We start from the raw sequence: 56,576 nt of genomic DNA, 5'->3' as shown, positions 1-56,576 counted from the left end.
GGACCGGACGTACGCGGAAGGGGGAGGCCAGTGGTGCTGAAGAGGATGTTCGTCGCGCCGGACCCGGGACGGACGCGGCTGCGGTTCGCGGCGCGGGCCGTGCTGGGCATCGGCGCCGCCGTCACCGTCTGCGGGCTGGCCGGACAGCCGCTCGCCGGGGCGATCGCCGGCGGGCTCGCCGCGCTGCTCGCCCTGTTCACCGTCACCGACGCCACCGTCCGCGGGCAGGCGGTCACCACGGCGCTGCTGCCGGCCGTCGGCCTGCCGGTGCTCGCCGTCGCGGCCGTCCTGCACGATCAGCCCGTCGCCCGCGACCTCGCCTTCCTCGCCGTCACCGGCGCGGGCGTGTACGCCCGGCGCTGGGGGCCGCGCGGCCACAGCCTCGGCGTCTTCGCCTTCATGACCTACTTCGTGGCCCAGTTCCTGCACACCACCCCGGGACACCTCCCCGGGCAGTACGCCGCCGTCCTGCTCTCCGTGGCCACCGCCGCGGCGGTCCGCTTCGGGCTGTGGTGCTACGAGCGCCGCCTCCCGGCACCCGACGTGCCCGTCCTGCCCGGCGGCACCGGGCTCGCCCGCGTCACCACCCGCCAGGCGGTCCAGGCGACGGCCGGCGCGGGCTTCGCGCTGGTCGTGGGGCAGCTGGTGTCCGCGGAGCGCTGGTACTGGGCGGTGGGCGCGACCTGGTGGGTCTTCGTCAACACCACCTCGCGCGGCGAGACCCTGGTCCGCGGCTTCCGCCGGGTCGCCGGCACGGTGATCGGCATCGGCCTCGGCCTGCTCGTCGCCGTCCCGGTGGACGGGGCGGCCCTGCCCAGCGCCGTCCTCGCCGCCGCCTGTGTCTTCGGCATCTTCTACACGGCCGCCGTCTCGTACACCTGGATGATGCTCTGCGTCACCCTGCTCGCCGAACTGCTCTACGGGCTGCTGGACGTGCTCACCCCGGCGCTGCTCGCCCTGCGCCTGGCGGAGACCGCCGTGGGCGCGCTCGGCGCGGTGCTCGCGGTGCTTCTCGTCCTGCCGGTCACCACCCACGCCGTCACCGACGGCTGGATCCAGCGGGCCCTGCGCTGTGTCCACCTCTGCGCCGTCGAGGCGGCCGCCCGGATCGCCGGGACCGAGGGCGCCGACCCGGCGCCGCGCGTGGCCGAACTGGAGCGGCTGCTCGGCCGGGTCCGGCTCTCGGTGGCCCCGCTGACGCACCCGCTCAACCCGTTGCGCACCCGCAAGCGGCGCGCCCGCCGGGTGCTCGCGCTGCTCGACGACTGCGCCCGGGAGATCCGCGGCCTGGTGACCGTCGCCGCCGACCCGGAGGCCTCGCACAACGCCCGGCTGTCCGCCGCGTGCCGCCGGGTGGAGGCCGCCGTCGAGGCGCTCACCGGCGGCGGCGCGGTGCCCGCGAGGGCGGAACGGGCGGGTGTGGGGGAGCCGGTCCTGGCCCACCTGCACGGCCTGGAACACGCACTGGCCGAACTCGCCGCGCCCCTGCGCGGTCCGGCTCCGCTCGGTGTGGACCGGGCGGCCTGACCCCTCGCTTGGTCTAGACCGGTAGTGATCGCTGCTACCGTCGCCCGGGACGACGCGGTGCGCCTGGGACGGCGGGCGCGTGGCCGAGGTGCTCGGGGCCTCGGGGGTGTTCGGAGCTCGGGAACGCTTGAGCCTCGGGCCTCGGGCCTCGGGCTCCGAGCTGTCGGACTGTCGGGCCCCGGGCTTCCGAGCCCCGGGACCTCCCCGGCACCCGGCCCCGGGACGTTCGGGATACCGGGTACCTCAGGGACAGCGGCGCGGCAGTGGCAGTGGCAGTGGCAGTGTGACGAGAGGGGACAGCAGTGGCACAGGGCGGCGGCACGGGCCGGCAGCGGCGGGCGTTCATCGGTTCGTTCACGGCGGCCGGCGGCCCCGGCATCGTCACCGCGGCCGTCGACCCGGACAACGGCGCGCTGACCGCCCTGGGCGCCGTGAACGGTCTGCCCGACCCCTCCTACCTGGCGCTCTCGCCCGGCGGCGACACGCTGTACGCCGTCAGCGAGACCGCCGACGGCGCGGTGGCCGCGTACCGCGTGACCCCCGGCGGACCCGTACCGGCCGGGCCGCGGGTGTCCGTCGGCGGCAGCGGACCCACCCACCTCAGCCTGTTCCGCGGGCACGTCCTCACCGCCAACTACGACTCCGGCAGCGTCACCGCCGTCCCCGTCCGGCCCGACGGCACCCTCGCCCGCGCCGCGTCCGGCGTGCTCCGGCACACCGGCTCCGGCCCGCACGCGCCGCGCCAGCAGGCCCCGCACGCCCACCAGGTGCAGCCCGACCCGAGCGGACGCTGGGCCGTCAGCGTGGACCTCGGCACCGACTCGGTGCGCGTGTGCACCCTTGAGGACGGTGCCCCGGCCGTACACCGGGAGACCGCCCTGCGTCCCGGCTCCGGCCCCCGTCACCTGGCCTTCCACCCGGACGGCACCCGCGCCTACGTGGTCAACGAACTCGCGCCGACCGTCACCGTCTGCCGCTGGGACGCCGACCAGGGGGCGCTGCGGCCGCTCACCGAGGTCCCGGTCCTGCCCGGCGCCCCGGCCGGCGACGCCTACCCGTCCGGCGTGGTCGTCTCGTCCGACGGGCGGTTCGTGTGGACCGCGACCCGCGGCGCGGACGTCCTGACCGCGTTCGCCGTCGAGGGCGAGACGCTGCGGCCGGCCGGCACGGTGCCCTGCGGGGGCCACTGGCCACGGGCGCTCACCGAGGCCGGCGGTTTCCTCTACGCGGCCAACGAGCGCTCCGGGGACGTGACCTGGTTCGCGGTGGACGAACGCACCGGCCTGCCGCGCCGCGCCGGCGCGATCACCGTCCCGGCGGCCTCCTGCACGGTCTTCGGCTAGCGCCGGGCACCGGTCGGCACGGGTACCCGTCGGCCCCGAACCCGGCACCCGGCCGGCCCGGGCCCGGCCGGCACCGGCACCGGCCGGCACCGGCACCCGAGCACGGCGAAGGGCCCGCCCCCCGGTCCGAGTGAACCGGAAGGCGGGCCCTCACCCGTCATGGCGCCGTCAGCGAACGGGCGTCCCCTGCGGCTGCGGCGGGGTGATGCCCAGCGCCGTCGTGTACTTGGCCAGCGCCAGCTTGCCGATGGCCGGGTACGGGCCGAGCGGCTCGGCGACCGAGCAGTCGGCCTCCTTGGCCGCCTCCTCCAGCAGCGCCGCGTCGATCTCCGGACCGATCAGGTAGGGCGCCAGCGCCAGCTGCTGGGAGCCGGAGCCGCGCAGCTGCTCGGCCACGGACGCGATCGAGCCCTCCTGGTCCAGCGCCGCCGCCATCACCGGCACGGCCAGGCGCGCGGCCAGCAGCATGCCGGTGATCCCGGCCGCCTGCACGGCCTCGTCGCCACCCACCGACGCCAGCACGATGCCGTCCGCCGCGGTCGCCACGGTGAACAGCCGGGCCCGGTCGGCGCGGGCCAGACCGGCCTCGGACAGCCGCACGTGCAGCGCCTCGGCCAGCAGCGGGTGCGGACCCAGTACGTCCGTCAGCTCGGCCGCGACCCGGCTGTCCATCACCGCCTGGCGGACCTGGCGCAGCAGCGCGCTGTCCGGCCCGGCGAGCAGCGGTACGACGACGGCGACGGGACCGTCGGGCTCCTTCACCTCGGCCCCGGCGGCGACCGCCTGCTCGTAGCGGGCGGTGCGCTCCTCGGCCGCGTGGGCCAGCACGGCGGCCAGCGACGGGTACTCCTCCTCGTCCCCGTCCAGGTAGCCGATCCGGGCGTCCAGGCCGGGCAGTTCGGAGCGGGCGATGCTCACGACCTCCTCGGCCAGGCCCCGGGTGGTGGCGCTGGGCGTGCCGGGAACGGCCAGGACGAGCGCGGGCGCTCCCTCGGGAGCCACCAGCGGCTCGGGTCGGCGGTGGCGCCCCGGCTGGCGGGGGCGCGGCATTCGTACTGGCAGGCCGGACGCGGGCCCAGTGGGGGAGCTCATGGCGCCGCATGTTACTAACTTCCCGGGCTCCCCTGTTCGGGGAGGGCCCAGGTGAGCGGTATCCGTCCGGTTTTGTCTGAAGAGTGATGTACGGATCGGACGACATCGGCACGATTCCCCTCACCGGAAGACCGAAGTCAGCCACCCCCCGCAGCGGTCACCCACAGCATTCCCGGAGCGTCCGGAAGGGCGGGCCGGCCGGCCGCCAGCCCGGCCGCGATGCGGACCGCGCCGTCCAGCGGATCGCCCTCGGCCGGCACCCGCCGCGCCCGCGGCAGCCGGTCCGTCAGCTCCTCCTCCAGCGGCCCGGTCAGCGCCCGGCCCAGCTTCAGCAGCCCGCCGGTGACGGCGACCCGGGCACCGTCCCCGTCCGGGCAGACCGCGGCGGCGGAGTCGGCGATGTGCCGGGCGGCGTCCCGCAGGATGCCCGCGGCCACCGGGTCGCCCCCCGTACCGCCGTCCGCGCAGCGGGCCACGTCCGGCGCGAAGGAAGCGAGGACGGCGGCCCGGTCCGTACGCGGGTACAGGGCGCCGGGCAGGCCCGTCACCGGCCCGAAGCGTTCCGTCGCGCGGGCCAGCAGCGGCGCGGAGCCGCCGGACCGCCCGTCGTGCGCCCGCAGGGCGGCTTCCAGCCCCGCCCGTCCGATCCAGGCGCCGCCCCCGCAGTCGCCGAGCAGGTGCCCCCAGCCGTCCGCGCGGCGCCAGCCGGTCAGGTCCGTGCCGACGGCGATCAGTCCGGTACCCGCGGCGACCACGGCGCCGGGCCGGAAACCGAGCGCCCCGGCATAAGCGGTGACGGCGTCGGCGGCCAGCGCGACCGTCCGCGTCCCCAGCTCCCGGGCCAGGGCGCCGGGCAGTTCGGCGCGCAGGGCGTCCCCCAGGGTGGCGAGCCCCGCCGCCCCGACCACGGCGACGGCGATCCGGTCCACCCCGGCCTCGGCGGCCGACGCCCGCGCCAGCGGTGCCAGTCGCTCCATCAGATGCCCGGGGTCGATGCCCCGGGAGCCGGTACGGACCGGCTCGCGCGACCCGCGCCGCACCGGCGTACGGCGTCCGGAAGCCCCCGAGGTCCCGTACGCCCCGACGGCGACCCGGAGCCCGGAACCGCCGGAGTCCACGGCGAGATATCCGTCCGTCACGGCGACGAAGCGTACCGCTCGGGGCGCCCCGTTCCGACTCCGGCGGAGCACGCCCCCGTCCGCCAGTAGAGTGACTCCCCGTGGCACCACGACCTCTCCATGAACTTGTCGAGCCCGGCTGGGCGAAGGCCCTGGAACCGGTGGCCGAACGCGTCGCCGCGATGGGCGACTTCCTCCGCGCCGAACTCGCCGCCGGCCGCACCTACCTGCCGGCCGGGCCGAACGTCCTGCGCGCGTTCCAGCAGCCCTTCGACGACGTACGGGTCCTGATCGTCGGACAGGACCCCTATCCCACGCCGGGGATGGCGATCGGTCTGAGCTTCGCCGTGGCCCCCGAGGTGCGCCGTCTGCCCGGCAGCCTGATCAACATCTTCCAGGAACTGCAGAGCGACCTGGGCCTGCCCCGCCCGTCCAACGGCGACCTCACCCCGTGGACCCGGCAGGGCGTGCTCCTGCTCAACAGGGCGCTGACGACCCGGCCCAACAGCCCCGGCTCGCACCGCGATAAGGGCTGGGAAGAGGTCACCGAACAGGCGATCCGCGCGCTCGCCGAGCGCGGCCGGCCCCTGGTCTCCGTCCTGTGGGGGAGGGACGCCCGCAACCTGCGCCCGCACCTCGACCGCTACCCGGTGATCGAGTCCGCCCACCCCTCGCCCCGCTCCGCCGACCGGGGCTTCTTCGGCTCCCGCCCGTTCAGCCGGACCAACGACTTCCTCGCCCGCCAGGAAGCGGAACCGGTCGACTGGCGCCTGCCCTGACCGGCCCGGCCACGGCCGCGGTCACCCCTCGCCGGAGTCCAGCGCGGCCAGCCGCCCGGTGACGTCGGTGACCAGGCGCCGCAGCAGCCGCCCGAGGTCGGCCCGGTCCTGCTCCGGCCAGTGCGCGATGGCCTCGGTGAACCAGCCCACCAGCGTCGAGGTGTAGCGGTCGGTGGCCTCCGCGCCCTCCTCGGTGGGCTCGATGAGGCTGGCCCGCCGGTCGTGCGGATCGGCGATCCGGCGCACCAGCCCCCGCCGCTCCAACTCCTGCACCTGCCGGGTGACATGCGGCCCCACCACCTGCATGCGCTCGGCGATCTCCCCGATGCGCAGCGGCCGGTCCGCCAGGTGCACGGAGAGCAGGACCGTCATCGCCGGCCGGTCCAGGGAGAGTCCGGCGCTCTCCATGGCGCGCTCGGTCAGCCGCCCGCGGTTGACCGCGTTGCTCAACCGAGCCAGGTGCGGGAGGACCTCCCGTACGTCAGCCATGCCCTCCATGCTTCCACCCACTTGCATACCTAACTCAGGTATCTATATAGTCCCGAGAAGAAGGATAACTAAAGTACGCATCTTTCCGATGCGGTGCACGCGAAGGGTATGCCATGCCCCCCTCCGTCCTCGTCTCAGGAGCCAGCATCGCGGGCCCGACCCTGGCCTACTGGCTCCACCGGCACGGCTTCGACGTCACCGTCGTCGAGAAGGCGCCCCGCGTCCGCGGCGGCGGGTACGCCATCGACATACGGGGGACCGCCCTGGGTGTCGTCGAGCGCATGGGGCTCCTCCCCGAACTGAGCCGGGCGCACGTGGACACCCACCGGTTCACCTTCCTCGACACCGACGGCTCACCGATCGCCGCGCTGGACGCCCCCGCCGTCGCGGGCTCCGACGCGCGGCGGGACCTCGAAGTGCGCCGCGGCGACCTGGCGGCGGGTCTGTACCGCCTCACCCGCGACTCGGCGGAGTACCTGTTCGGCGACTCCATCGCCACCCTCGACGACCGCGGCGACCACGTCGACGTCACCTTCCGCGGCGGCTCCCGCCGCCGCTTCGACCTGGTGATCGGCGCGGACGGACTGCACTCCCGCACCCGGAGCCTCGTCCTCGGCCCGGAGGAGCCCTACCACCGCTACCTCGGCCGCGTCTTCGCCGGTTTCACCTTGCCCAACGACTTCGGACTGGAGCGCGAGGCGGTCGTCTGGAACGTCCCCGACCGGGGCGCCGCCCTGTACGCCTACGGACCGGGGGAGCCGATCCACGGCTTCCTCTTCTTCGGCCGGGCCGAGCCCCCGTTCGACGCCTTCCGCGACCCCGAGGCGCAGCGCGACCTCGTCGCCGCCACCTTCCCCGACCGGCAGTGGGAGATCCCCCGGCTGGTGGCCGCCATGCGTGAGGCCGACGACCTGTTCTTCGACATCGTCAGCCAGATCCACCTTCCCGTCTGGTCCAAGGGGCGCGTCGCGCTCGCCGGCGACGCGGCGCACGCGACCTCCTTCCTGTCGGGCCAGGGCTCCAGCCTCTCCCTGGTCGGCGCCTACGTCCTGGCCGGCGAACTGGCCACGCACACCGACCACACCGCGGCGTTCGCCGCCTACGAGAAGACCCTGCGCGAGTTCGCCGCGCTGAACCAGGCCCTCGTCGGCTCCGGCGGCACCGTGGTCACCCCGCGCACCCAGGAGGAACTGGACGCCCGCAACCGCGCGCTGCGCGACCGCACGGCCCTGCCCTCTCAGGAACGGGGCCGCGCCGTGTACAACGCGCTGCGCCTGCCGGACTACGGCACCGCCACCTCCTGAGGGGGCGGCGGTGCCGACGGGCGGGCGCGCGGGTCAGTCCCGCTCGTCCAGGTGGCCGAACCAGTCGTAGTACGGCGATCCGGGGCCCCAGTCGCCCGGACGGCCGTCGGCGTCCTTCGTCACGAAGACGCTCGGCTGGGAGGCGGTGACGCCGCCGCCGGCGGAGCGGGCCGTGACGAACCACGCGTGCGCGGTACCGGGCTTGAGCTTCCGCCAGGTCACCGAGGCGATCTCGCCCGACTCCACCTCGGCCTTGCCGATGACGCTGACGGGGTTGTACAGCGCGACCGAGTCGGTCCGGAAGGTCGTCTCGCGGGACTGGAGGTCGATGGGCAGCACCATGTTGTCCTCGGTGCCGTCGTACCGGTGGTCGGAGTCGTACTTGGTGGCACCGAACTCGTCGAGGAACGGCGAGTAGGTGTCGACGGTCAGCTCGGAGCGGTCCACGTCGAACTGGAGCATCCGGAAGAAGCTCGCGCCGAAGTTGAGCCGGTCGTCGGGCCGGTAGCCGCCGGCCTCGGTGAGGCCGAGGCGATCCGCGGAGACCGTGTAGAACTGGTAGTCCGCGAGGAGTTCGACCACGCCGCGGCCGACCTCGCCGACCGCGGGCTTCACGTTGGTGCCCACGCCGTGCTCGTGACCGGCGAGGATCAGGAACACGTTCGGGTTGTCCTGGACCACCGTCTTGTACAGCATCGAGCCGTCGGGCGCGGTGAACGGGGCGCCGCGTCCGTCGGGGCTGGTGCTCGGCGCGAGGTAGTCGTGCGAGAGCAGGATGCCGTTGCGGTCGGAGAACCGCTCGAAGACGGAGTCGGCCCACGCGGCCTCCTCGCGGGTGACGCCGTAGGACAGGCCGACCACGACGAAGTCCTGGCCGCCGGCCGAGAACAGGTCGTAGTGGTTCTGGTTGTCGCCCGCCTTCCAGGGACCGCCGTAACTGGCGTGCTCCCAGCCCTCGGAGAGCGCCTGGTAGCGCTCGGGACCGTAGTACTGGTTGTAGATCGCGTCCGGGCCGTTCTCGGTGCCCGACTGGTTGTCGTGGTTGCCGGCGATCACCCCGTTGGGGATGCCCGCGTCGTCCAGGATCTTCTGCTGCTTCGAGGACAGCTCCAGCTCACCGACGATCTGCTGCCGCAGGGCCTCGGTGGCGGGCTTGCGGATGTTGTTCTCGATGATGTCGCCGGTGTGCGCGACGTACGCGATCTTCCGCTCGTCCTTGTTGGCGACCACCCAGCGGCCGACGTCCCCGTACGCCTTCTCCCAGACCGCCCGCTCGGCGGCCGTCTCCTGCTCGACCGCGCCCTCGGAGAGGTACTGCGTGTCGGTGTGGTGGACGATCGAGAAGTCGTACGAGTCCGGGTCGGCGAAGGAGTCCGGGTCGCCGGCCTCGATGTCGTCGGCGAACGGGTCCTCGCCGGTGACCATGACGTGGACGGTGCGGTGGTCGACGTAGGTGTCGTCGTCCAGGACCGCGCTCAGCACCGTGTCGCCCTCGGCGGCGCCGCGGGCGCTGCTCACCACGTCCCACTGCCGGGTGCCGGTGTTCCACACCCGCAGCGAGGCGAGGCGCTCGGGGTCGATGACGCCCTCCCAGCGCAGCACCGGCCGGTCGACCCGGCCGTGCACGCCGACGTCGAACCGCTGGAAGGTGACGTCGGAGGAGGCGGGCGCGTCCAGTGTCCGTCCGTCGGCCGGGGCCAGGCCGGCCGCCTTGACCTTCTTCTCGCCCTTGACCTTCAGGGTGGTCGGCACGGCGGTGGCGGTGCCCTGGTACACCTGGCCCGGGGTGAGGATGTCGGCCTCCGCGAAGGTGGCGGTGACCTCGCCGCCGTCGGGTTCGGCCACCCGCGCGGACAGTGTGACGTTCCGGCCGGCGTCGGTGGTGCCGGAGGCGGGGGTCAGCCGGTCCGGGGTGTCCGGGACGCCGGCGGAGGTGAACGCGATCTCGCGGGTGCCGGTGTTGCCGAGGCCGTCGGTGGCGGTGACCGAGAGCGTGTGCGGGCCGGCCTTCAGACCGGGGCCGACCGCCTCGCCGGCCTCGATCGCCTTGCCGTCCAGTGTGACCTGCGGACCGCCGGTCACGCCCGAGGGGTCGTCGACCTGGACGTCGAGGACGACCGCGGCGGTGATCCGCTGACCGGCCTTCGGGGTGCTGCTCGCCACCACCGGCGCCGAGTTGTCGGTGGCCAGGACCCGGGTCGCGGTCCTGCCGGACTTCGAGGTCGCGGCCAGCGTGTGCGTACCGTCGGCGATCTTCGTGGTGTCCAGGTCGGTACGCAGGCCCTTGGCCGGCCCGTCCACGAAGAACTCCAGGTCGACCTCGTCCAGCGGATTGACACTGGAGCCGCAGGAGCCGTCGCCGAAGCTGTAGGAGCCCTTCACCATCCGCCCCTCGGCGGTGGCGCCGACCGGGGTGAGGGTGAGCTCGGAGAGCACGAAGTCGTCCCGGTTGACGCCACAGGAGCTGTCGATGCCGCCGGTGACCACGTCGATCGTGTTCCAGCCGGGGACCAGCCACTCGTTGGGGACGGCCAGCTCCACGCGCTCGCTGACGTAGTCGCTCTCCAGCGGCACCTTCCGGCCGTTGACCAGGACGTGATTCCGGTAACGCGCCTCGATCGAGTTGCTGCCCACGGTGAAGCCGAGGGTGGCGCTGCCGGAACCGAGGGTCTGCACCACCGGCACGGCCGGGGCGTCGATCGTCCAGTGCAGCTCGGCCTCGCGCAGCGCGGTCGACGACGAGCCGCACGTACCGTCGCCCATGACGTAGGAGGCCGCGATGTCCTCGCCGGTGACGGTGGCACCGTCCAGGGCGAGATCCAGGCCGCCGATCCGGAAGTCGTCGCGGTTGGCGCCGCAGCTCTCCTGGTAGGCGCCGGTGACGACCTTCACGGTGTTGCCGCCGGGCACCAGGTAGCGGGCCGGCACCGGCAGGGAGACGCGCTGGCTGACCCAGGTGCCGCCCAGGTCGATGCGCTTGCCGTTGACCAGCAGGTGGTTGTCGAACTTGTCGTCGATCGAGTTGGCGCCGACGTCGAAGGAGAGGACCGCGGCGCCGTTGCCCAACTGCGGCTTGGCCACGGGTGCCTCGCCGTCCACGGTCAGCGCGGCGACCCCGCCGTCGTCGCCGGCCGGCAGGGCGGCGGACACCGGCTGCTCGCCCCGGACCAGCGTGCCGTCCTCGGGCAGCAGGCGGGGCGCGCCGGCCGGGGCGTTGTTGACGGTCACCTTGTTGGTGACGGCCTTGCCCGAGGCGGTGGTCGCGGTGAGGGTGTGCTCGCCGCCCGCCAGCTCGGTGGTGTCCAGGTCGCTCCGCAGACCGGTGGTGCCCCGCGGGTCGCCCAGGACGAAGAAGCTCAGCGACGCCTCGGTCCGGTGCGAGGTGTTGGTGCCGCAACTGCCGTCACCGAACGAGTAGGTGTACTCGTTCTCCTCGCCGTCCGCGACTTCGCCCAGCAGCGTGAGCCGGATGTCGGAGAGCACGAAGTCGTCGTGGTTCATGCCGCACGAGCTCTCGATGGCCCCCGCGAAGAACTGGATCTCGTTCTCGCCCTTGACCAGGTGCTCGTTCGGGATCTCGATGGTGCCGCGCTCGTTGACGAGGTCGCCGAGGGCCGCCCGGTACTCGCCGTTGACGAGGAGGTGACTCCCGTAGCGGGCCTCGACCGAGTTGGACCCGACGTCGAAGCTCAGCCGGGAGACGCCGACCGTCTTCTCCGCCTCGACGGCCTTCCCGTCGACCGCGAGCCCGGTGACGGAGTCACCCGCCACGGCCGGCGTCGCCTCGATCGTCCGGGTGCCCTCCAGGTAACTCCCGTCGGCGGGGGTCAGGACGGGCAGGGACGTCGCGTCCGCGTCCGCCGGGTCCCGCTGGTCCGTGGCGCGCCGGTCGGTCCCGGGAACGGCGTACGCCGCCGCCGCGTTCCCGCCCACGAGGACGAGCGCGGCGAGCGCGGCACCGGCCAGCCGCCGTCCGCCGGACCCTCCGCCCCGCCCTCTTCGTCGCTGTGCTGGCCGCATCGGCAGCCGTCCTTCCTGTCGTCACAAGGTGAGGGGCACGCCGCGATCCGGACCGGGCGTGCCCACCGCGGATCATGCGCACGTCAGGTGAACGCCCGTGAGCCGCCTGTGAACGAACAGGGGAAGGGGTGTCAGGGCGCTTTGAACGCGCCACTTTGAACACACCCATGACAAAGTGTGGACATGTCAAGCAGAAGTCTCCTACCTTGACGGCGGAACTGCAGCCACACCGCTCACGACCGGAGCGACTTCCGGCACGGTCCGGTCCCCACCCCCGGAGGACCAATGCACCCACGCCCACGCCTGTTGCCACGCCTGCGCAGACGCGCCGCTCTCCTGCTGACGACGAGCGTCCTCACCGGCGGCCTGTACGCCACCGCCACCGCCACCGCCACCGCCACCGCCACCGCCGCGGCCGACATCCCGCCCCAGGAGCCCGGCGTCACCCTGCGGGTCTTCGACACGCAGACCCCGCTGAGCAAGCTCTGCGTCCTGAAACCGGGACAGACCCCCAACCACGACAAGCTGATGCCGACCGTCGACTGGTCCACGGAGGCCGACTTCGGCGGCTTCGCGGACAACTTCACGTCGGAGGCGTCCGGTTACCTGGACATCCCGGCCGACGGCAGCTACGTCTTCCGGCTCACCAGCGACGACGGCTCACGGCTGACCATCGACGACGCCACCGTCATCGACCACGACGGCCTGCACGGCGCCGAACCGAAGGACGGCACCGTCCACCTCACCGCCGGCCCGCACCCGTTCCGCGTCGACCACTTCGAACGCGACGGCGGGCAGCAACTGCAACTGTCCTGGCGCCCGCCCGGCGCCGACGGCTTCACCGTCGTCCCCACCGAGGCGCTGAGCACCGACGCCGGTGTCGTCCGCGTCACCGCACCGGGCCGCAAGGAGTGCGAGGCGGGCCGCGACACCCCCGGCGACGGCCTCCCGCTGACCTCCGTACGCCCCGACCTGACCCTCACCGACCTGCGCCCCGAGGGCTTCGAACCGCAGGTCAGCGGCATGGACTGGCTGCCCGACGGACGCCTGGCGATCAGCACCTGGGGCGGCACCGACAACGTGGCCGGCGAGGTGTACCTGCTGGACAACGTCACCGGGGCGACCAGCGCCGACAAGGTCACCGTCGAGAAGGTCGCGAGCGGACTGCGCGAGCCCATGGGCATCAAGTACGTCGACGGCGACCTGTACGTCTCCCAGAAGCACGAGCTGACCCGGCTCGTCGACGAGGACGGCGACGACGTCACCGACGAGTACCGCACCGTCGCCACCTGGCCGTACGGCGGCAACTTCCACGAGTTCGCGTTCGGCCTCCTCTACCGCGACGGCTACTTCTACGTGAACCTCTCCGTCGCCATCAACCTCGGCGGCGCCACCACCGTCCCGCAGCCCGCTCCCCACCGCGGCGCCACCTACAAGGTGAGCAAGAAGACCGGGAAGATCAGCCCGGTCGCGGGCGGACTGCGCACGCCCAACGGCATCGGCTGGGGCCCCGGCGGCGACCTGTTCGCCACCGACAACCAGGGCGGCTGGCTCCCGGCCTCGAAGCTCGTCCAGATCAAGCAGGGCCGCTTCTTCAACCACTACATCGAGCCCGCCGGACCCTTCAACGCCAACCCCGTCACCGAACCGGTGCTGTGGTTCCCGCAGAACGAGATCGGCAACTCGCCCTCCACCCCGCTGTACCTGAAGAAGGGCCGGTACGCGGGCCAGATGCTGATCGGCGACGTCACCTACGGCGGCCTCCAGCGCGCCTACCTGGAGAAGGTCAAGGGCCAGTACCAGGGTGCCGTCTTCCGCTACACCCAGGGCCTGGAGGCCGGCGTCAACCGCATCACGCTCGGCCCCGACGGCGCGATCTACGCCGGCGGGCTGGGCGCCGACGGCAACTGGGGCCAGGAGGGCAAGCTCAAGTTCGGCCTGCAGAAGCTGACCCCCAACGGCGGCAACACCTTCGACATCAAGACCATGCGCGCCGTACCCGGCGGTTTCGACCTCACCTACACCCAGCCCCTCTCCGCCGAGACCGCGGCTCAGCTCGCCGAGCGCTACGAGGCCGAGCAGTGGCGCTACACCCCGACCACCGACTACGGCGGCCCCAAGATCGCCGAGGAGCGGCTCGGCGTACGGTCGGCCACCCTCTCGGACGACGGCCGCACCGTCCGCCTGCGCCTGGACGGCCTGAAGCCGGACCGCGTGGTGCACCTGCGCTCCCCGCGCCCCTTCGCCTCCGCCTCCGGTGAGACCCTCTGGTCCACCGAGGCCTGGTACACGCTGAACGAGATGCCCGGCAAGCAGCCGCCCGCCGCGACCCTGTACGAGGCCGAGGAGGCCACCCTCACCGGCACCGCCGGCATCCACAGCGACCACACCGGCTACTCCGGCGACGGCTTCGTCGACCGCTACGCCACCGAGGGCAAGGCCGCCACCACCTTCGACGTGACGGTCCCGAAGAAGGGCGCCTACGACGTCAACCTGCGCTACTCCAACGGCCCGGACCCCTTCCAGGGCACCAAGTCCCTCTCCCTGTACGTGAACGGCGAGAAACCGCGCCAGACGTCCCTCCCCTCCACCGGCGACTGGGACACCTGGTCCACGAAGACCGAGCGGGTCTCCCTGCGCGCCGGACACAACTCGGTCTCCTACCGCTACGACCCCGGCGACACCGGACACGTCAACCTCGACCTGATCACCGTGCACCCGCGGGGCGACCGCGTCACCCTCTTCGACGGCACCGCCGCCTCCCAGTCCCAGTGGCAGCACACCGACGGCCGGCCCACGGCCTGGCCGCTGTCCGACGAGAAGTCCATGGAGGTGTGCTGCGGCGACCTGCGCACCAAGGACGCCTACCAGGACTTCGCGCTGCACGTGGAGTTCCGGGTGCCGCTGCTGCCCCCGGAGGTCACCGGCCAGGACCGCGGCAACAGCGGCATCTACCTCCAGGACCGCTACGAACTCCAGATCCTCGACTCCTACGGTGACACCACACCGGCCACGAACGAGGCCGGGGCGTTCTACCTCAAGAAGGCACCCGACGTGAACGCGGCCACCGCGCCCGGGACCTGGCAGACGTACGACATCGTCTTCCGGGCGGCCCGCTTCGACGACAGCGGCGACAAGACCGCCGACGCCCGGGTGACGGTCGTGTGGAACGGCAAGAAGGTCCACGACGACGTGGCCCTCGACGGTCCCACGGCCTCGGGACGGGCGGAGACCCCGGCCGCGGGGGCGATCCGCCTCCAGGACCACGGGAACACCGTCCGGTTCCGCGACATCCAGGTGCGGCCCTTGAGCTGACGCGATCGTCAGGACGCGAGTCCGGTTTTCCCGGCCCGTCGGCCCGCCCGCGGCGCCTTCCCGGCGCCGCGGGCGGGTCCGTCCTCGTGGCACCGGAGGACGTCACCAGGGGTGTCACCGCCTCATCCGACCACCGCCGCCCGCACGCACAGCACGTCCGGCAGGTGCGAGGCCAGCTGCCGCCAGCTGTCGCCGTCGTCGGCCGACGCGTACACCTCTCCGTTGCGGTTGCCGAAGTACACCCCGGCCCGCTCCCCGGCGTCGTCGGTGCACAGCGCGTCGCGCAGCACCGTGCCGTAGTGGTCCTCCCGCGGCAGCCCCGCCGCGAGCGGCTCCCAGCTCCCGCCCGCGTCGGAGGTACGGAAGACCCGGCAGCGCCGGCCGGCCGGGACCCGGTCCGCGTCGGCGTTGATGGGGAAGACGTACGCCGTGTCACCGCGCCGCGGATGCGCCGCCACCGCGAACCCGAACGTGGACGGCAGGCCCTCGCCGATGTCCGTCCAGTGCGCGCCGGCGTCGTCGCTGCGGTACACCCCCCAGTGGTTCTGCAGATAGAGACGGTCGGGGGTGGCCGCGTCCCGGGCGATCTTGTGCACGCACTGGCCGAACTCCGGGTCCGGATCGGGCAGGAACACCGCGGAGACGCCGGAGTTGGACGGCGCCCAGCTCGCGCCGCCGTCGGTGGTGCGGAACACGCCCGCGGCCGAGACGGCGACGGTCACGGCCCGCGGGTCGCGCGCGTCGGTGAGCACGGTGTGCAGCCCCTCGCCCCCGCCGCCCGGCATCCACCGCGAGCGGGTGGGGTGCTCCCACAGGGGCCGGACCAGCTCGAAGCTCTCCCCGCGGTCCTCCGAGCGGTACAGCGCGGCCGGTTCCGTACCGGCCCAGACCACGTCGGGCTCGGCGGCGGACGGGTGCAGCTGCCACACCCGCTCCAGGGAGGCGTCCGTCTCCTTGGGGAACCTCACGGCGGGCCGTGCCGGTTCGGTCCAGGACCGGCCCAGGTCGTCGGAGTGGAAGACGGAGGGTCCCCAGTGCGCGCTGTCCCCGCCGGCCAGCAGCCGCGGGGTGTCCCGCCGGGTGTCGATGGCGACCGAGTACACGGCCTGCGCGTTGAAACAGGGGTCCTCGTCGAACTCCCAGGTGCCTCTTCGCCGGCGCCCGATGAACAGGCCTTTCCTGGTGCCCACGGCGAGCAGTACCTCGGTCATGCCGATCACCTCCGCGGCGTCCTCTTCGACGCCTTTGTCCTGGACACCGGCCAGTTTGCACCCCACCACTGACACTCACCTCCGGTATCGGCGTCGGCGCAGGTCGGACCGGCAGTGCGCGTGCCCAGCCGCCGTCCGCCGGCTGCTCACCGACCCGGTCCTCCCGCCGGCCCGGACCCGGCCCGGCCATGCCCGCACGTGCTCCGGTGCGGCTCGGCCGAACGCCTAGACGGCCTCCCCGGGCGTGACCGGCGTGGTGCCGCTCAGCGCCGCTTCCCCGGCCGGCTGCCCGGCCGTCGAGCCGGTGCGTTCCGGAAGGTGGTTGAACAGCAGATTCAGCACGATCGCCGTCAGGCACCCCGCGCTGATGCCGCTGTGCATCACGGTCTGGAACCAGTCCGGGAACCGGTCGTACACAGTCGGCACCCCGACCGGCAGCAGGCCCACCGCCAGTGACACCGCCACCACCGTGAGGTTGTGGTTGCCCTTGAAGTCGACCTCGGCGAGCGTGCGCAGGCCGCTCGCGGCCACCGTCCCGAACATCACCAGGCCGGCCCCGCCGAGCACCGGCGCCGGTACCGCCGCCACCACCGCGCCCAGCTTGGGCAGCAGGCCGAGCAGCACCAGCATGCCGCCCGCCGCGGCCACCACCCAGCGGCTGCGCACCCGGGTCATGCCGACCAGACCCACGTTCTGCGCGAACGCCGTGTACGGGAAGGTGTTGAACACGCCGCCCAGGACCGTGGAGAGACCGTCGGCCCGCAGCCCGTCCGCCAGCGAGCGCGGCTCGGCCTTCCGGCCGGTCAGCTCACCGACCGCGATGAAGTCACCGGTCGTCTCGGTCATGCAGACCAGTGCCACCACCAGCATCGACACGATCGCTGAGGCCTCGAACACCGGCGCGCCGAAGTGGAACGGCGTGCTGACCCCGGCCCAGTCGGCGTCCGCCACCCCGCCGAAGTCGGTGAAGCCCAGCGGCACCGCGACCGCGAGCCCGGCCGCGATGCCGATCAGCACCGCGATCCGGCCGAGGAACACCGGCGCGAACCGCTGTACGGCGAGCACCACCACGAGCACGAAGGCCGCGAGCCCCATGTTTCCCGGATCGCCGAAGTCCGCCGCGCCGGAGCCGCCCGCGGCCCAGTTGCCCGCCACAGGCATCAGCGAGACACCGATGATCAGGATCACCGTGCCCGTCACCAGCGGCGGGAAGAACCGCAGCAGCCGCCCGAAGACCGGTGCCAGCAGCATGATCGCGAGCCCCGCGACGATCACCGCCCCGTAGATCGCGGGCAGACCGCCCCCCGTGGTCCCGATCATCACCATCGGGGAGACCGCGGCGAACGTACAGCCCTGCATGATCGGCAGCCGCACGCCGAACCGCCAGAAGCCGGCGCACTGGATCAGCGTCGCGATGCCGCACACCAGCAGATCGGCGGTGATCAGATACGCCAGATCCGCCGGCGGCAGCTCCATCGCCCCGCCCACGATCAGCGGGACGGCCACCGCGCCCGCGTACATGGCGAGGACGTGCTGGAGACCGAAGGCGGCCAACTGCCGCACGGGCGGAACCTCGTCGACCGGGTGCACAGGGGTGGGCGGGGCCATGGGCGCTCCTGGGCTGCGGGTGGGAAACATGTCAACAGCCAGAGACCGTAAGCGGCTTGAACAGTTTGTTGATTTCCGGTGTGTTGCCGCCGTGTGTCCGCCCCGCCGGGGCCGTCGCGGGGTCACGCTTGACCTCAAGCGCTTGAAGTGTGTTCTGCTCCTTCCATGGCAACAACCTTCACCATTCGGGACGTATCCCGACGCAGTGGGCTGAGTGAGCCGACGCTGCGCTACTACGAGGACGTGGGCCTGATCGGTCCGGTGGACCGGGACGAGGGCAGCGGACACCGGCGCTACCGCCCCGAGGACCTCGACGTGCTGGACATGCTGGCCTGCCTGCGGGCCGTCGGCGTGGGCATCGAGGACATGCGCGCGTACATGGCCAACCGGGCCCGCGGCCGGGCGGCGGCGGCCGAACAGCGTGATCTGCTGCTGCGGCACGCGGAACGGGTCGAGCGCGAGCTGGCCGCACAGCGGGCCCGCCTCACCTACCTGCGGGAGAAGGCGGCGATGTGGGACGCCCGGGAGCGCGGTGACGCCGTCGCCGAGGCCGAGGCGACCCGACGAGTGCGGGCGGCGGCAGGCCGCCTGGAGGTGGAGCGATGAGCAAGGTACTGGTCACCGGCGGGTCCGGTTATCTGGCGACGCAGCTGATCGCCGCGTTGCTGCGGGAGGGCAGGCAGGTGCGGGCCACGGTCCGCTCGACGGCCGCCCGCGAGGCCGGCCTGCGCGCGGCGGTGCGCCGCGGCGGCGCCGACGACGCCGGTCTGGAGGTCGTCGCCGCGGACCTGATGGCCGACGACGGCTGGCCCGCGGCCCTGGCCGGCTGCGACGAGGTCCACCACGTGGCCTCGCCCATCCCGGCCACCCAGCCCGAGGACCCCGACGAGCTGATCGTCCCCGCCCGCGAGGGCGTCCTGCGGGTCCTGCGCGCCGCGCGTGACGCCGGCGCCCGGCGCACCGTCCTGACCTCGTCCTTCGCGGCGATCGGCTACACGCCCAAGCCGGACGCCGACTACACCGAGGACGACTGGACCGACCCCGACACCCCCGGCCTCGCGCCCTATCCGCGCTCCAAGGCGATCGCCGAGCGGGCCGCCTGGGACCTGATGGAGCGCGAGGGAGGCGGCCTCGAACTCGTCGTCGTGAACCCGACGTTCATCCTCGGGCCCACCCTCACCACCGACCTGCGTTCCTCCACCCAGTTCGTCAAGTCGATGCTCGACGGGACGCTGAGCGTCCTGCCCCGCCAGTACTTCGGTGTCGCCGACGTCCGGGACGTCGCCGATCTGCACCTGCGCGCGATGGCCGCGCCCGGCGCGGCGGGGCGGCGGTTCCTCGCGCTGGCCGACGGCCCCGCCCTGAGCTTCCTGGACGTGGCCGAGACGCTCCGCCGGCGGCTCGGCGGATGGGCCGCGCGCGTTCCCACCCGGGAGGCCGAGGGGGAGGAGCCGCGGCGCCCGGTCATCCACAACGACCGGGCGCGCGAGGAACTGGGCTGGACCCCGCGCCCCGCCGGGACGACGATCGTGGAGACCGCCGAGAGCCTGCGCGACCTGGGACTGCTGGCGCCCATGGCGTGAGGACGCCCTGGCGCGGCACCCTGTCAGCGCACCGCTCGCGGTCCGCTGACAGGGTGCCGCGCCAGCCGCTCGACGCGTGTCCGTCACGGTACGGATGTGATACGTGGTTACGTTTCGCGGGTGCCCGAAGCATCGCGCGTTCATCGTTCCCTCCGGCTGTCCGACCGCTGCCCGGACGACGGCGAGATCTCCGTACGGCACGCGTGGAACGTGTGCGAGGACGGTGCCACCGCGTCCTGGTACGACGTCCTGCTGGTGTTCGCCGACGGCGCCCGGATCGAGGCCCTGGCGGTGGTCTCCCCGGACGGCGTCTGCCTGGAGGACGTGCAGGCCCGGCCGGCGCTCTGCCTCGACGACCTGACGGCGCTCGGCGAGTGGCTGGAGGAACCCCTCGCCGAGGCGTGCGGCGCCGGCCGCGCGGACGGCGCCCCGTCCGCCGTTCGGCACGCCCGGCCCGGCTGTCCGCGGGGGCCGGAGGGGCAGCGGCTGGCGGCGCGGGAGTACCGGGCCGCTCAGGAGCGGGGCGGCGACCCCGTCCTGGCGGTGATGGCCGCGACCGGGCTGAGCAGGCGCGGGTCGCTGCGGTTGATCGGCCAGGCCCGGGACGCGGGCCTGCTGGCACCGCGCCGGGCCCGCCGCTGACCGGCCCCCGCCCGCCCCGCGGCCGCGGCGGCGATCACCCCTGTACGCATCACAGCATGTCCCGCATCCGGGAGATCTCGCTGGTCTGCTGGGCGACCACGTCGTCGGCCATCTCCTCGATCCGGACGTTGTTGCCCTGCGCCTTCACGTCCGTCGCCATGGTGATCGCCCCCTGGTGATGGGTGATCATCAGCGTCAGGAAGAGCTGGTCGAACGCCTTTCCCCGCGCCGCGCGCAACTGCTTCAGCTGCGCGTCGGTCGCCATGCCCGGCATCGTGGCGTGGTCGTGCGCGCCGCCCGTCCCCGTCTCCTTCTCGCCGTGCTCCGTCAGCCAGCCCCGCATGGCGCCGATCTCCGGCTCCTGCGACGCGGCGATCCGCTCGGCGAGGCGCCGCACCTTCTCCGACGCGGCGCGCTCGGGCACCAGGTCGGTCATCACCAGCGCCTGGGCGTGGTGCTGGATCATCATCCGGGCGTAGTCGGCATCGGCCGAGTTGGGCGAGTCGTCGTCGGCGCGCTGCTCCTCGGCGTCCTGGGCGGACAGCGTGCGATTGGCCTCGCCCGGTCCGCCGGGCGCGATCACCGAGGGGCCGGAGGAGGCGGCCGAGCCGGTGTTCCCGCCGGAGTCGCCGGAGTCGCAGGCCCCGAGCCCCAGTACGGCCAGGGCGGTCAGCGACACCGCGACGAGCGAGGCACGGGACACGGGACGGAAGGGCACAACGACCTCCTGGGACAGCCGGGGCGGGGGACACCTCGTGAGTGTCCTGACCGTCCTAGCACGCTTCCGCACACCGCTGATCGGAAAACTTCATTACGAGTCTGTTGCCCCCTGTTGGTATGAGCATGCCGAAGACGATACTGCGGAATGGACGCACCGTTCGAACGCGAACGGAACCAGGGAGGAAGCAGTGATCCTGTTGAACGACCCGAGAACACGGCGCAGACGCCTGGGAGTCGGCACGGCTGCCGCCGGGCTGCTGGCCGCGCTGCTCACCGCCTCACCGGCGGCGGCGACCCCCGACCCCGGGGACGGTCCGGCCGCGTCGAAGGAGGTGTCCAAGAGCGCGCGGGCCGAGGCGGCCGAGGCGATCGCGAGCGGTGAGATACCCGCCCAGGACGAGATCGTCCACTCGGACAACATCGAGCACCTCGTCAACATCCCCAAGGACGTGCTGCCGGGCACCAACTCGGACCTGGCCTTCCAGGGCAAGTACGCCTTCGCCGGCAACTACGACGGCTTCCGCGTCTTCGACATCAGCAACCCGAAGAAGCCGAGGACCGTCTCGCAGGTGCTGTGCCCCGGCTCGCAGAACGACATCTCCGTCTCCGGTGACCTGCTGTTCCTGTCGACCGACTCCTCGCGCAGCGACGACAGTTGCAACAGCACCACCCAGCCGGTGACCGAGAAGTCCTCCTGGGAGGGCATGAAGGTCTTCGACATCAGCGACGTGCGCAACCCGAAGTACGTCGCCGCCGTGGAGACCGCCTGCGGCTCGCACACCCACACGATCGTGCCCGAGCGCCGCAACGTCTACATCTACGTCTCCTCGTACTCGCCGAGCGCGTCGTACCCCGACTGCCAGCCGCCGCACGACGGCATCTCGGTCATCAAGGTGCCGCGCAGCGCCCCCGAGAAGGCGGCGGTCGTCGGCTTCCCGGTGCTGTTCCCCGGTGAGGGCCCCGACGGCGGCGGCAACCCGGGCGCGCCCACCAACCCCGGTGTCTCCAAGACCACCGGCTGCCACGACATCACGGTGCTGCCCTCCAAGGACCTGGCGGCGGGCGCCTGCATGGGCGACGGCATCCTGTTCTCCATCAAGGACCCGGAGCGCCCGAAGGTCATCGACCGCGTCCAGGACAACGTCAACTTCGCGTTCTGGCACTCGGCGACCTTCAACCAGACCGCCAAGAAGGTCGTCTTCACCGACGAGCTGGGCGGCGGCGGCGCGGCCACCTGCAACGCGGAGATCGGCCCGAACCGCGGTGCCGACGGCATCTACGACATCGTCGGCAAGGGCGAGAAGAGCAAGCTCGTCTTCCGCGGCTACTTCAAGATCCCGCGCCACCAGGCCGACACGGAGAACTGCGTGGCCCACAACGGCTCGCTGATCCCGGTCAAGGGCAAGGACCTCATGGTCCAGGCGTGGTACCAGGGCGGCGTCTCCGTCTGGGACTTCACCGACTCCTCGAAGCCGAAGGAGATCGCGTACTTCGAGCGCGGCCCGCTGTCCACCGACACGATGGTCACCGGCGGCTCCTGGTCGGCGTACTACTACAACGGCCACATCTACTCGAACGACATCGCCAAGGGCTTCGACGTGCTCAAGCTCAGCGACCGGCGTACGGACGCGGCCAAGCGGGTCCGCCTGGACGAGCTGAACGTCCAGACGCAGCCGGACTACTTCGACTGATCCTCCGGCCGGTCCTCGGGGGCCGGCGCGGTGGCGAAGAAGCGCGACAGGTCCGTGGCCGTGCCGCGGCTCCCGCCGGACACCGGGGTGTCCGGCGGGACACCCATGTCCCACTCCAGCCGGTAGCGCGCGAAGATTTCGGCGCGCAGCACCGGCACCGGCATCGGTGCCCCCGGCATCAGCGCGGCGTACACGGCGCCCATGAGCAGGGCCCGCAGCATCGGGTAGTCCCGGTCCACGTCGCACGAGCCGTGCCGGGCGACGGTGTCCCGCAGCAGTTCGGCCAGCCGCCGCTGCTCCGGGCACGGCACGAACCCCTCGGCGTGCAGCAGTCCCGCCATGTGCTGGCGCATCAGCACCGGCTGGTCCCGGGCCAGACCCAGGACCGCGTCGATGGCCCGCGCCATCCGCTCCCGCCCGTCGCCGGAGCGCGGCTCCCGCTCCAGGGCCTCCTCCAGCGTGCGGTGCATCAGCCGGTGCACGGCGGACTGCACGAGCCGGCGCTTGCCGGGGAAGTAGTACGAGATCAGCCCCCGCGCCGCCCCCGCCCGGTCGGCGATGTCGCCCAAGGTGGTGGCGTCGTAACCGCGTTCGCCGACCAGTTCCACCGCCGCCTGGAGCAACCGCTCCTGCGAGCGCCGGCGTAACTCTTCGTTGACCGAGGCGCTCCGCGGGGACATGCTGTAACTCCTGCGTTGACTGGCTGCCAGCCAACTATACTCAGGGCTACCGGACTCGCACCGCCATGGGCGCGTCCGGCCACCGCCACCTTGGGCGATGCGGGGGATCGCCCAAGGTGGCGGCGCGTGCCGAGGGCCGTCCCCCGTCTCGGGGAATCCCGTCGGCGCCCACTCGATCGCCCGTCACGGCACCGGGTCCGACGGTGCCGCCGCTGCCGCCGGTCGCGCCCGCGGTGCGGGCGAGGCCCGAGCGGCCCGTTCACGAATCCGCCGGCCACCAGCCCACCGAGTGACGGATCACCACGGCCTGACGACCGGGGGCCGGTTATCGCGGCACGAGGTCGAGTACCGGCCGCAGTCCGTCGGGCCGTTCGCGGACCGGCAGGTGGTCGACGAAGTGCACCTCGCAGCCGAGGGCCGCAGCGCCGCCGTCCGCGCGGCGGTCGTCGCCGACCATCAGGGTGTGCGCCGGGTCGGCGCCCAGGGCCGCGCAGGCCGTGGCGAACAGGGCGGGGTCCGGTTTGCGGACGCCGTGTTCGTAGGACAGCGCGTAGGTGTCCACGTAAGGGGCCAGCCCGTGCGCCTCGAAGACGGGACGGGGGTCCCAGCCGATGTTGCTGACCACGCCGACCGGGATCCCGCGCTGCCGCAGCGTGCGCAGCACCTCGGCGGCGTCGGGGTAGGGGCGCCACGCGGCCGGCGTCATGTGCCGCTCGTAGAGCGCCTCGTGCAGCGCGGGGTCGGGCAGCGGCACCCGGCGGGACAGCCCCGTGTACGCCGCGCGGTGCAGTTCCGGCGCCTCGTCCCGGGTCTCCCACACGGCGGCCAGCTCGTCCGGCACCCGCGCGGGCGGGGCCCCGCCCGGCAGCGCGCCCGCCTCCTCCAGCGCCCGCGCGGTGCGCTCCACCTCCGCCTCGGGCAGCTGGACCCGGGCCTCGGCGAGCACCGCGCGCAGCCACGTCCCGCAGGACTCGACGCGGAAGAGGGTGCCGGAGAAGTCGAAGAGCACCGCCGTCATGCCGGGATCCTACGAGGCCGGACTCTCCCGTGGCGAGGGGGCGGTCCGGCGCGCTGCCGGCCCGGGCCGCCGGCGACGGTGGACCGACACCGCCAGACACACCGTCAGGGCGCCCATGAGCCAGCCGGCGACGACGTCCGTGGTCCAGTGGACGCCCAGCCAGACCCGGGTCAGGCCGACGCCGGCCACCGAGACCACGGCCACGGCCGTCGCGGCCAGGCGCGCGGCGCGGGCGGCGGCGTAGTGGTGCAGCAGCCACAGCAGCAGGCCGCACACCACGGTGGCGGTCATGGCGTGGCCCGAGGGGAAGGCCGCGTAGTGGGCGCTGTCCACGGGGTCGGGCCAGACCGGACGCGCCCGGCCCACCGCGGCCTTCAGCACCTGCTGCACCAGCGCGGTCAGCGCGCACGTCGCCGCCAGCCACAGCGCCGTCCACCAGGCGTCGCGCCGCAGCCCCAGCCACAGCACGGCCACCGCGCACAGCAGCCGCATCGTCCACGGGTCCCAGACCCAGTCGGTCAGGACGCGGAAGGTCTGCGTGACGCCGGTCTCCTCGACCGCCCAGCGGTGCGTGGTGCGGGAGATGCCGGTGTCCAGGTCGATCAGCGGGCGCCACTCGGCGGCGACCAGGACGAGCAGCAGCGCCGAGCACACCGCCAGGACCCAGGCGGCGCGGGAGGCGGTACGGAGCGCGGTGCGGGGCCGCGGTGGACGGGGCGGGGAGTTCAGGTGCGGCGTCTGCATGCTGAGATCCTCGCCGAACCGGAGGCCGGTGGGCCAATCCCGGTGCTCGTGGCTCCCCGAGGGCTGCCCGCCGTGCGCCCGGCGCGAGTTCAGAGCATCGCCAGCATCGCCAGCATCGCGATCCCCATCGACAGCCGGCACGCGCGCGCCAGCTCCGGCCGGTCGCCCCACCCGCCGCCCGCGGCACCGGCCACCGCGGGCACCGGCACCAGACGGACCCCGGCCAGCAGGACGTACCCGGCGAAGTAGAGCAGCAGGGCGCCGGTGAGCAGGGGCACGCCGGAACCGCCGTGGCCGTGGCCGTGCCCGGGGGAGGCGGTCATCACCAGCGACATGTAGACCATCGCCCCGGCGCCGACCAGGTGGTGGAGATGGTGGCGGCCGCTCCGGGCGGCCCACAGGGCGCGCAGCCCGGCCGCGCCGAACACCGCCGCGTAGACCGGCCAGACCCACGCCGGCTGGGTGATCACGGCAGCCGGCACGGCCATGACGGCCATGCCGAACCCCATCAACGCCTCGCCGCCCGCGGCGCGGCGCTGCTCCTCGACATCGCTGCGCATTCGCAGCAGGCAGTAGGCGCCGGTCGCCGCGCACAGCGCGACCAGCAGCCAGCCGGAGGACACCGGTCCGTGCACGCGCCCCTCCCTCGCTCGGCTGTCGGTCGAGGGATGCCCACGGCGCGCGGCGCGCACGCGAGCGCAAGGAGGCATCGGAGGGGCATTCACGGGAGCACGGCCTGGGACAGCGGTGAACCCGGAGGTAATCTTTTACAAGTAAAACACCTGCTAAGGTATTTGTATGAGCAGCGCGCCCCCCACCTCCGGCCCCACCCGCATCCGCCGCCTCCCCCTGGCCGGCGCGCTGCGTCCGCGCCGCCCCTCCGACATCTGGTTCAAGCCCGCGCTCAGCTCCGTCGCCTCGCTCGCCCCGCCCAACCTCACCCTGCTGGCGCTCGGCCGGCTCGACCTGGCCATGTACACGATGGCTGGGTCCATGTGCGCGCTGTACGCCCACAACCGCCCCTACGCCGCCCGCGCCCGTGCCCTGGTGTGGGTGATCCTCGGCATGGTCGGCGGCCTCGCCGTCGCCCTGGTCACCGCGTCGCTCACCGACGACGCCGTCGTGCTGGTGGCCGTCGGCGCCCTGCTGGCCGCCGCGCAGAAGACGCTGTGCGACGCCACCCGGGTCGGCCCGCCGGGCAACGTCGTCCTCACCTTCATCAGTTCCGCCGCCCTGTTCGTCCCGCAGACCCTCGGCCAGATTCCCGGTCACCTCGGCCTCGCCCTCGCCGCGGGCGCCTGGGCCTGGATCGTCGGCATGGCCCCCGGCCTGGTCCGCCCGCACGGCCCCGAGCGCCGCGCCACCGCCGCCGCCCTGCGCGCCGCCGCCGCGTACGCCGACACCCGCGGCACCGGTGACGGCCATGCCGGGGCCCGCGCCGCCGGGTACGCCGCCGTCCAGGCCGCCTGGCAGGCCCTGCTCGCCGTACCGGCGTCCGGTGCCCGCGCGGCCACCCGCCGCGCCCTGGAACGCCTTGTCGTCCGCGCCGAGGTCGCGCTCGCCGCGCCCGCCGACACCGACCCGGAACGGCTGCGCGGCTGGGCCCGCGACCTGCGCGGCACCGGGCGCGTCCCGCGCACCGGGGAGAGCGCCGCCGACACCGAGGAACTGCTCGGCGTCGAGGCCGAACTGACCGCCGGCCCCCGCCGCCTGTGGCACCGGGTCGGTCCGCTCGCCCCGATCGCGGTGCGCACCGCCCTCGGCTGTGCCCTGGCGGGCTGGGCCTCCCTCGCGATCGGTGTCGGCCGCCCCTACTGGGCCCTGGTTACCGCCGCGGCGCTCTACCAGGCGAACCTGACCCTCACCTGGAGCCGGACCGTCCAGCGCGTCGTCGGCAACTTCGCCGGGGTGCTGCTGTTCGCCGCCGTCGCCCCGGTCGCCCACCTCCACCAGGCGTTCCTCGTGGTGTTCTGCCTCGCCTGCGCCTTCGGCGCGGAGGCGTTCATCAGCCGCAACTACTGGCTCGGCACCGTCTGCGTCACCCCCATGGCGCTGCTCATCAGCGAGTTCGCCCGCTACCAGGACCCCGGGGAGCTGATCACCGAACGCGTACTGGACACCGTGGTCGGCGCCGTGGTCGGTCTCCTGGCCGCGATGGCCGTCACCAACCGGCGGGCGGCCTCCCGGGTCGAGGAAGCCGTGACCGCCGCCGACCGCGCCCGTGAGCACGCCGCCCGGCTGCTGTCCGGACCCGACCCGGACCCCGCCGCCCTGGAGACCGCCCGGCGCGCCCTGGCCGCCGCCCTGACCGACCTGCGGGCCACCGCCGACGCCGCCGCGGGCGAGTGGTGGCAGCGGGCTCTGCCCCAGGAGAGGGTCGTGCTCGCCGAGCAGGCCGGACACCGTACCCTCGCCGCTACGGTGCGCCGCCGGACGGCCGGCGCGGACCAGGACTCGGGCACGACAACGGAGGACGCGAAGCCATGACGGCAACCGACCGGCCCTCGGCGACCAAGGACGGCACGACCGGACCGGCGAAGACCGGCCCGACCGGGGCGGGGGCGGGCGATGTGACTGGTCCCGGGGCGCGTGACGTGACGGGGGCGGGCGATGTGACCGGGCCGGGGGCGCGTGACGTGACGGGGTCGGGGGCGGGCGACCTGACCGGGCCGGCGAAGGGCGACACCGTCGCCGGTGTCGTCCGGCAGTGGCAGGCCGTCCACCCCGGCCTGGACACCGGCCCGATGGAAATCATCGGCCGCATCAACCGCTGCGCCGCCCTCCTCCAGCAGGCGGAGGACGCGCCGCTGCGCCGGGCCGGTCTCACCCGGCCCGAGTTCGACCTCCTGGGCGCGCTGCGCCGCACGGGACACGAGCTGACCCCCGGGGAACTGGCCCGCGAGACCTTCTCCTCCGGCGCCGCCGTCACCAAGCGCCTCAAGCAGCTCTCCGAGCGCGGCCTGGTGGAACGCCGCGGCGACACCAGGGACCGCAGGGTCGCCCACGTCCGCCTCACCGACGCCGGGCGCGACACGGTGGACGGCATCCTCCCCGAGCAGCTCGCCTACGAGACGGTCGCCCTGTCCGGCCTGGGCACGCCCGAGCGCGGTGCGCTGGCCGGGCTGCTCGGCGAACTCCTCGTCCAGCTGGAAGGACGCCTCGGCGTGCCGCGGGCCTGACCCGGGACCACCGGGTCCGGCGGCGCGTCAGCCCCGGCCGCCACCCGCCCCGTACACCCCGAACATCGCCCCCTGCGGGTCCCGCAGCACCGCGATGCGCGGGCCGTCGGGCAGCGAGGCGGGCAGCATCAGGACGGTGCCGTGCCCGCCGGTGGCATCGGCGGCGGCACGCTCGACGTCCGCCACGGCGAAGTACGGCAGCCAGTGCGCGGGCACCTCGTGCGGGAACTTGTCGTCCATGGCCACCAGCGAGCCGAACTCCGCCCCGCCGACGCTCCACCGCGCCGAGCCGCCCGAGGCGCCGGAGGTGCCTGAGCCGCTCAGCCGCCAGCCGAGGACCGCCGCGTAGAAGTCCGCGGCCTGCTTTGGCGTACGGGTGAGCAGTTCCACCCAGCCCAGCGAACCGGGCACCCCCGGCGGGGCGACGCCCGCGAAGGCACCGGCCTGCCACAGCTGGAACACCGCGCCGCCCGGGTCCACCGCCACCACCAGACGGCCCGCGTCGGTCACGTCCACCGGGCCGGACAGGACCGCGCCGCCGGACACCGTCACCCGCCGCGCGGCGGCGTCCGCGTCGGCCACGGCGAAGGTCACGTCCCAGCCGACCGGCTGCTCCGGCCGGTACAGCGGGGCCAGCCCGGCGACCGGCGTGCCCGCGAGGCGCGCCAGTGTGTAGCCGCCGGTCGCCCGGCCCGGAACCGTCTCGGGCCGCCAGCCGAACAGCCCGGTGTAGAACCGCCGGGCGGCCCCGACGTCACTGGTCCCCAGCTCGGCCCAGCAGGGCCCGCCGGGCACGGGCGCGTCCGTCTCGATCGCATCGGGCATGGCGTGGGGCGTCCCTTCCGCGGCGGCCGGCGTCCCCCTCCAGCACGCTAAGCCCGACCGCCCGCCCGTACCATCCGGATCTTCCCGCCGCCCCGCCCGCGCGGACCGGCTCAGAGACCCGGCCGGTAGCGCAGCGGATGATCGCCGGGGATCTCCACCAGGACGATCCGGGTTCCGTCCGGGTCCTCGATCCACATCTCCACCAGGCCCCACGGCTCGCGCACCGGCTCCCGCACGATCGGCACGCCCTTGGCCCGCAGCTCGTCGCGGGCCGCCGCCGCGTCGGCCACCTGCATCCAGATCCGGAGCCCCGGCGCGGCCGGCGCCTCGGCCCGGCCGGAGACCTCCAGGAAGCCGCCGCCGAGGAAGTAGACGGTGCCGCGTTCCGGACCGGTGCCGAACTCCCGGTGGACGGCGAGGCCGAGCCGCTCGCCGTAGAAGGCGCGGGAGCGGTCCGGGTCGACGGGGCGGAGCAGGATACGGCTGCTGAGTACATGCACCATGCGTCCGGAGCCTAACGGCAGCGTTACGCTCGACGCTGCCCGCGCCGCGCCGCACCGCGCCACGCCGTATCGCACCGCACCGCACTCAAGGGAGACGTGCTCCATGGACACCGCCGACGCGCTCACCACCGACCTGACCTTCCGCGACGCCACCGCCGCCGACGTCGACGCGCTCGTCGCGCTGATCGAGTCGGCGTACCGGGGCGACAGCAGCCGGGCCGGGTGGACCACCGAGGCGGACCTCCTCGAAGGGCAGCGGACGGATCCCGAAGGGGTGCGGGAGGTCATCGAGACGCCTGGGGGCACGCTGCTGACGGTCGAGAGGGAGGGGCGGATCGTCGCCTGCTGCCAGCTGGAGCGCCGGGACGGGCACGCCTACTTCGGGATGTTCGCCGTCCGCCCCGGTCTCCAGGGCGCCGGCCTCGGCAAGGCGGTCCTCGCCGAGGCGGAGCGGCGGGCCCGTACGGACTGGGGCACGACCGAGATGCGCATGACGGTGATAACGGCGCGCGAGGAGCTCATCGCCTGGTATGAGCGGCGCGGCTACCGGCGTACGGGCCGGACCAGCCCGTTCCCGTACGGCGACGAGCGCTTCGGCATACCGCGGCGCGCGGACCTCGCCTTCGAGCTGCTGGTCAAGGAACTGTCCTGAGGAGTCAGGCGGTGAAGCGGCCGGTGCGCTTGATCTCCGGGTAGTCGGTCGTCACGCCGTCCAGGCCGAAGGCCCGCGCCAGGCGCAGGTGCTCCTGGGTGTTGACCACCCAGCCGATGATCCTCAGCTCCGCCGCGCGGGCCAGTTCCACGGTCTCCAGGGTGAGCCGGCGGATGTTGAGGCAGACGGTCGCGGCACCGGCCTCGACGGCGCGTTCCACGACGTCGGTGCCGATGGGGCGGCTGGCGATGAGGGCGGTCCGTACGCCCGGCACCAGCCGGCCCGTCTCGGCGACCGCCTCGTCGTGGAACGAGGACACCTCCACCCGCCCGGCCAGCCCCCGCTCCTCGATCACCTCGGCCAGGGCCCGGGCCGCCGCCACGTCCTTGATCTCCGCCTGCAACGGCAGCGACACGGCGTCCAGCACCTCCTCGAACAGCGGGACGCGCTCCCCGTGCCCCGCGTCGAGCGTGCGCAGCTCGGCGAGGGTCTTCCCGGCGATCGGACCGGTGCCGTCGGTCGTGCGGTCCACGTCCGTGTCGTGCATGACGACGAGGGCGCCGTCCTTGCTCAGGTGCAGATCGAGTTCGATCACGTCGAGCCCGGCCCGCTCGGCGGCGACGAAGGACCGCAGGGTGTTCTCGGGCTCGACGCCCATGACGCCCCGGTGACCGATGGTAAGGAAGTTCAAGACACGACCCGCTTCCGTCGGACGTCGGACGGTGACACGACCCGCAGCCTAACCGCCCGGCGGGGAGCGCCCCTCCCCGGTGACCCACAGGAAAAAGTGCGGTGAAGCCCGGGGTGCGGCAGGATAATTTCCCGAGGTTCCTCTTGATGAGGGAAACCTTGTATGCATACGGTGTCCTTACGCGAGGTTCTCCCGTGGAGGATGGAACATGACGGAAATTCTTGTGCAGGCGGGTACGGAGGAGCGGCTTCCTCCGGCGGACAGGGTGGTGGAGCACCCGGCGTGGCCCGTGCTCAAGGATGCCGTGGAGCGCATCCGCCCCTGGCAGTCCAAGGACGGGTCGATCGACTTCGCCGCCGAGGGCGCCCCCGAGCGGAGCGCCGCCGAGGACGCCGTACGCCGGGTCGCCGACGCCGTACGGGAGCTGTCGCCGCTGCTGCCGCACGACCGCGCCTACCACGAGGCCCTGGTGACGGACCTCGGACGCTGGGCCGAGGGCGGCTTCCAGGTGCCCGACTTCCTCGACTCGCTGCTGGCCTTCCAGCCCGCCGCGCACCGCGCCGACGGCCTCCAGCACCTGGTCGTCTTCCCGATGTACACGCAGAACGGCAACCCGGACCGCAACCTCGAAGCGGTCGTGCTGCGCATGGTCTGGCCCGACTGGCTGGCCGAACTGGAGCGCACCCGCTACGACAACCCGCTGTTCTGCGGCATCACCTTCGAGGACTTCACCTCGGGCTACGACACCAACTCCGCCGTTCTCTTCCCGGAGACCATCGCCGTGCGCGAGGCCCCCGAGCGCTTCACCTGGGGCGGCATCTTCTGCGACCGCGAGGCCGCCCGCTTCCGCCGCGTCACCGCCGCCGCCGTCGACGTGCTGGGCCTGGAACTGCCCGAGGACGTCGCCGCGATGGTCCACGACCAGCAGCGCTGCCAGGAGGCGTTCGTGCTGTGGGACATGGTCCACGACCGCACCCACAGCCACGGCGACCTGCCCTTCGACCCGTTCATGATCAAGCAGCGCCAGCCGTTCTGGATGTACGGCCTGGAGGAGCTGCGCTGCGACCTCACCGCCTTCAAGGAGGCCGTGAAGCTCGCCGGCGAAGGCGTACCGCAGGCCCGGGACGTACAGGTCGCGGTCCTCTTCGACCGCATGTTCCGCTTCCCGGTGACCGGTGAACGCGTCCGCAACTACGACGGGCTCGGCGGCCAGCTCCTCTTCGCCTACCTGCACAAGCACGACGTCGTCCGCTGGACCGACAACCGCCTCTCGATCGACTGGGAGCGCGCCCCCCAGGTCACCAACCAGCTGTGCGCGGAGATCGAGACCCTCTACCGCAACGGTATCGACCGCCCCAAACTCGTCCACTGGTTCGCCGGCTACGAGCTGGTCTCCACCTACCTCGCCCCCCACCCGGGCTCCAAGTGGGCCAAGGGCCCCGACGCCCTCGACCTGACCCTGCCGCCGCGCAAGCTCGTGGACGACGTGCTTCCGGACGAGTTTCCGCTGAGCATGTTCTACGAGGCCCTGTCCAAGAAGCTCAAGAACGTGATCGCGTCGACCCGGGGCATCACGGCGGACAGCGCCGAGCGGGCCGCCGCGTGAGCGACGGCACCGGCATCGCGAACAAGGCTCGGGAGGCGAGGACCATGGGGCCCAACGGCAACGGGACGCTCGACGGCGCGGTGATCGCCGTGGCCGGCGCGGGCGGTCCCGCGGGACGGGCCGCGCTGCTGCGGCTCGCCGAGGCGGGGGCGACGGTCGTCGGCTCGGACAACGACCCGCAGAAGCTGGCGGAGGCGGTGGACGCGGCGCGCTACGCGCACGGCGGCGCCACCGTCACCGGTGAGACCGTCGACCTGCTCGACCTGGACGCCGCGCGCGCCTGGGCCGACGGGATCGAGAAGGAGTACGGCCGCGTCGACGGCCTGGTCCACCTGGTGGGCGGCTGGCGCGGCAGCCAGACCTTCACCAAGACCGACCTCGGCGACTGGGACCTGCTCGAGAAGCTCCTCGTGCGCACCGTCCAGCACACCTCCCTCGCCTTCCACGAGGCCCTCCAGCGCAGCGACCGCGGCCGGTACGTCCTGATCAGCGCGGCCGGCGCGTCGAAACCGACCGCGGGCAACGCCGCGTACTCGGCCGCCAAGGCCGCCGCCGAGGCGTGGACGCTCGCCCTGGCCGACTACTTCCGCAAAGCGGGGGGCGAGCGGGGGCCGGCCTCGGCGGCTGCGATCCTGGTGGTGAAGGCGTTGGTGCACGACGCGATGCGCGCCGAGCGCCCGAACGCGAAGTTCGCGGGCTTCACGGACGTCAAGGACCTGGCCGAGGCGGTCGCCGGAGTCTGGGAGAAGCCCGCCGCGGAAGTGAACGGAAACCGTCTGTGGCTGACCGAGAAGCCGTGAACCCCCCGAAGACCGACGCGCGTCGCCATCACGACCCCGAGGAACGCGGTTTCGCCAGTGACAACTACGCCGGGGCCCACCCGGAGGTGCTCGCCGCCCTGGCCCTGGCCAACGGCGGCCACCAGGTCGCGTACGGCGAGGACGCGTACACGGAGAACCTTCAGCGGGTGATCCGCGGCCACTTCGGGCCCACGGCCGAGGCGTTCCCGGTCTTCAACGGCACCGGCGCCAACGTCGTCGCGCTCCAGGCGGTCACCGACCGCTGGGGCGCGGTGATCTGCGCCGAGAGCGCGCACATCAACGTCGACGAGGGCGGCGCCCCCGAGCGCATGGGCGGCCTCAAGCTGCTCACCGTCCCCACCCCCGACGGCAAGCTCACCCCCGAGCTGATCGACCGGCAGGCGTACGGCTGGGACGACGAGCACCGGGCCATGCCCCAGGTCGTCTCGATCACCCAGAGCACCGAACTCGGCACCCTCTACACACCCGGCGAGATCCGCGCGATCTGCGACCACGCCCACGCGCACGGCATGACCGTGCACCTGGACGGCTCACGGATAGCCAACGCCGCCGCCTCCCTCGACGTCCCCATGCGGACCTTCACCAACGCGGTCGGCGTCGACATCCTCTCGCTGGGCGGCACCAAGAACGGCGCCCTGTTCGGCGAGGCGGTGGTCGTCGTCAACCAGGACGCCGTGCGCCACATGCCGCACCTGCGCAAGCTGTCCATGCAGCTCGCCTCCAAGATGCGCTTCGTCTCCGTGCAGTTGGAGGCGCTGCTCGCCAAGGACCTGTGGCTGCGCAACGCCCGGCACTCCAACGAGATGGCCCAGCGCCTGGCCGAGGGCGTGCGCGCCGTGCACGGCGTGGAGATCCTCCACCCGGTGCAGGCCAACGCCGTCTTCGCCCGGCTGCCGCACGACGTGAGCGAACGCCTGCGGAAGCGGTTCCGCTTCTACTTCTGGGACGAGGCGGCCGGCGACGTCCGCTGGATGTGCGCCTTCGACACCACCGAGGACGACGTGGACGCGTTCGTGGCGGCGCTCAAGGAGGAGATGGCCCGGTAAGCGCGGCACCCGGACCGTGACCACAGGTGTGCGGTGATGCATAGGTATGCGGTCACCCGGAAATCTATTGACCCAGGGTGATCGCTTTCCTATGCTCTGCGGGCATGGAGCTGATCCAGGAAACCTCTGACCTGTCCGCTTATCTCGCCGCCGACGAGGTGATCGACCACGAGCACCCGCTGGTCAGGGAGACGGCCGCGCGCCTCGCCAAGGGCGCGGAGGACTCGTATGCCTATGCGCGGCTCGCGTTCGAGTTCGTCCGGGACGCCGTGCCGCACTCGCAGGACTCGGGCGACCCGCGCGTCACCTGGCGGGCCTCCGACGTCCTGGAGCAGCGCACCGGCATCTGCTACGCCAAGGCCCACGCCCTGGCCGCGCTGCTGCGGGCCGAGGACATCCCCACCGCGCTCTGCTACCAGCGGCTGCTGCACGACGACGGCGGCGGACACGTCGTGCACGGACTGGTCGCCGTACGGTTCAACGGCGCCTGGCACCGGCAGGACCCGCGCGGGAACAAGCCCGGCGTCGACGCCCGGTTCTCCCTGGACGGGGAACGGCTGGCCTTCACCGCGGACACCGCGGCCGGCGAGGCGGACCACCCGCTCCTGCGCACCGCACCGCACCCGGCCGTACTGCACGCCCTGCGCACCGCCACCGACCGGCCGCACCTGTGGCGGATCCTGCCGAGCGCCCTGTAGCGGCCCGGGGCCCGGGCCCCGCGGTCAGTGCGCCTCGGCCGCGCGGACCTGCTCCGGCGTCGGGGCGGTGCCGCCCAGGTGGGCCGGCATCCACCAGGTGTCCTCCGGGCCCTTCGGCCGCACCGGGTAGGCGCGCTGAGCGGCCTCCAGCAGCTCGTGCACGCGCCCGCGCAGACGGCGGGTGATCGCGCCCGCGTACTGCTCGCGCGGGGCCTCCATCGCCTCGCCGACCCGGATGGTGATCGGGGTGTGGCTCCGCTTGAAGTTGCGCGGGTGGCCCTTGGTCCACAGCCGCTGGGTGCCCCACAGCGCCATCGGCACCAGCGGGACGCCCGCCTCCTGCGCCAGCCGCGCCGCACCCGACTTGAAGCTCTTGAGCGTGAACGACTCGGAGATCGTCGCCTCCGGGAAGACCCCGACGATCTCGCCGGACCGCAGCGAGTCCAGCGCGTGCGCGTACGCCGCCTCGCCCTGCTTGCGGTCGACCGGGATGTGCTTCATCGACCGCATCAGGGGGCCGGAGACGCGGTGCCGGAAGACCGACTCCTTCGCCATGAAGCGCACGAGCCGCTTCTGCGGCAGCGCCGCCAGGCCGTCGAAGATGAAGTCCAGGTAGCTGATGTGGTTGCTCACCAGCACGGCGCCGCCCGAGCGCGGGATGTTCTCCGAACCCTGGCAGTCGATCTTGAGGTCCCACACCTTGAACAGGGTGCGGGCGAGACCGATGGCCGGACGGTAGACGAGTTCTGCCATGGGCGGCGCGGACCCTTCCTTCTTCGACTGGGGAGGGGACTCCCAGAAGAAACTTACGCAGCCGTAGGTTTACGGCTTGTCGCAGATCGTGCCCGAAGAACGACCGGTGTACCAGCCCTGGTGCCCGTAGCGGGCGAGATTCTCGTCACGTCCCCCTCGTGCGGCGGCCGGACGGGAATCTTTCACCGTTCCGTGGGCGCTGTACGGGCGGGGAACCGGACCGAGACGGGAGCGTGCGTGTGGGCGGGCGGGACGAGGACGAGCGGCTGGGCGCCGCCGAGCTGGGCGCGGAACTGGGGGAGCGGGCCACGCTCGTCCAGTTCTCCAGCGCCTTCTGCGCCCCGTGCCGGGCCACCCGCCGGGTGCTCCACGAGGTCGCCGGACTGGTCCCGGGGATCGCCCATGTCGAGATCGACGCCGAGGCCCGCCTGGAGCTGGTCCGCGCCCTGGACATCGTCAGCACGCCGACCGTGCTGGTCCTGGACGCCGAGGGCCGCGTGGTGCGGCGGGCCGCCGGGCAGCCGCGCAAGGCGGACGTGATCGCCGCGCTCGGGGAGGCCGTGTGACGGCACCTCCCCGGCGGCATGGGTTCCGCATTCCGGAACACCCGCTTGACGGTGCGCGGCACCTGTCGTCAGCCTGACACTTGAGCCTCCGGCCATCCCTTCCCCGGCCGGGGCGCGGCGCAGAAGGACTCACGCATGACGGTCACACCCGACCTGGCCCGTCTCCGATCCGACACCCCCGCCCTGCTGCGGTCCGTCTTCCGGCGGCACGCGGCGGGCGTCGCCGTGATCACCGCGTGCGGTGACGCGGGCCCCGTGGGCTTCACCGCCACGTCCCTCACCTCGGTCTCCGCCGAGCCGCCGCTGGTCTCCTTCGGCGTCGGTACCGGGTCCTCCAGCTGGCCGGTGATCGCCGAGGCCGGACACGTCGGCGTGCACATACTCGGCGAGCACCAGCAGGACCTGGCCGCCACCTTCGCCCGCAGCGGCGCCGACCGCTTCGGACCGGGCACGGCCTGGCGTACGGGTCCCGAGGGGGTGCCCGTCCTGGACGGCGTCCTGGCCTGGCTGGTCTGCCGCGTCGCCGGCCGCGTCCCCGCGGGCGACCACCGCATCGTGCTCGCCGAGGTGCTGCTCGGCGACCCCACCGGCGACGGCCGGCCCCTCGTGTACCACCAGGGGCGTTTCGACGGCCTGCGCGGCTGACCGGCGCGGGGGCGCCTGCGCGGAGCCGTCGGGCTCCGGTTACGCTGCGTTGCGAAGGTCACAGTTCAAAGCGCTTGCTCAGCGGGAACGAACTGAGTGTACTGACGAGTAATATTTCGGCCGGAGGGCAGGTCGCCCCGGCCGGGATCGGCCGCTTGGGGCGCCTATGCTGCCTGCAAGAGGCAGCAACGGAAATGTCGACGCAGTAGGAGAGCCGGCGTGAGCTTGAGGATCGTTGTCACTGTGAAGTACGTGCCCGACGCCACCGGCGACCGGCACTTCGCCGATGACCTGACCGTCGACCGGGACGACGTGGACGGTCTGCTCTCCGAGCTGGACGAGTACGCGGTCGAGCAGGCGCTCCAGATCTCGGAGAATTCCGACGACGACGTGGAGATCACCGTCCTGACGGTGGGCCCCGAGGACGCCAAGGACGCGCTGCGCAAGGCGCTGTCGATGGGCGCGGACAAGGCGATCCACGTCGAGGACGACGACCTGCACGGCACGGACGCCATCGGCACCTCCCTGGTGCTGGCCAAGGCCGTCGAGAAGGCCGGGTACGACCTGGTCGTCTCCGGCATGGCCTCCACCGACGGCACCATGGGCGTCGTCCCCGCGCTGCTCGCCGAGCGCCTGGGCGTGCCGCAGGTCACTCTGCTGTCCGAGGTCTCCGTCGAGGACGGCAAGGTGACCGGCCGCCGCGACGGCGACGCCGCCTCCGAGCGGCTGGAGGCCTCCCTCCCGGCGGTCGTGTCGGTGACCGACCAGTCGGGCGAGGCCCGTTACCCGTCCTTCAAGGGCATCATGGCGGCCAAGAAGAAGCCGGTTCAGTCCTGGGACCTGTCCGACCTCGACATCGACGAGGACGAGGTCGGCCTGGAGAACGCCTACACGGTCGTGGAGTCGGCGGCCGAGCGCCCGGCGCGCACCGCGGGCACGATCGTCAAGGACGAGGGCGAGGGCGGCAAGCAGCTCGCCGAGTTCCTCGCGGGCCAGAAGTTCATCTGAGCCCCCGCGATCCGCTGACCGTCCCTCATCTTTCGCAAGCAGGAGAGAAGAAGTCCCATGGCTGAAGTTCTCGTCTACGTCGACCACGTGGACGGTGCCGTCCGCAAGCCGACCCTGGAGCTGCTCACCCTGGCCCGCCGCGTCGGCGAGCCCGTCGCCGTCGCGCTGGGCAACGGCGCCGCCGACACCGCCGCCGCCCTCGCCGAGCACGGCGCGGTGAAGGTCCTCACCCACGACGCCGCCGAGTACGCCGACTACCTGGTCGTCCCGAAGGTCGACGCCCTCCAGGCCGCCGTCGAGGCCGTGTCCGCCGGGGGCTCCCTCGCCGCCGTGCTGGTGCCGTCCTCGGCCGAGGGCAAGGAGATCGCCGCCCGCCTCGCGCTGCGCATCGGCTCCGGCATCATCACCGACGCCGTCGACCTGGAGGCCGGCGACGAGGGCCCGGTGGCGACCCAGTCCGTCTTCGCCGCCGCGTACTCCACCAAGTCCCGCGTCTCCAAGGGCACCCCGGTCATCACGGTCAAGCCCAACAGCGCCGCCGTCGAGGCCGCCCCGGCCGCCGGCGCCGTCGAGGCCCTGTCGGTGACCTTCTCCGCCGCCGCCACCGGCACCAAGGTCACCTCGCGCACGCCGCGCGAGTCGACCGGCCGTCCGGAGCTGACCGAGGCCGCGATCGTGGTCTCCGGCGGCCGTGGCGTCAACGGCGCGGAGAACTTCGCGATCATCGAGGCGCTCGCCGACTCCCTCGGCGCGGCCGTCGGCGCCTCGCGCGCCGCGGTGGACGCGGGCTGGTACCCGCACACCAACCAGGTCGGCCAGACCGGCAAGTCCGTCTCGCCGCAGCTGTACATCGCCTCCGGCATCTCCGGCGCGATCCAGCACCGCGCGGGCATGCAGACCTCGAAGACCATCGTCGCGGTCAACAAGGACGCCGAGGCCCCGATCTTCGACCTGGTCGACTACGGCGTCGTCGGCGACCTGTTCGACGTCGTCCCGCAGCTCACCGAGGAGATCAAGGCACGCAAGGGCTGAGCCTCCCCAGGCCGTGCCGAGGCCCCCGCGACCGCCACCGGTCGCGGGGGCCTCGGCCGTCCCCGCCCTCAGCCGAGCGTCAGCGACGCCTGCACCGGCAGGTGGTCGCTCGGGAACTGCCCGTCCCGCGCGTACGTGTTGATCGCCGCGCGGTGCACCGTGACGCCCGGGGTGACCAGGATCCAGTCGATCCGGTCGCCGTCCGGGGTCAGCGGCCGGTAACCGTGGAACGTCGCGTAGAGCGCGCTGCGCTCCGCCGCCGCGTCCCAGGAGTCGACGAGACCGGCGCCCAGCATGGTGTCGTAGACGGGGTTGCCGTGCGCGGCCACGTTGAAGTCACCGGTCACCACCAGCGGCAGCGACACGTCGAGGCGGCCGATCCGCTGTGCGATGAGCGAGGCGGCACGCGCGCGTGCGTTCTGGCTCGCATTGTCCAGGTGGGTGTTGAGGAAGAAGAACTCCCGGCCGCCGTCGCGCAGATCCCGGAAGCGGACCCAGGTGACCATGCGGATGGAACCGCCGCCCCAGGTGTTGGAGCCGATCACGTCCGGCGTGTCCGAGAGCCAGAAGTGGTCGTACTCCAGCGGGGCGAGCCGGCGGGTGTCGTAGTACACGGCCATGAACTCGTCGCGGCTGCCGCCCGCGCGGCCGGTGCCGATCCAGTCGTAGGACGCGCCGAGGTCGGCCTCGATGTCCCGGACCTGCTGGTAGAGGCCCTCCTGGGTGCCGAGGACGTGCGGGCGTTCGTGGCGCAGCAGTGCGCGGGTCACGGGTCTGCGGGCGGCCCAGCTGTTGGGTTCGGTGGTGGAGGCGAAGCGCAGGTTGAACGACATGACCTCCAGGGGACCGGCGCCGCGCTCCGCCGGCGCGGCGGCGGCGGGCGCGGTACCGGCGAGGGGCAGGGCGGCGGCGGTGGCCAGGGCGGTCTTCAGGCTCAGACGGCGGGTGAACCGGCCGGGGTTCGGCACGGGAGCTCCTTCCGAAGGGCTGCGCTGGTGGGCACGTCGACCGTGCCAGATGGACGTGAACATGCCGAGAGGGGCGGATGGATCGGTGGGCAAGAGGGTGTTGACCGGCGGGAAGATCGCCGGATAGCTTCACTCTACGGATTGTTGATTCCGTAAAGCGGAATTTCCGCTGGTGGGGTTCCGTGGCGGACATGAGGAGGGTGTGGCATGGGGCAGCTGGAGAAGGTGGCGACGAGCCTCGCGGGCGCCGTCGGCGAGGAGATCAGCGCCTCCCTCGCGCCGGTCGACGCGGAGCTGGCGCGCCGCTACCCCGGGGACCCCGGGACGCGCCAGCCCGTCCACACCGTCTACGTCCCCGGTGACGCCTTCAACGCCGGCACCGTCCGCTCCTGGGGCGACCGGGCGCTGGCCGCGCTCGACGAACACGCCCCGGACGCCGCCTCCTTCGCGGCCGTCCTCGGCCTGCCGGACGACCTCGCCGAACCGGTGTACGCGCGCGTGCGCGCCAAACTGGAGCGCGAGCCGGTGGAAGACCTCCGGATCGACTTCGAGGACGGCTACCAGGGCCAGGACGAGGACCAGGACGCCGCCCGCGCCGCCCGGCTGGTCGCCGAGGCCCAGCGTGGGGGCACCTCCCGGCCGAAGGCCGGGGGAGGCACGGCCGCCCCGTACACGGGCATCCGCATGAAGTGCCTGGAGGCCGCCGTCCGCGACCGGGGCATCCGCACGCTGGACATCTTCCTCACCGGCCTGCTGGAGGCGGGCGGACTGCCCGGCGGGCTGGTCCTGACCCTGCCCAAGGTGACGTACGCCGAGCAGGTCACCGCCATGGTGCGGCTCCTGACGGCGTTCGAGGAGACGCACGGCCTCGCGCCGGGCCGGATCGGCTTCGAGATCCAGATCGAGACCAGCCAGGCGATCCTCGCCGCCGACGGCACCGCGACGGTCGCCCGCATGATCCGGGCCGCCGAGGGCCGCGCCACCGGCCTGCACTACGGCACCTTCGACTACAGCGCCTGCCTCGGCGTCTCCGCCGCCCACCAGGCCAGTGACCACCCGGCCGCCGACCACGCCAAGGCGGTCATGCAGGTCGCCGCCGCGGGCACCGGCGTACGGGTGTCCGACGGCTCCACCAACGTGCTGCCCGTCGGCCCCACCGCCCGGGTGCACGACGCCTGGCGCCTGCACTACGGGCTCACCCGTCGTGCCCTGGCCCGTGCCTACTACCAGGGCTGGGACATGCACCCCGGCCACCTCCCGACCCGCTACGCGGCCGTCTTCGCCTTCTACCGGGAGGGCTTCGCCCAGGCCGCCGACCGCCTCGCCCGCTACGTCGGCCGCGGCGGCGGCGACGTCATGGACGAGCCCGCCACCGCCAAGGCCCTCAGCGGCTATCTGCTGCGCGGCCTGGACTGCGGCGCCCTCGACACGGGCGAGGTCGCCCGCCTGACCGGGCTGACCCGCGCCGACCTGGAAGGCTTCTCGGCGCCGAGGCGCGGAGACCTGCGCGCTCCCGGCCTCCCGGCCGGCGAGGCCGCCGCTCCCGGTGGCGGGCGGTCCGGCGGCAGGTGAGACGTCAGGTGCGGGAGAGGGCGAAGGAGACCGAAGACGTACGCCTCGCCGCGGCCCTCCTTCGCCGTCCCCGCGGAACCGGGCACGCCCTCGGGACGTTGGCCGATGCACACCGCCGCCACAGGCGGCCGGGCGGGGCTCGGCGGCGCGTGGACGTCCGCCGTCGGTCCGCCGTCAGTCCGCCGGGGGCAGCTCGCCCGAGCCGCGCGCTATCAGCCGGGTCGGCAGTTCGATGCGTTCGGGGACGAGCAGGCCGCCGTCCAGCTGGCCGAAGAGGCGCTCCGCGGCGGTCCTGCCCAGGGCCGCCGCGTCCTGGGCGACCACGGTGAGCCCCGGCCGCAGCAGGTCGGCGAGTTCGATGTCGTCGAAGCCGACGAGGGCGACGCCACGGGTGTGCCCGGCCAGGACCCGGATCACGGTGACCGTCACCCGGTTGTTGCCCGTGAAAATGGCGGTGACCGGATGGGGGTCCGCGAGCATCGCCTCGGCTGCCCGGCGCACCCGCTCCGGGTCGGTGACGCCCAGGGACATCCAGGAGTCCTTCACGGGTATGCCCGCGTCCTCCATCGCCGCCCGGTAGCCGCGCAGCCGCTCCGCGGCGGTGTGGATGCGCGGCATGTCGCCGATGAAGCCGATCCGGCGGTGGCCGTGCGCGATGAGGTGGGCGACACCGTCCCGGGCGCCGCCGAAGTTGTCGCACAGCACCACGTCCGCGTCGACATGACCGGCCGGCCGGTCAACGAAGACCGTGGCGACCCCCGCCTTCAGTTCCGGCTCCAGATACCGGTGGTCGTCCCCGGCCGGGATCACCACCAGCCCGTCGACCCGCCGCGCGCACAGGGCCAGTACCAGCTCCTGCTCCCGCTCCGGGTCCTCGGCGCTGGACCCGTTGATGAGCAGGGCGCCGTGCGAGCGGGCCACCTCCTCCACGGCTCGGCTGAGCGGTCCGTAGAACGGGTCCGCGAGGTCCTCCAGCACCAGGCCGACGCTGGCCGTGCGGCCCTTGCGGAGCACCCGCGCGCTGTCGTTGCGGCGGAAGCCGAGCGCGTCGATGGCCTCCTGGACGCGGCGCTCGGTCTCCGGGGTCACCCCCGGCTCCCCGTTGACCACACGGGAGACGGTCTTCAGGCCGACACCGGCGCGGGCGGCGACGTCCTTCATGGTCGGACGGTTGCCGTAACGGTTCCCGGTGCTGCGGTGCACGGGGCGGGCCATGTCGGGCACGATGGGGGATCCTGTCCTGTCGTCCACGGGAAGCGACGGCTCCTGTCGTCCACGGGGGCGGTGCGCCCATGGGGTTGTATGAGGATGTGGCGTCGAGCATAGAGCCTGGACAACGTTGTCAGATCGGGCGGACACTGTCCATCGCGGAGAGCGCGACGCGCTCGTGTTGTCGAGGGCTGACGGGGAGAACCGACTCTGATGGACACCGACCTCGTGGCCGCGCTGGACATCGGCGGCACCAAGATCGCCGGTGCGCTGGTGGACGGTGACGGCCGGATTCTGGTGCGCGCCCAGCGCGCCACCCCCGCGCGGGAGCACGGCGACACCGTGATGGGGGCCGTCGAGGAGGTGCTCGGAGAGCTGACGGCGGCGCCGCTGTGGGCGCGCGCCACGGCGGTCGGCATCGGCAGCGCCGGGCCGGTGGACGCGTCGGCCGGCACCGTGAGCCCGGTCAACGTCCCCGGCTGGCGCGAGTACCCGCTGGTGGCCCGGGTCCGCGCCGCCGCGGGCGACCTGCCGGTCGAGCTGATCGGCGACGGGGTGGCGATCACCGCGGCCGAGCACTGGCAGGGCGCCGCCCGCGGCCATGACAACGCGCTGTGCATGGTGGTGTCGACGGGCGTCGGCGGCGGCCTGGTCCTGAACGGACGGCTGCATCCCGGACCCACCGGCAACGCGGGCCACATCGGCCACATCAGCGTGGATCTCGACGGCGACCCGTGCCCGTGCGGTGCGCGCGGCTGCGTGGAGCGCATCGCGAGCGGCCCCAACATCGCGCGGCGTGCCGTGGAGAGCGGCTGGCGTCCCGGGGCCGACGGCGACACCTCCGCCGCCGCGGTGGCCGCAGCCGCCCGTGACGGCGACCCGGTGGCCGTCGCCTCCTTCGAGCGGGCGGCGCGGGCGCTGGCCGCGGGCATCGCGGCCACCGCGACCCTCGTCGAGATCGACATCGCCGTGATCGGCGGCGGCGTGGGCAAGGCGGGCGAGGTCCTCTTCGCGCCGCTGCGCCGGGCCCTGGCCGAGTACGCGACCCTCTCCTTCGTACGGCGCCTGACGGTCACGCCCGCGCAGATGGGCACGGACGCGGGACTGGTGGGAGCGGCCGCGGCGGCCCTCACCAGGACAGCCGGCGTGTCGGCGGCGGGTGTCTGAGGCACGCGGCGGGGGGTGACGTGGAGGGCTGGGGAGTGGCGGGGGCCACGGCGGCCGGCGTTGCGCGGAGCGGCGGGTGTGACGGTGGCCGGCGTTCCGGGAAGCAGTGGGCGCGACACGGCGGGCGTTCGCCGTGGGACGCGCGACAGGCCCCGGGCGCCCGGCCGTGGCCGGGAGGGAACCGGCGGGTGACCTCCGGCCGCCGGAGCAGTTGAACCCGGCATGAAGAAGCGCAGCATGCTCGCCATCGCCTCCCTCGCCGCCGGCTTCGTGGTCGCGGCCGTCACTCCCTCGCACGGCCTGACTGACCTCCCCGTCGACCCGCACACCGCCACGGACGCCCTCGGCCACGTCGACATCGGCGAGGACGTCGGGGCCCCGCGCGAGGACGCCCCGAAGGACTGACCGGCGCGGAACCGGACCACGCGGCGCCGAGGCCCCGGCCGGGGGCCTCGGCGCCGCTTTCGCAGCTCCTCAACCCAGAGTGGTTTCCGTGGCAGGGTGGAGCGGGCAAGCCACAGGGGGCCAACAGAAGAGGGGGACCTGTGACCGTCGTCTGGATCAACGGCGCGTTCGGTGCGGGGAAGACGACCACCGCACGGGAACTGATCGACCTGATCCCGAACAGCACGCTCTTCGACCCGGAGGTCATCGGCGGAGCGCTGACACACCTGCTGCCGCCCAAACGCCTCGCCGAGGCCGGCGACTACCAGGACCTCCCGATCTGGCGGCGTCTCGTCATCGACACGGCGGCCGCCATGCTCGCCGAACTCGGCGGGACGCTGGTGGTCCCCATGACCCTGCTGCGCCAGGAGTACCGGGACGAGATCTTCGGCGGCCTCGCCGCCCGCCGGATCGCCGTACGGCACATACTGCTCACTCCGGCCGAAACGATACTGCGGGAACGAATAGCCCACCGCGAGGTCCCCCCGGACCTGCCCGACGGCGAGATGCGGGTACGGCAGTGGTCGTACGACCGGATAGAGCCGTACCGGGCCGCGCTCGGCGCCTGGCTGATGGCCGACGCCCACCCGGTCGACAACGGCGGTCTCACCCCGCTGGAGACCGCCGCCCGCATAGCCGACGCGGTCGGTACCGGCACCGCGTCGGTCTGCGACATCGTGCAGACCCCGGAACCCACCGCCGAGACGATCGCCGCCGGTGTCCTGCTCTTCGACGAACACGACCGGGTGCTGCTGGTCGACCCCACCTACAAGGCGGGCTGGGAGTTCCCGGGCGGTGTCGTCGAACGCGGCGAGGCCCCCGCCCGCGCGGGCGTCCGCGAGGTCGCCGAGGAGACCGGCGTCCGCCTCGACGACGTACCGTCCCTGCTGGTCGTCGACTGGGAGCCGCCGCAGCCGCCCGGGTACGGCGGTCTGCGGCTGCTCTTCGACGGCGGACGGCTCGCCTCCGCGGACGCCGGGCGGCTGCTGCTGCCCGGGCCCGAGCTGCGGGGCTGGCGGTTCGTCAGCGAGGAGGAGGCGGCGGGGCTGCTGCCTCCAGTGCGGTACGCGCGGCTGCGGTGGGCCCTTCGGGCGCGGGAGCGGGGTGCCGCGCTGTACCTGGAGGCGGGGGTGCCGGTCGGGTGACCTGTGCGGCTACGGAGGTGGTGGGGCTGTCGCTCGCCGGGTGCGGGCAGCTCCCGCGCCCCTTGAAGGGCGTTGCCCTTCCCGGCAGCTGTCAGTTGCCCGCGTAGTTCCGCAGGAACAGCGCCTCCGCCACCGACAGCCGCTCCAGTTCCTCCGGGGACACGCTCTCGTCGACGGCGTGGATGCGGGCCTCCGGCTCGCTCAGGCCGATGAGGAGGATCTCCGCGTCCGGGTAGAGGGCGGCGAGGGTGTTGCACAGCGGGATGGAGCCGCCCTGGCCGGCGTACTGCATCTCCTGGCCCGGGTAGGCCACCGCCATCGCCTCCGCCATGGCCTGGTACGCCGGGCTGGTGGCGTCGGCGCGGAACGGCTGGCCCTGGCCCACCTGTTCCACGGTGACCCGCGCGCCCCACGGCGTGTGCGCCTTCAGGTGGGCCCCGAGCAGCCCGACGGATTCGGCGGCGTCCGTGCCCGGCGGCACCCGCAGGCTCACCAGCGCCCGCGCGCCCGCCTGCACCGAGGGCGTGGCGCCCACCACCGGCGGGCAGTCGATGCCGAGCACCGTGACGGCCGGACGCGCCCAGATGCGGTCGGCGACCGTGCCGGAACCGATCAGTTCCACGCCGTCGAGTACCTTGGCGTCCGCGCGGAACTGCTCCTCCGCGTACTGGAGCCCGTCCCACGTGCCGTCACCGGCCAGCCCGTCGACCGTCGTCGAACCGTCCTCGGCACGCAGCGAGTCCAGCGTGCGGATCAGCGCCGCCAGCGCGTCGGGGGCCGCGCCGCCGAACTGCCCCGAGTGCAGGTTGCCTTCGAGGGTGTCGACCGCGACGCGTACGAGGGTCATGCCGCGCAGGGTCGTGGTGACCGTCGGCAGGCCGGCCCGGAAGTTGCCCGCGTCGCCGATGACGACGGTGTCCGCCGTCAGCAGGTCCGGGTGCTGTTCGGCGTACCGCTCCAGGCCGCCCGTGCCCTGCTCCTCCGAGCCCTCGGCGATCACCTTGACGTGCACCGGCACGCCGCCGTTCGCCTTCAGCGCGCGCAGCGCCAGCAGGTGCATGATGACGCCGCCCTTGCAGTCGGCGCTCCCGCGTCCGTACCAGCGGCCGTCGCGCTCGGTCAGCTCGAACGGCGGAGTGGTCCAGCCGGCCTCGTCCAGCGGGGGCTGCACGTCGTAGTGGGCATAGAGCAGGACCGTCTTCGCGCCCTCGGGGCCGGGCAGGAAGCCGTACACCGACTGGGTGCCGTCCGGGGTGTCGAGCAGGGCCACGTCCTCGAAGCCCTCGGCGCGCAGCGCGCCGGCTATCCACTCCGCCGCGGCCTCGCTCTCGCTCCTCGGGAACTGCTCGAAGTCGGCCACCGACCGGAAGGCCACCAGTTCGGCGAGTTCGGCCCTCGCCCTCGGCATCAGGGAGGCGACGGTCTCGGCGACCGGATTCGACGACATGGGCACGCTCCTTGTAGGTGCGACGTTGTACTGATGACCACTCCGCTGGCTGTTCCGCTTTATGCGGTGTTTGAGAGTGATCGTGCGGTGTGCGCGCGCCCTGGTGTGCGAGGGGCGCATACATTGCCGATCCTCCCACAGTGGCCTGCGGCGATGCCCACCGTAGGATGCGGAAGGACAGGTGCGGCATGCGGTTTGATCGGAGCAGTAGACCATCGTGAGCAGCGAGAACTCTTCGGCGGACGACGCGCGTCAGGTGTGGGACGTCGTCGTGGTGGGCGCGGGACCCGCGGGGGCCTCGGCCGCCTACGCGGCGGCGGTCGCGGGACGGCGCGTGCTGTTGCTGGAGAAGGCGGAACTGCCCCGCTACAAGACCTGTGGCGGCGGCATCATCGGACCCTCGCGCGACTCGCTCCCCCCGGGCTTCGAACTGCCCTTCAAGGACCGTGTGCACGCGGTGACCTTCTCCCACAACGGGCGCTTCACCCGTACCCGCCGCTCCAAGCAGATGCTGTTCGGGCTGATCAACCGGCCCGAGTTCGACCAGCAGCTCGTCGAGCACGCGCAGAAGGCGGGCGCCGAACTGCGTACGGGCGTGACGGTGTCGCGGGTCGAGCAGCACGGGTCGGCGGTCCCCGACCGGCGCACGGCCGCCGTCGTGCTCCAGGGCGGCGAGACCGTGCTGGCCCGCGCGGTCGTCGGCGCGGACGGCAGCGCCAGCCGGATAGCCGCGCACGTCGGCGTCAAGGTCGACCAGGTGGATCTGGGCCTGGAGGCGGAGATCCCGGTCCCGGAGCCGGTCGCCGAGGACTGGAAGGGCCGGGTCCTGATCGACTGGGGCCCGATGCCGGGCAGTTACGGCTGGGTCTTCCCCAAGGGCGACACGCTCACGGTCGGGGTCATCTCGGCCCGCGGCGAGGGCGCGGCGACCAAGCGCTACCTGGAGGACTTCGTCGGCCGGCTGGGCCTCGCCGGCTTCGAGCCGAGCATCTCCTCCGGACACCTCACCCGCTGCCGCGCCGACGACTCGCCGCTCTCCCGCGGCCGGGTGCTGGTGTGCGGGGACGCGGCCGGACTCCTGGAGCCGTGGACGCGGGAGGGCATCTCCTTCGCCCTGCGCTCGGGACGGCTCGCGGGGGAGTGGGCGGTGCGCATCGCCGAGGCGCACGACGCCGTGGACGCCCGCCGCCAGGCCCTGAACTACGCCTTCGCCATCAAGGCCGGGCTGGGTGTCGAGATGAGCGTCGGCAAGCGGATGCTGGCGGCGTTCGAGCGCCGCCCGGGGATCTTCCACGCGGCCCTGACCGGCTTCCGGCCCGCGTGGAACGCGTTCCGGGACATCACCCGGGGCTCGACGACGCTGGGCGAGCTGGTCCGCAACCACCCCATCGCCCAGCGCGCCCTGACCGGGCTGGACCGCCGGCCGGCCGCCGCCACCGCGGGGGCCGGGGCGGCCGGGGAAGCCGAGAAGACCGGACCGGACGGGCCGGCCGGAGGTGCCGAAGAACAGGCCGGCTCCTGACCCGCGTTCCCTGAGCCGGGCGGGCGTCGGGCGTCGGCGTACTTCCCCGGGAGCGGACGTGACCGCCCCGCGCGGGTGGTGACGCCCGGCCGGGGCGGCCGGCGTCACCGGGAGTCTTATTGGTGTCCTCCGGCCGGACGACCCGGTACGGCGGGCCCCGGCCGGGCGAGCCCCCTCAGCCCAGCCCTTGAATTGAGCCCAACCCCTCAACCCAGCCCTTGAGCCCAGCTCCTCAACCCAGCCCCTCAGCCCACGCCCGACGTCCGCCGCCACAGCTCGGCGAGGGAGGCGTCGCCGGTGACTTCCGGGAAGGGCTGCCGGTTCCACAGCGCGAGGTACAGCCGGTCGGCGGGGCCGGTGAGTTCGCACTCCGCGTCCCCGGCGTCGCCGCGCTCGGTGACGGGCGGCTCCCGCGTCACCCGTACCGTCCACACCGCGTCGGCCACGTCGGTCGCCCGCACCCGCAGGACGCGGGGTTCCTCGCTGCGGACCCGGCTCTTGGCGCGGCCGTGCATGCCGCCCAGCAGCTCGTCGATGCCGTCCGCGGCGAACTCCGCGTCGAGCGCGGAGGGAACGCTGCCGGCCGCGGACTCGGCGTCGAACCGGTGCACGGCGGTCTCGTGGGCCTGCCGCCGGGCCCAGAACGCCAACGGGGTCGGCGCGGGCAGGAAGTGCCAGCAGTGGACGTCCGGCGGCGCGGTGGTGAGCGTGTCGACCAGCCGCCGGTGGCTCTCGCGGTACCAGTCCGTGAGCGCGGTGCCGTCCAGGTCCGGCGGATCGCCCATCGGGCGGGGAGAGGTCTGCCCCTGGGCGACGAACGACGCCGCCCAGCGGTGCACCACCCCAGTGTGTCCGACCAGGTCCCGCACGCGCCAGCCGGGGCAGTGCGGGACCTCGGCGTCACTCCCGGCCGCGTCGGCGGCCGAGGCCAGCAGCCGGCCCTCGCGGTCCAGGAACTCGATGAATCGCGCAGTCTCCATGAGCGCTGAGTCTGTCGGACGAACTCACTCGGGAGGAACGGGTTTTCGACAGCTGGGACGGCCCTCAGCCCGGCGCCATCACCCGCCGGTTGCAGACCGCGATTACCACCGCCACCCCGGCCAGCACCGCGACGCTGGTGAGCGCGGCCGGCAGGGAGAACCAGTCGGCCATGAAGCCGATCGCGGGCGGCCCGAGGAGCATGCCCCCGTAGCCGAGCGTGGAGGCGGTGGCGACACCGGCGGGGCCGCCCAGCGCCCCGGCCCGCTCCACGGCCACCGGGAAGATGTTGGCGAGCCCCAGGCCGGTGACCGCGAATCCGAACAGCGCCGCCCACACCGAGGGGGCCAGCGAGCCGAGCACCATGCCGGCGACGGCGACGGTGCCGCCGGCCACCACGGCCGGGGCCCGGCCCAGCCGCTCCAGCAGGGCCGTACCGGTCAGTCTGCCCACCGTCATGGCCAGCGCGAAGCACGAGTACCCCACTGCGGCGACGCCCGGCGAGGCGTCCAGGTCCTGCTCCAGGTGCAGGGCGCCCCAGTCGGCCAGGGCACCCTCGCCGTAGGAACTGCACAGGGCGATCAGCCCGAAGGTGACGACGAGACGGCGGGTCCGGGGGTCCGCCCTGCGCGGGGCCTCGTCGTTCCGGGGCGAGCGGTCCGGCGGCACGAGCGGTGCGCAGCGCAGCAGGACACGCCCGGCGACCAGGGTGACCAGCAGCCCGGTGACGGTGAGGCCGAGCAGGTGCCACAGCGGGGACAGCGACCCGGCGACCAGTCCGCCGAGCCCGGCCCCGACCATGCCGCCCAGGCTGAACGCGGCGTGGAAACTGGGCATGATCGGCCGGCGCAGCACGTTCACCAGATCGACGGCGGCGCTGTTGAAGGCGACGTTGATCCCGCCGTAGGCGCTGCCGAACACGAGGAGTACGGCGCCCAGGGCGAGCGCGGAGTGGGTGAGCGGCGGCAGGGCGACGCTGAGGCACAGCAGGACGGCGCAGACCACGGTGACCGGATGGCTGCCGTAACGGCGGCAGAGCCGTCCGGTCAGGGGCATGGTGACGACGGCGCCCGCCGACACCCCGAGCAGCGCGAGCCCCAGGGCGCCGGCGGAGGCGCCGGTCTGCTCCTTGATGGCGGGGATGCGCACCACCCAGCCGGCGAAGACGAAGCCGTCGAGGGCGAAGAAGACCGTCAGGACGGTCCGGAGACGGGTGAGGTCGGTGCGGGGACCCGGCACGTCGTTGTGCGAACGGGTTTTGTTTATCGGCGGCACAAAGTGAGAGTAGGAGCACCCTCCGGACCGGGCAAGGGTCCCGTCCCGGCCGCTCCCGCGTCGCATACGCTCGACAGCACGATGATGAACAACCTGACCCCCCTGGAGCCGAAGGCCGACAAGGCCACGGTCAGACGGCACAACCTCAGTCTGGTCCTGAGGGCCGTGCACGACGCGGGGGAGGCGACCAGAGCCGGGGTCGCCACGCATGTCGGACTGACCCGGGCGGCGGTTTCCTCCCTGGTCGAGCAGTTGCTGGAGTACGGCTTCGTCACCGAGTGGGGCAAGACCAGCAGCGGCCAGGTGGGCCGGCCCGGCACGGTCCTGAAGGTGTCCCGGTCCGGCCCGGCGGGCCTCGGCGTCGAGATCAACATCGACTTCATCACCGTCTGCGTCGTCGACCTCGCCGGCACCGACCGGGTGCGGCTGGTGGAACACGTCGACAACCGGGGCGTCCAGCCCTCCGAGGTACTGGCCCGCGCCGCCCGGCTCGCGGCCCGTGCCATCGGCTCGGCGGCCGAGCAGGACCTCACACCGGCCGGCGTGCATGTCGCGCTGCCCGGCCTGGTCACCGGGGGCAGCGTGCGCCAGGCCCCCAACCTGGGCTGGCAGCGGGTGGCCGTCGAGGGACTGTTCGCCCAGGCGCTGCTCGCCCTGCGCCCCGACCGGCGCGCCCTGCCGGTCAGCTCCGACAACGAGGCCAACGCCGCCGCCCTGGCCGAGCTGTGGTTCGGCGCCGGCACCGAGGGGGTGCGCAGCTTCCTCTACCTGACCGGCGAGATCGGCATCGGCGGCGCCTTGGTGCTGCGCGGCGAACTGCTGCGCGGCGCGCACGGCTTCGCCGGGGAGATCGGGCACATGGTGGTCGACCCGGACGGCCCGCTGTGCCGGTGCGGGGCGCGCGGCTGCCTGGAGCAGTACGCCGGTCAGGGCGCCCTGCTCACGGCCGCCGGCATCGACGCGGACACGGGCGTGCGGGGCGTGGCGGAGCTGGGGCGCCGCGCCCGGCGGGGTGACACGGCCGCGTGCTCGGCGATCGAGCGGGCGGGACGGCAGCTCGGGGTGGTGGTGTCGGGGGCGGTCAACCTCTTCGACCCCGAGGCGGTGATGCTCGGCGGTGTCTACCGGGAGCTGAGCGAGTGGCTGGCCCCGGCCGTCGACCGCGAACTGGCGCTGCGGGTGGTCTCCGGGCTGTGGACCGAGGACGGCAAGCGGCTGCGGGCCGCCTCCGGTCTCGGGGACGCGGCCCGGGGCGCCGCCGGGGTGATCGTCCGCGAGGTGCTGGAGGACCCGGCGGCGTACGCGGAACGCGGCGGAGCATGAGGAAGGGGGCCGCCCCGCCGGGCGGCCCCCTCGGTCACCTCACCGCCGGTGGGCGGCGATCAGCTCCTGGTAGAAGCGGTAGCTGTCCTTCGGTGTGCGCTCCTGCGTCGCGTAGTCGACCCGGACGATCCCGAACCGCTTGTCGTAGCCGAACGCCCACTCGAAGTTGTCGAGGAGCGACCAGACGTAGTAGCCGCGGACGTCCACGCCCGCGTCCATCGCCGCCTTCAGCGCGGTCAGATGGCCCCGCAGGTACTCCACCCGGTCGGTGTCGTGCACCGCGCCGTCCTCGGCGACCACGTCGTCCTCCGCCGAGCCGTTCTCCGTGATGTGGACCGGCGGCAGCGCGTCACCGTACTGCTTCTTCAGCTGCACCAGCAGATCGGTGAACGACTCCGGCACCACCGGCCAGTTCATCGCCGTGTGCCGCGCCCCGGGGAGCCTGACCTCCTCGTACCGGTTGTCGGTGGCCGTGCGCAGCGCGGGGTCGGGCTCGCGGTGCGGGGCGTCGGCGACCACGATCGGCCGGTAGTAGTTGATGCCGAGGAAGTCCAGCGGCCGGGAGATCAGCTCCAGGTCGCCGTCCCGCCGGAAGTCCGCCCCGGTGATCAGCTCGCCCCAGGTCTCCTCCTCGGTGGCCGGGTAGCGGCCGGCGAGGATCGGCTCGGTCCACACCAGGTTGTGCTGGGTGTCCGCGCGGACCACGGCCGCGAGGTCGGCGGGGGAGTCGGTGGCGGGCAGGTTGCGGTCCAGGTTGAGGGTGATGCCGACCTCGCGCACCCCGGCCGCGCGCAGCGCCTTGACCGCCAGGCCGTGCCCGACCAGCAGGTGGTGGGCGGCGGCCAGCGCGCCCCGGCCCTCCTTGGCGCCGGGCGCGTGCCGGCCGATGGAATAGCCGAGGAAGGCGCTGCACCACGGCTCGTTCAGCGTGATCCAGCGCGGCACCCGGTCACCGAGGTGCTCGGCCACGACGGCCGTGTACTCGGCGAACCGCTCCGCCGTCTCCCGCACCCGCCAGCCGCCCCGGTCCTCCAGGGCCTGCGGCAGGTCCCAGTGGTAGAGGGTGGCGGCCGGCTCGATGCCCGCCTCCAGCAGCTCGTCGACCAGCCGCGAGTAGAAGTCCAGCCCCTTGGCGTTGACCGGGCCGCCGCCGTCCGGGACGATCCGCGGCCAGGCGATCGAGAACCGGTACGAGTCCACGCCCAGCTCGCGCAGCAGCGCCACGTCCTCGGGGTAGCGGTGGTAGTGGTCGCAGGCCACGTCACCGGTGTCGCCGTTCGCCGTCAGGCCGGGGGTGTGGCTGTAGGTGTCCCAGATCGACGGACCGCGGCCGTCCTCGCGTGCCGCGCCCTCGATCTGGTACGAGGCGGTCGCGGCACCGAACACGAAGCCGGAGGGGAAGCGTGGGGAAGTCATGCCTGCGGAACCCTTTTCCTTCGGTGTGGACGTCACTTGACGGAGCCCCCGGTGATACCGGCGGCGATGTACTTCTGGGCGAGGACGAGCAGGACCGCCGCCGGGACCGCCGACAGCACGGACGCGGCCATCACCGAACCCCAGTCACCGACGTGCGCGCCGATGTACTGGTAGATGCCGAGGGTGACCGGCTTGACCTCGTCGGTGGTGTTCAGGGTGAGCGCGAACATGAAGTCGCTCCACGAGAACAGGAACGCGAACAGCCCCGAGGTGATCAGTGAGTTGCGGCTCATCGGCAGCACCACCCGCACGAACGTCCGCACCGGCCCGGCCCCGTCGATCTGCGCCGCCTCGATCACCTCGCCCGGGATCGACACCATGAAGGAGCGCATCAGCACGATGGAGAACGGGATGCCCAGCGAGGCGTCCGCCAGCATCAGGCCGAAGTAGGAGTTGACCAGGCCCAGGTCGACGTACGAGTTGTAGAGCGCGTTGGCGATGACGATGCCCGGCACCATCTGGGTGATCAGCGTGCCGAAGACGATGGTCTTCGAGCCGCGCAGCCCGAACCGGGCCAGCCCGTAGGCGGCCGGCGCGGCGATCGCCAGGCAGATGACGACCGCGCCGAACGAGACGATCAGCGAGGTCAGCAGGTGGCCGCCCTGGTCGCTGATGGCCTTGGAGAAGCCGGACAGGTCCAGGCTGCCCGGCACCGGGTCGACCTTGAGCAGGCCCGACTCCGGCTGGAGCGCGGTGTTGAGCATCCAGTACAGCGGGAAGAGCATCACGCACAGGATCAGCACACCGGCGACGGTGGAGCCCCAGCGGCGCCTCGGTGCCGTGGTGGTCTGCGAGGCCATGGACGTCACTTCCCCTCGGTGCGGTTGGCCCGCAGGTAGAACACCGCGAACACCGCGGAGATCAGGATGAGTACGTTGCCGACGACCGCGCCCGCTCCGAAGTCGAGCTGGACGAAGGAGTTCTGGTAGGTGAGCGTGCCCAGGGTCTGGGTGGCGTCGGCCGGTCCGCCGTCGGTGAGGGCGAGGATCAGGTCGAGGATCTTGACCGTCGACATGAAGCCGAGGACGAGCACGACCGTGACCACCGGCTTGAGCATCGGCAGGGTGACGGAGCGGAACGTCCGCCACGCGGAGGCGCCGTCCAGGGCGGCCGCCTCGTGCAGTTCCTTCGGGATCTCCTGGAGACCGCCGTACAGGATGACCATGTTGAACGGGATGCCGATCCAGATGTTGACCAGGATCACGGAGAGCAGCGCCATGTCCGGGCTGGTCAGCCAGGGGGTGTGGCCGCTGCCCAGGCCGACGGTGTCCAGGAAGGTGTTCAGGACGCCGGTGTCCTGGTCGAGGATGCGGCGCCACACCACGCCGGACACCACCATGGGCACCAGCCACGGCAGCAGGATCAGGGAGCGCAGGACGCCGCCCAGGGGGAAGCGGCGGTTGAAGAACACGGCCAGCGCCAGGCCGATGCCGAACTGGCCGGCCAGCGAGCCGGCCGTGAACACCAGCGTGTGCCACAGGGCCTTGCCGAACAGGGCGTCCTGGAAGACGTTCGACCAGTTGTCGGTGCCGTTGAACGGGGACTCGCCGGTGAAGAAGGTCTTCGGCGTGTAGTGCTGGAAGCTCATCACGACGTTGCGGACGAGCGGGTAGCCGAAGAACAGCAGCATGAAGACGACGGCGGGGGCGACGAACCCCCACTGGGTGAGCCGGCGCCGGCGCCTGAGCCGGTCCGGATCGGGAGCGGTGGCCGTCTTCGGCTCTCTCGGGGCCGGCGTCGCGGTGACGGTGGAGGTGGTCATGGTCACGTTCCTCAGTTCCCGCTCGTGGCCCGCTGCTGGGCGCGCTTCAGTGCGGCCTCGCTGGACTGGCCGGTCAGGGCGGACTGGAAGGCGCTCTGCAGGGCGAGCGACACGCCCGACCAGCCCGCGCCGAGCTCGGCGGTGCGCGACCGGGCCGCGGCCACCTGGTCGGCGAGCGCGTCCAGCTCCGGCACCCTCTCCCGCCACACCGCGGCGGCCTTGGCGTTGGCCGGGACCATCCAGCTGTTGAGCGCGTACGTCAGCTGTTCCTTCTGGCTGGAGAGACAGGCGACGATCTTACCGGCCGTCTTCTCCCGCTGCTCGTCGCCGGTGTTCGGCACGGTCAGGATGGCCCCGCCGAGCGGACCGACCGAGTCGTCACCGGCCTCGGGCACCGGTATCTGGGCGATCTCCCAGTGCAGCGACTTGTCCGTGTTCAGGGTCTCCACCTGCCACGGGCCGTTGATCATCATCGCCGCGTTGCCGGCCATGAACTGGTCGTTGACGTCCGCCTGCGTCCAGTTGACCGTCGACTTCGACAGCGAACCGTCCGCCAGCAGCGCCTTCCAGTAGTCCAGCGCCTCGGCGACCTGCGGGCTGTCCAGCTCCGCCTCGTCGCCGCCGTTGGACCACATGAACGGCATGAACTGGAAGACGCCGTCCTCCGCGCCGCCCGCGCTGAGCGCCAGCCCGTACCGCTTGCCCTCGGTGAGCTGCTTCGCCGCCGCGCGCAGTTCGTCCCACGTCTTGGGGACCTCGACGCCGGCCTGGTCGAGCATGTCCTTGTTGTAGAAGAGCGCGAGGGTGTTCACGGAGCGGGCGGCGCCGTAGTAGGTCCCCTTGTAGGAGCCGAAGTTCACGATGCCCTCGGGGATGTCCTGGGTGCTCAGGCCGAGGGTCTTGAGATCGACCAGGCCGCCCGCGTCGGCGAACGTCGGCATCTCGGACGCGTCGAACTGGACGACGTCCGGCAGCGACTTGGAGGACGCCATACGCAGCGCCTTGGTCATGACCTGGGCGGCGGGGACGCTCTGCTGCTCGATGGTGACGCCCAGCTGCTTGCCGCAGCGGGCCATCGCCTCGGCGTCCCAGCGGTGGTAGGACTCGTCGGTCGAGGAGTTCATCACGGTGTACACATCGGGGTCGCGTTGCTGTCCGCAGCCGGTCAGCGCCGCCCCGGCGACCAGGACGGAGACGGCGGCGAGCGGGGCTGCGGCTCTGCGTGAGCGACGGCGCCGGCGAGGTCCGGCGGCCGGAGGGTGTGCTGTCACGGTGGGTGCCCTTGGGTGCGAGGGGGTGCCGGCCCGCCCGCGCGACCACGGTGTCACGGGGCGGATGGGGGAGGTCCGCGGGCACCGGCCGACCCGCGGAGCCGGGGG

Annotated in this window: 50 protein-coding genes; 26 read left to right on the top strand and 24 right to left on the bottom strand. The window is 73.1% G+C overall.

The features are described from left to right. Positions 1-33 precede the first annotated feature (33 nt). Together ACZ3IG_RS32445 and ACZ3IG_RS32440 are read left to right on the top strand one after the other, a co-directional pair. Positions 34-1,527: an FUSC family protein gene (locus ACZ3IG_RS32445; RefSeq protein WP_467436672.1), complete on the top strand. Its 1,494-nt coding sequence runs from the start codon at positions 34-36 to the stop codon at positions 1,525-1,527. Between the two features lie 302 nt (positions 1,528-1,829). Beyond that, entirely contained in the window at positions 1,830-2,870 is a 1,041-nt protein-coding gene (locus tag ACZ3IG_RS32440) for a lactonase family protein (RefSeq protein ID WP_467436575.1), read from the top strand. Positions 2,871-3,038: 168 nt separating this feature from the next. Here ACZ3IG_RS32440 and ACZ3IG_RS32435 read toward each other — a convergent pair whose 3' ends face one another. Continuing rightward, on the bottom strand, positions 3,039-3,962 hold the full coding sequence (locus ACZ3IG_RS32435; RefSeq protein WP_467436573.1) for a sirohydrochlorin chelatase: 924 nt from the start codon (positions 3,960-3,962) through the stop codon (positions 3,039-3,041). Between the two features lie 137 nt (positions 3,963-4,099). After that, positions 4,100-5,101, bottom strand: a complete 1,002-nt coding sequence (locus ACZ3IG_RS32430; RefSeq protein WP_467436572.1) for an N-acetylglucosamine kinase — start codon at positions 5,099-5,101, stop codon at positions 4,100-4,102. An 80-nt stretch (positions 5,102-5,181) separates the two neighbouring features. On the opposite strand from ACZ3IG_RS32430, the gene ACZ3IG_RS32425 reads away from it, so the two are divergent. Continuing rightward, on the top strand, positions 5,182-5,859 hold the full coding sequence (locus ACZ3IG_RS32425; RefSeq protein ID WP_467436570.1) for a uracil-DNA glycosylase: 678 nt from the start codon (positions 5,182-5,184) through the stop codon (positions 5,857-5,859). Positions 5,860-5,880: 21 nt separating this feature from the next. Here the strand turns inward: ACZ3IG_RS32425 and ACZ3IG_RS32420 are convergent, their stop codons facing one another. Next, positions 5,881-6,348, bottom strand: coding sequence for a MarR family winged helix-turn-helix transcriptional regulator (locus ACZ3IG_RS32420; protein ID WP_467436569.1), 468 nt, complete (start codon positions 6,346-6,348; stop codon positions 5,881-5,883). Positions 6,349-6,461: 113 nt separating this feature from the next. Between ACZ3IG_RS32420 and ACZ3IG_RS32415 the strand changes: the two genes are divergently transcribed. Further along, positions 6,462-7,652 (top strand): FAD-dependent monooxygenase, encoded by a 1,191-nt coding sequence (locus ACZ3IG_RS32415; protein ID WP_467436568.1) that lies wholly within the window; start codon positions 6,462-6,464, stop codon positions 7,650-7,652. Positions 7,653-7,685: 33 nt separating this feature from the next. On the opposite strand, the gene ACZ3IG_RS32410 is transcribed toward ACZ3IG_RS32415, so the two are convergent. Then, the gene (locus ACZ3IG_RS32410; RefSeq protein ID WP_467436567.1) at positions 7,686-11,672 is read right to left on the bottom strand and encodes a metallophosphoesterase; all 3,987 of its coding nucleotides are present in this window, start codon (positions 11,670-11,672) and stop codon (positions 7,686-7,688) included. 285 nt (positions 11,673-11,957) lie between these two features. On the opposite strand from ACZ3IG_RS32410, the gene ACZ3IG_RS32405 reads away from it, so the two are divergent. Further along, positions 11,958-14,987, top strand: a complete 3,030-nt coding sequence (locus tag ACZ3IG_RS32405; protein ID WP_467436566.1) for a 3-keto-alpha-glucoside-1,2-lyase-like domain-containing protein — start codon at positions 11,958-11,960, stop codon at positions 14,985-14,987. 122 nt (positions 14,988-15,109) lie between these two features. Here the strand turns inward: ACZ3IG_RS32405 and ACZ3IG_RS32400 are convergent, their stop codons facing one another. Both ACZ3IG_RS32400 and ACZ3IG_RS32395 read right to left on the bottom strand, forming a co-directional pair. After that, complete coding sequence (locus tag ACZ3IG_RS32400) at positions 15,110-16,267, bottom strand: WD40/YVTN/BNR-like repeat-containing protein (RefSeq protein WP_467436565.1); 1,158 nt, start codon at positions 16,265-16,267, stop codon at positions 15,110-15,112. 156 nt (positions 16,268-16,423) lie between these two features. Continuing rightward, positions 16,424-17,806 (bottom strand): nucleobase:cation symporter-2 family protein, encoded by a 1,383-nt coding sequence (locus ACZ3IG_RS32395; RefSeq protein WP_467436564.1) that lies wholly within the window; start codon positions 17,804-17,806, stop codon positions 16,424-16,426. A gap of 165 nt (positions 17,807-17,971) precedes the next feature. Between ACZ3IG_RS32395 and ACZ3IG_RS32390 the strand changes: the two genes are divergently transcribed. The 3 genes from ACZ3IG_RS32390 (at position 17,972) to ACZ3IG_RS32380 (ending at position 20,031) form a co-directional block, all read left to right on the top strand. Then, a complete protein-coding gene (locus ACZ3IG_RS32390; protein WP_467436563.1) occupies positions 17,972-18,412 on the top strand; it encodes a MerR family transcriptional regulator in 441 nt (146 codons plus the stop codon). Further along, on the top strand, positions 18,409-19,389 hold the full coding sequence (locus ACZ3IG_RS32385) for an NAD-dependent epimerase/dehydratase family protein (RefSeq protein WP_467436561.1): 981 nt from the start codon (positions 18,409-18,411) through the stop codon (positions 19,387-19,389). Before ACZ3IG_RS32390 ends, ACZ3IG_RS32385 begins: the two co-directional genes overlap by 4 nt. A gap of 186 nt (positions 19,390-19,575) precedes the next feature. Next, positions 19,576-20,031 carry a DUF6214 family protein gene (locus ACZ3IG_RS32380; protein WP_467436670.1) on the top strand — a complete coding sequence of 152 codons (456 nt, stop codon included), beginning with the start codon at positions 19,576-19,578 and terminating at the stop codon, positions 20,029-20,031. 49 nt (positions 20,032-20,080) lie between these two features. Here the strand turns inward: ACZ3IG_RS32380 and ACZ3IG_RS32375 are convergent, their stop codons facing one another. After that, complete coding sequence (locus tag ACZ3IG_RS32375; protein WP_467436560.1) at positions 20,081-20,749, bottom strand: DUF305 domain-containing protein; 669 nt, start codon at positions 20,747-20,749, stop codon at positions 20,081-20,083. Positions 20,750-20,939: 190 nt separating this feature from the next. Between ACZ3IG_RS32375 and ACZ3IG_RS32370 the strand changes: the two genes are divergently transcribed. Continuing rightward, positions 20,940-22,442, top strand: a complete 1,503-nt coding sequence (locus tag ACZ3IG_RS32370) for an LVIVD repeat-containing protein (protein WP_467436558.1) — start codon at positions 20,940-20,942, stop codon at positions 22,440-22,442. Here the strand turns inward: ACZ3IG_RS32370 and ACZ3IG_RS32365 are convergent. The 4 genes from ACZ3IG_RS32365 to ACZ3IG_RS32350 form a co-directional block, all read right to left on the bottom strand. Then, the gene (locus ACZ3IG_RS32365) at positions 22,430-23,122 is read right to left on the bottom strand and encodes a TetR/AcrR family transcriptional regulator (protein ID WP_467436557.1); all 693 of its coding nucleotides are present in this window, start codon (positions 23,120-23,122) and stop codon (positions 22,430-22,432) included. The two genes, ACZ3IG_RS32370 and ACZ3IG_RS32365, sit on opposite strands and share 13 nt — an antisense overlap. A 325-nt stretch (positions 23,123-23,447) precedes the next feature. Further along, on the bottom strand, positions 23,448-24,140 hold the full coding sequence (locus ACZ3IG_RS32360) for an HAD family hydrolase (RefSeq protein WP_467436556.1): 693 nt from the start codon (positions 24,138-24,140) through the stop codon (positions 23,448-23,450). A gap of 9 nt (positions 24,141-24,149) precedes the next feature. Then, positions 24,150-24,884, bottom strand: coding sequence for a phosphatase PAP2 family protein (locus ACZ3IG_RS32355; RefSeq protein ID WP_467436555.1), 735 nt, complete (start codon positions 24,882-24,884; stop codon positions 24,150-24,152). 89 nt (positions 24,885-24,973) lie between these two features. Next, the gene (locus tag ACZ3IG_RS32350; RefSeq protein WP_467436553.1) at positions 24,974-25,519 is read right to left on the bottom strand and encodes a DUF5134 domain-containing protein; all 546 of its coding nucleotides are present in this window, start codon (positions 25,517-25,519) and stop codon (positions 24,974-24,976) included. A gap of 163 nt (positions 25,520-25,682) precedes the next feature. Here ACZ3IG_RS32350 and ACZ3IG_RS32345 point away from each other — a divergent pair, with 163 nt between their 5' ends. After that, positions 25,683-27,371: an FUSC family protein gene (locus ACZ3IG_RS32345; protein ID WP_467436552.1), complete on the top strand. Its 1,689-nt coding sequence runs from the start codon at positions 25,683-25,685 to the stop codon at positions 27,369-27,371. 149 nt (positions 27,372-27,520) lie between these two features. Further along, on the top strand, positions 27,521-28,063 hold the full coding sequence (locus ACZ3IG_RS32340) for a MarR family winged helix-turn-helix transcriptional regulator (protein ID WP_467436669.1): 543 nt from the start codon (positions 27,521-27,523) through the stop codon (positions 28,061-28,063). Between the two features lie 27 nt (positions 28,064-28,090). On the opposite strand, the gene ACZ3IG_RS32335 is transcribed toward ACZ3IG_RS32340, so the two are convergent. Continuing rightward, positions 28,091-28,876 (bottom strand): VOC family protein, encoded by a 786-nt coding sequence (locus ACZ3IG_RS32335; protein WP_467436667.1) that lies wholly within the window; start codon positions 28,874-28,876, stop codon positions 28,091-28,093. Positions 28,877-28,998: 122 nt separating this feature from the next. After that, entirely contained in the window at positions 28,999-29,391 is a 393-nt protein-coding gene (locus ACZ3IG_RS32330; RefSeq protein WP_467436551.1) for a VOC family protein, read from the bottom strand. Between the two features lie 103 nt (positions 29,392-29,494). Here ACZ3IG_RS32330 and ACZ3IG_RS32325 point away from each other — a divergent pair, with 103 nt between their 5' ends. Next, entirely contained in the window at positions 29,495-30,043 is a 549-nt protein-coding gene (locus tag ACZ3IG_RS32325) for a GNAT family N-acetyltransferase (protein WP_467436549.1), read from the top strand. Positions 30,044-30,047: 4 nt separating this feature from the next. Here ACZ3IG_RS32325 and ACZ3IG_RS32320 read toward each other — a convergent pair whose 3' ends face one another. Beyond that, a complete protein-coding gene (locus ACZ3IG_RS32320) occupies positions 30,048-30,734 on the bottom strand; it encodes a glycerophosphodiester phosphodiesterase (RefSeq protein ID WP_467436548.1) in 687 nt (228 codons plus the stop codon). Between the two features lie 208 nt (positions 30,735-30,942). Between ACZ3IG_RS32320 and ACZ3IG_RS32315 the strand changes: the two genes are divergently transcribed. The 4 genes from ACZ3IG_RS32315 (at position 30,943) to ACZ3IG_RS32300 (ending at position 34,905) form a co-directional block, all read left to right on the top strand. Then, positions 30,943-32,340 carry a DUF6421 family protein gene (locus ACZ3IG_RS32315; protein WP_467436546.1) on the top strand — a complete coding sequence of 466 codons (1,398 nt, stop codon included), beginning with the start codon at positions 30,943-30,945 and terminating at the stop codon, positions 32,338-32,340. 44 nt (positions 32,341-32,384) lie between these two features. Beyond that, positions 32,385-33,140: an SDR family NAD(P)-dependent oxidoreductase gene (locus tag ACZ3IG_RS32310; RefSeq protein ID WP_467436666.1), complete on the top strand. Its 756-nt coding sequence runs from the start codon at positions 32,385-32,387 to the stop codon at positions 33,138-33,140. Further along, the gene (locus tag ACZ3IG_RS32305) at positions 33,137-34,207 is read left to right on the top strand and encodes a threonine aldolase family protein (RefSeq protein WP_467436545.1); all 1,071 of its coding nucleotides are present in this window, start codon (positions 33,137-33,139) and stop codon (positions 34,205-34,207) included. The genes ACZ3IG_RS32310 and ACZ3IG_RS32305 overlap by 4 nt, the downstream gene beginning before the upstream one ends. A gap of 104 nt (positions 34,208-34,311) precedes the next feature. Beyond that, positions 34,312-34,905 (top strand): transglutaminase domain-containing protein, encoded by a 594-nt coding sequence (locus ACZ3IG_RS32300; RefSeq protein WP_467436543.1) that lies wholly within the window; start codon positions 34,312-34,314, stop codon positions 34,903-34,905. 24 nt (positions 34,906-34,929) lie between these two features. Here ACZ3IG_RS32300 and ACZ3IG_RS32295 read toward each other — a convergent pair whose 3' ends face one another. Next, on the bottom strand, positions 34,930-35,658 hold the full coding sequence (locus ACZ3IG_RS32295; protein WP_467436542.1) for a lysophospholipid acyltransferase family protein: 729 nt from the start codon (positions 35,656-35,658) through the stop codon (positions 34,930-34,932). A gap of 233 nt (positions 35,659-35,891) precedes the next feature. Between ACZ3IG_RS32295 and ACZ3IG_RS32290 the strand changes: the two genes are divergently transcribed. The 4 genes from ACZ3IG_RS32290 (at position 35,892) to ACZ3IG_RS32275 (ending at position 38,909) form a co-directional block, all read left to right on the top strand. Next, entirely contained in the window at positions 35,892-36,224 is a 333-nt protein-coding gene (locus tag ACZ3IG_RS32290) for a TlpA family protein disulfide reductase (protein WP_467436540.1), read from the top strand. 135 nt (positions 36,225-36,359) lie between these two features. Beyond that, complete coding sequence (locus tag ACZ3IG_RS32285; RefSeq protein WP_467436539.1) at positions 36,360-36,869, top strand: flavin reductase family protein; 510 nt, start codon at positions 36,360-36,362, stop codon at positions 36,867-36,869. A gap of 219 nt (positions 36,870-37,088) precedes the next feature. After that, complete coding sequence (locus ACZ3IG_RS32280) at positions 37,089-37,877, top strand: electron transfer flavoprotein subunit beta/FixA family protein (protein ID WP_467436537.1); 789 nt, start codon at positions 37,089-37,091, stop codon at positions 37,875-37,877. A 57-nt stretch (positions 37,878-37,934) separates the two neighbouring features. Then, positions 37,935-38,909 carry an electron transfer flavoprotein subunit alpha/FixB family protein gene (locus tag ACZ3IG_RS32275; protein WP_467436536.1) on the top strand — a complete coding sequence of 325 codons (975 nt, stop codon included), beginning with the start codon at positions 37,935-37,937 and terminating at the stop codon, positions 38,907-38,909. A 68-nt stretch (positions 38,910-38,977) separates the two neighbouring features. On the opposite strand, the gene ACZ3IG_RS32270 is transcribed toward ACZ3IG_RS32275, so the two are convergent. Next, on the bottom strand, positions 38,978-39,877 hold the full coding sequence (locus tag ACZ3IG_RS32270; RefSeq protein WP_467436535.1) for an endonuclease/exonuclease/phosphatase family protein: 900 nt from the start codon (positions 39,875-39,877) through the stop codon (positions 38,978-38,980). A gap of 207 nt (positions 39,878-40,084) precedes the next feature. Between ACZ3IG_RS32270 and ACZ3IG_RS32265 the strand changes: the two genes are divergently transcribed. After that, complete coding sequence (locus ACZ3IG_RS32265) at positions 40,085-41,449, top strand: DUF6986 family protein (RefSeq protein ID WP_467436533.1); 1,365 nt, start codon at positions 40,085-40,087, stop codon at positions 41,447-41,449. Positions 41,450-41,623: 174 nt separating this feature from the next. Here the strand turns inward: ACZ3IG_RS32265 and ACZ3IG_RS32260 are convergent, their stop codons facing one another. Beyond that, positions 41,624-42,664 (bottom strand): LacI family DNA-binding transcriptional regulator, encoded by a 1,041-nt coding sequence (locus ACZ3IG_RS32260; protein ID WP_467436532.1) that lies wholly within the window; start codon positions 42,662-42,664, stop codon positions 41,624-41,626. Positions 42,665-42,871: 207 nt separating this feature from the next. Here ACZ3IG_RS32260 and ACZ3IG_RS32255 point away from each other — a divergent pair, with 207 nt between their 5' ends. From ACZ3IG_RS32255 to ACZ3IG_RS32245, 3 genes are all read left to right on the top strand, one after another. Then, positions 42,872-43,825, top strand: coding sequence for an ROK family protein (locus tag ACZ3IG_RS32255; RefSeq protein ID WP_467436530.1), 954 nt, complete (start codon positions 42,872-42,874; stop codon positions 43,823-43,825). Positions 43,826-44,047: 222 nt separating this feature from the next. Continuing rightward, positions 44,048-44,230 carry a hypothetical protein gene (locus ACZ3IG_RS32250; RefSeq protein ID WP_467436529.1) on the top strand — a complete coding sequence of 61 codons (183 nt, stop codon included), beginning with the start codon at positions 44,048-44,050 and terminating at the stop codon, positions 44,228-44,230. Between the two features lie 140 nt (positions 44,231-44,370). After that, positions 44,371-45,414: an NUDIX hydrolase gene (locus tag ACZ3IG_RS32245; protein ID WP_467436528.1), complete on the top strand. Its 1,044-nt coding sequence runs from the start codon at positions 44,371-44,373 to the stop codon at positions 45,412-45,414. A gap of 91 nt (positions 45,415-45,505) precedes the next feature. On the opposite strand, the gene ACZ3IG_RS32240 is transcribed toward ACZ3IG_RS32245, so the two are convergent. Continuing rightward, positions 45,506-46,861 carry a M20/M25/M40 family metallo-hydrolase gene (locus ACZ3IG_RS32240; RefSeq protein WP_467436526.1) on the bottom strand — a complete coding sequence of 452 codons (1,356 nt, stop codon included), beginning with the start codon at positions 46,859-46,861 and terminating at the stop codon, positions 45,506-45,508. Positions 46,862-47,078: 217 nt separating this feature from the next. Between ACZ3IG_RS32240 and ACZ3IG_RS32235 the strand changes: the two genes are divergently transcribed. After that, positions 47,079-48,383, top strand: a complete 1,305-nt coding sequence (locus tag ACZ3IG_RS32235; protein ID WP_467436525.1) for a geranylgeranyl reductase family protein — start codon at positions 47,079-47,081, stop codon at positions 48,381-48,383. Positions 48,384-48,628: 245 nt separating this feature from the next. Here the strand turns inward: ACZ3IG_RS32235 and ACZ3IG_RS32230 are convergent, their stop codons facing one another. Both ACZ3IG_RS32230 and ACZ3IG_RS32225 read right to left on the bottom strand, forming a co-directional pair. Further along, entirely contained in the window at positions 48,629-49,363 is a 735-nt protein-coding gene (locus tag ACZ3IG_RS32230) for a maleylpyruvate isomerase family mycothiol-dependent enzyme (RefSeq protein ID WP_467436524.1), read from the bottom strand. A 64-nt stretch (positions 49,364-49,427) separates the two neighbouring features. Beyond that, positions 49,428-50,600 carry an MFS transporter gene (locus ACZ3IG_RS32225; protein WP_467436523.1) on the bottom strand — a complete coding sequence of 391 codons (1,173 nt, stop codon included), beginning with the start codon at positions 50,598-50,600 and terminating at the stop codon, positions 49,428-49,430. A 117-nt stretch (positions 50,601-50,717) separates the two neighbouring features. Between ACZ3IG_RS32225 and ACZ3IG_RS32220 the strand changes: the two genes are divergently transcribed. After that, complete coding sequence (locus ACZ3IG_RS32220) at positions 50,718-51,959, top strand: ROK family protein (RefSeq protein WP_467436521.1); 1,242 nt, start codon at positions 50,718-50,720, stop codon at positions 51,957-51,959. A 39-nt stretch (positions 51,960-51,998) separates the two neighbouring features. Here the strand turns inward: ACZ3IG_RS32220 and ACZ3IG_RS32215 are convergent, their stop codons facing one another. Genes ACZ3IG_RS32215 through ACZ3IG_RS32200 form a run of 4 tightly spaced genes read right to left on the bottom strand, consistent with a single transcriptional unit; the run spans position 51,999 to position 56,468 of the window. Further along, positions 51,999-53,375, bottom strand: coding sequence for a GH1 family beta-glucosidase (locus ACZ3IG_RS32215; RefSeq protein ID WP_467436520.1), 1,377 nt, complete (start codon positions 53,373-53,375; stop codon positions 51,999-52,001). A 32-nt stretch (positions 53,376-53,407) separates the two neighbouring features. Continuing rightward, positions 53,408-54,235, bottom strand: coding sequence for a carbohydrate ABC transporter permease (locus tag ACZ3IG_RS32210; RefSeq protein ID WP_467436519.1), 828 nt, complete (start codon positions 54,233-54,235; stop codon positions 53,408-53,410). 5 nt (positions 54,236-54,240) lie between these two features. Next, positions 54,241-55,197: a carbohydrate ABC transporter permease gene (locus ACZ3IG_RS32205; protein WP_467436518.1), complete on the bottom strand. Its 957-nt coding sequence runs from the start codon at positions 55,195-55,197 to the stop codon at positions 54,241-54,243. An 11-nt stretch (positions 55,198-55,208) separates the two neighbouring features. Continuing rightward, a complete protein-coding gene (locus tag ACZ3IG_RS32200; RefSeq protein ID WP_467436517.1) occupies positions 55,209-56,468 on the bottom strand; it encodes an ABC transporter substrate-binding protein in 1,260 nt (419 codons plus the stop codon). Between the last annotated feature and the right edge of the window lie 108 nt (positions 56,469-56,576).

This window comes from Streptomyces sp. NPDC016677 (assembly GCF_055562815.1).
Note: the sequence above shows the minus strand (reverse complement) of the source record. Positions and strands in the feature narration are given on the sequence as shown.

Bases quoted from the DNA above. Each gene is read 5' to 3' on its own strand.
- ACZ3IG_RS32260 (WP_467436532.1), bottom strand. From the start codon at position 42,664: ATGGCCCGCCCCGTGCACCGCAGCACCGGGAACCGTTACGGCAACCGT.
- ACZ3IG_RS32285 (WP_467436539.1), top strand. From the start codon at position 36,360: ATGACGGTCACACCCGACCTGGCCCGTCTCCGATCCGACACCCCCGCC.
- ACZ3IG_RS32390 (WP_467436563.1), top strand. From the start codon at position 17,972: ATGGCAACAACCTTCACCATTCGGGACGTATCCCGACGCAGTGGGCTG.
- ACZ3IG_RS32220 (WP_467436521.1), top strand. From the start codon at position 50,718: ATGATGAACAACCTGACCCCCCTGGAGCCGAAGGCCGACAAGGCCACG.
- ACZ3IG_RS32315 (WP_467436546.1), top strand. From the start codon at position 30,943: ATGACGGAAATTCTTGTGCAGGCGGGTACGGAGGAGCGGCTTCCTCCG.
- ACZ3IG_RS32405 (WP_467436566.1), top strand. From the start codon at position 11,958: ATGCACCCACGCCCACGCCTGTTGCCACGCCTGCGCAGACGCGCCGCT.
- ACZ3IG_RS32250 (WP_467436529.1), top strand. From the start codon at position 44,048: ATGAAGAAGCGCAGCATGCTCGCCATCGCCTCCCTCGCCGCCGGCTTC.
- ACZ3IG_RS32210 (WP_467436519.1), bottom strand. From the start codon at position 54,235: ATGGCCTCGCAGACCACCACGGCACCGAGGCGCCGCTGGGGCTCCACC.
- ACZ3IG_RS32240 (WP_467436526.1), bottom strand. From the start codon at position 46,861: ATGTCGTCGAATCCGGTCGCCGAGACCGTCGCCTCCCTGATGCCGAGG.
- ACZ3IG_RS32265 (WP_467436533.1), top strand. From the start codon at position 40,085: ATGGGGCAGCTGGAGAAGGTGGCGACGAGCCTCGCGGGCGCCGTCGGC.
- ACZ3IG_RS32420 (WP_467436569.1), bottom strand. From the start codon at position 6,348: ATGGCTGACGTACGGGAGGTCCTCCCGCACCTGGCTCGGTTGAGCAAC.
- ACZ3IG_RS32325 (WP_467436549.1), top strand. From the start codon at position 29,495: ATGGACACCGCCGACGCGCTCACCACCGACCTGACCTTCCGCGACGCC.
- ACZ3IG_RS32310 (WP_467436666.1), top strand. From the start codon at position 32,385: ATGGGGCCCAACGGCAACGGGACGCTCGACGGCGCGGTGATCGCCGTG.
- ACZ3IG_RS32355 (WP_467436555.1), bottom strand. From the start codon at position 24,884: ATGCAGACGCCGCACCTGAACTCCCCGCCCCGTCCACCGCGGCCCCGC.
- ACZ3IG_RS32360 (WP_467436556.1), bottom strand. From the start codon at position 24,140: ATGACGGCGGTGCTCTTCGACTTCTCCGGCACCCTCTTCCGCGTCGAG.
- ACZ3IG_RS32365 (WP_467436557.1), bottom strand. From the start codon at position 23,122: ATGTCCCCGCGGAGCGCCTCGGTCAACGAAGAGTTACGCCGGCGCTCG.
- ACZ3IG_RS32255 (WP_467436530.1), top strand. From the start codon at position 42,872: ATGGACACCGACCTCGTGGCCGCGCTGGACATCGGCGGCACCAAGATC.
- ACZ3IG_RS32410 (WP_467436567.1), bottom strand. From the start codon at position 11,672: ATGCGGCCAGCACAGCGACGAAGAGGGCGGGGCGGAGGGTCCGGCGGA.
- ACZ3IG_RS32215 (WP_467436520.1), bottom strand. From the start codon at position 53,375: ATGACTTCCCCACGCTTCCCCTCCGGCTTCGTGTTCGGTGCCGCGACC.
- ACZ3IG_RS32385 (WP_467436561.1), top strand. From the start codon at position 18,409: ATGAGCAAGGTACTGGTCACCGGCGGGTCCGGTTATCTGGCGACGCAG.
- ACZ3IG_RS32345 (WP_467436552.1), top strand. From the start codon at position 25,683: ATGAGCAGCGCGCCCCCCACCTCCGGCCCCACCCGCATCCGCCGCCTC.
- ACZ3IG_RS32300 (WP_467436543.1), top strand. From the start codon at position 34,312: ATGGAGCTGATCCAGGAAACCTCTGACCTGTCCGCTTATCTCGCCGCC.
- ACZ3IG_RS32330 (WP_467436551.1), bottom strand. From the start codon at position 29,391: ATGGTGCATGTACTCAGCAGCCGTATCCTGCTCCGCCCCGTCGACCCG.
- ACZ3IG_RS32435 (WP_467436573.1), bottom strand. From the start codon at position 3,962: ATGAGCTCCCCCACTGGGCCCGCGTCCGGCCTGCCAGTACGAATGCCG.
- ACZ3IG_RS32205 (WP_467436518.1), bottom strand. From the start codon at position 55,197: ATGACCACCTCCACCGTCACCGCGACGCCGGCCCCGAGAGAGCCGAAG.
- ACZ3IG_RS32415 (WP_467436568.1), top strand. From the start codon at position 6,462: ATGCCCCCCTCCGTCCTCGTCTCAGGAGCCAGCATCGCGGGCCCGACC.
- ACZ3IG_RS32395 (WP_467436564.1), bottom strand. From the start codon at position 17,806: ATGGCCCCGCCCACCCCTGTGCACCCGGTCGACGAGGTTCCGCCCGTG.
- ACZ3IG_RS32295 (WP_467436542.1), bottom strand. From the start codon at position 35,658: ATGGCAGAACTCGTCTACCGTCCGGCCATCGGTCTCGCCCGCACCCTG.
- ACZ3IG_RS32230 (WP_467436524.1), bottom strand. From the start codon at position 49,363: ATGGAGACTGCGCGATTCATCGAGTTCCTGGACCGCGAGGGCCGGCTG.
- ACZ3IG_RS32275 (WP_467436536.1), top strand. From the start codon at position 37,935: ATGGCTGAAGTTCTCGTCTACGTCGACCACGTGGACGGTGCCGTCCGC.